This window comes from Paenibacillus hamazuiensis (assembly GCF_023276405.1).
Lineage (GTDB): Bacteria > Bacillota > Bacilli > Paenibacillales > NBRC-103111 > Paenibacillus_AF > Paenibacillus_AF hamazuiensis.
Genome location: NZ_JALRMO010000001.1, coordinates 8,570,933 through 8,628,603, shown reverse-complemented (window position 1 = coordinate 8,628,603; position 57,671 = coordinate 8,570,933). Strand labels below are relative to the sequence as shown.

The window sequence follows — 57,671 nt, the reverse complement described above, 5'->3', positions numbered from 1 at the left end:
TATCCACGGTTTCTTTAATCATTTGCCGCACTTGAAAATCATCGGATACAGCAGCTTTGACCAGCAGACATTTAACTCCCAAAGCTTCAATTTCTTCCTGCGTTTCCAATGCTTCATTTTCCGATTTGGAGTAATTAATGGTAATATGAACTCCTTCTCTGGCTAAACGAAGGGCGATGGCTTTTCCGATGCCGGTAGCGGAACCCGTAATAACGGCAGCGTTCCCTTTCATAAATCGTCCTCCCCGTTGGTGTTGGGCCTGACCTCTCCGGTTCCTGTTAAGGCAACGCCCGTTTCCTGCGCTGCCTTGGCGACAGCGGCGGCCACCTCGGGAGCGACACGTGCGTCAAACGGCTGCGGAATGACATAATTTTCGTTCAATTCTTCATCGCTAATTAATTCGGCTATGACCCTGGCTGCTGCAATTTTCATTGCATCGTTTATTTCGGAGGCCCTTATATCAAGAGCTCCTCGAAAAATTCCGGGAAAAGCAAGCACATTGTTAATTTGATTCGGATAATCCGAGCGACCGGTGCCAACCACTTTGGCCCCCGCTTCGAGCGCGATCGCCGGCATAATTTCAGGATCGGGATTAGCCATGGCAAAAATGATAGGGTCTTTCGCCATGGACCGTATCATATCCGCCGTCAGTGCCCCAGCTGCCGATACACCCAGAAAGACGTCCGCTCCGGCAATAACTTGTTCCAATAATCCAGTCTTTTTGTGCAGATTCGTCGATTGAGCGATCTCGCATTTTATGCCGTTCATGCCTTCCGTACGTCCTTCGTAGATAGCCCCCTTTGTATCGCAAACAATAATATTTGTCATTCCTATTTGAAGCAGCAGCTTAGCGATCGCGATGCCGGCAGCTCCCGAACCGTTGATGACGACATGCAAATCCTCCAGTCTCTTATTTACCACTTTCGCGGCATTGATTAACCCGGCTAAAGTAACTATAGCCGTACCATGCTGGTCATCATGAAAGACAGGGATATCGAGTTCCTTTTTCAGGCGTTCTTCAATCTCAAAACAAGCCGGTGCCGCTATATCCTCCAAATTAATGCCACCGAAAACGGGTTCAAGCAATTTGACTGTCTCCACCAGCTTATCGATATCGGAAGTATTGATACAAATCGGAAATGCGTCGACGCCGGCAAACTGTTTAAATAAAACCGCCTTTCCTTCCATCACCGGCAATGCCGCATGAGGTCCTATAGCGCCTAGTCCCAACACGGCTGTACCGTCGGTGACCACCGCGACCATGTTTCCTTTGCCGGTATAATCATACACGCACTCTTTCTGCTTATGGATCTCTCGGCAAGGCTCGGCTACCCCCGGAGAGTAGGCCAAGCTCAAATCTCTCGAATTTAATACCGGAACTTTCGAAACGATACCCAGCTTGCCTTTGAAATGCCGATGCAATTCGAGTGCATCCTCGCGTAACTCCATATCAATCGCCACCCTTTTCAATTTCGAATCCGTATCTCGCTTCCTCTCATAAAGGATAAAGCACGTTGCTCCGACAACATGCCTTATCCATCATCCCTATTACGGTTATATCTTCACAGTTGTAATTGTTCATTATATGGAACGATGTTCATAATATGGCTCAAGAAGATTTTCTCATAGGTTCTCTCTCGTGTCAATATCAACAAAACTACATCAACAAGTCCAAATAGTATAAGTTGGCCGAGGTGCGGTACTAAAGACAAAAAATATAGGCCCATTGCTGGGCCATTAAATTCAAATATACTGTCAAATCTAACCGTTCGTTATAGGCGATTAGGAGGAAAACGATAAAATTTTACTTTGTCTCCGGCCGTTGTTCGTCATGAAAACTGCCCTTCCTATCCAACCGGTAGTACGCTCCACACCATGCACTTCCTTTATTAAACGTCTTCTCTAACCTATTGTACATGCCATGAAGTATCGACGCTACCGAAGAGTGTTGGTATGGTGCCGTAAAACACATAATCTTCTTTCGTTCGAAAATAACCCGATCCGGAGTGCATGTGGTTTTGAAGCTTTATCAATTGATCGGCAGAAACGGGCTGACCTCCAAGGGAGTACAGGATCTCACCTTGTTGATTGGAGATGATGACCGTTTGTTCGCTCCCCGGAGTCATCAAATTCAGCGTATTGTCCAGATTGGACCAATTGATTTCAAGCGCAATGCCGCCAAGTTGTTTCCGGTACCGGATCCCCATAACTTTGAGGAACCCGGTCTAAGGACGTCATAATGAAACGTTATAGCTGTCTGCCAAACAGATTTCCCCCTTACCACCAGCATCTGTACTGCTATTATAATATGGAAACAGATCCGATAGATTAGAAGGAATTACCCAAATTTATTGTATTTTTTTACCCTCAAGCAAAAAGAGGGGTTGCCCCCTCCATTGAATCACCTCATCCCAGTTCATTCCGTTGAAGGCGAGAAAACGCCCGCTTTTGAAAAATAAGCTTTAGACGCTTATCCCCCCCTGCAAGGTTCAAGTGAACCTTCACGCCAAGAGAAGATTTCGTAGTCCGAACGACGGTTATCCGCAAAATTGAGTTTTTCACATTCCCTTTTCATGTTTAAAGTACTCACTTACGGGTTCAAGTTCATTATTGTGTTAGTTTTTTTCCATATACCACTTAATGGCATTTGAATATAGAACTTTCTTTGTACCTGTTTCTCCAAGTGTTTCAGCTATAAGATCTATGTCTTCTACTACAAATGGGCGTTTTGCTCTTGTAGAAGGAAGGTCAGTGCCAAACATAAGCGCTTCTGGGTTTTCGGAATAAATCCTTTGCAGGACTTTCTTGACATCAAAATCGACTCTTCCAAATCCTGAAGCTTTGACTTTTACACCCTGGCTAACAAGTCTAAGCAAACTGGGAAACCCTTCCTCTAGCAAACCTAAGTGATCTATTGATACGGCAGGAAGACATTCAATGATTGGTGACAATTCTTCCAGGTCAGACGAGGCAACGTGTAGTTCTACATGCCATCTAGCCAATTCATAAACCCGTTTTGCCATGGATGCCAACCGATCAAGGGAAAGTGAGAGTCCATTATAGATGTTGAACCTTACCGCTCTAACTCCTACTTCTGATAACTCAATTATTTCTTCATCTGTTGTTTCGTAGGGTAGTTGCACCACCCCAACGAAACCCGGCCCAAGTCGTTTGAGAGCTTCCTTTAGATACGATTTGTCGTATCCTTGATAAGAGGCTGAAACAACCGCTCCACCTGTAATATTAAGCTTCATTGCTCGTTTTACATATTCATCAAAAGGGAAATATTCTGGTAGAAATCCTTGGTTTCCTGTCAATGGAAACTTTGGATCAATAATATGAAAATGAGAGTCAAATATTTTTTGCACAACTGCCTCCTAAAATATAAACATTAAAATCAAAGTTGCAACAATAGCAAATCCTAACCCTAAAAACGTTGCTTTATAAAGTAAATCATTATAAAATTTCTTAGATTCTTCTTCGCCTAAACCACTGTTACCAAGTATCAAACTACCACCTGTAGAGAATGGCGCTAAAGCTGTTGATTGGGCTCCGATGATAATAGCAACCGCAATTAACGAAGCACTGTAGCCTGTAGGACCTACTATACCAGCAATCATTGGGAACATAAGCGGTGCAACAACACCCAAAGTACTACTAAAGATTGACATAATACCAGCAATAATTGTCACGGCAATTGGAACAATAAAGGACGGCATGTTATTTATCAAAGAAGCTAATAAATCGATTGTTCCTGCTTCAACGGCAACATCAATTAACATTCCTACCCCTGATACAAGCCATAATGTACTCCAAGGTACTCTTGCCAGTACTTCTTTGGGTTTGTCCTCAGCTAATTTTAATAAGTAAGCTGCGATTGCGAATACAACTGCGAGTAAAGTAATGTCGGTACGTGAGTTAATAAACTTAATAGTTTCATTCCCTGGCATAAAATTAGCGAGCATCGGCACTCCTAGTACAATAACCATAAGAAGAGTAATTAAAGAAATATTTATTTTTTGTTTTTTTGAAAAAACCTCTGGTTTTTTAATATTCAATTCAGCGATTTGACTATTTTTTCTATCAAGAAGCATCAAAATCAACATGACAAATATTGGATAGATCAATGAAACAACAAAGATATCCCTTGTTAGAACATTCGCCTGATCAGCAACAGCTGTTTTACTTAACAAGGAGTTAAAGAGTACCCCGTGCGCACTATACATGAAATTTGCACCGGAAAGCGAACCTAATGAAACTGCAAATGAAGCTTGCAATTTATTCATTCCTGATGATTTACATAACGTAATTGCAATCGCTCCCATGATTGCCACAGAGGTAAAGAAACCGGCACCCATTCCTGAAACCAACGCTGTAATAAAATACAAAATTAAAGGCAGCCATTTTGTGTGTTTTTGAAATCTATAAAGCAATAAATGAGCAATTTTTTCTAAAGTACCATTCACCACTGCAAAATTAAAGAAGAGCGTTAAGGTGAAAATAACTAAGAATAACTTTGTTGGGAATGTTGCCAATAATTCTTTAACGGACATCCCCAAAACAAAACAACCAATTAAATAAGCGAATGCTAAAGCAACTAATCCAGTATTAATATCAAACTTTTCACCCAGATAAATTGCAATAATAATAGCCAGTATTATTAAAATAGTATAAAACATAATTCCTCCTCAAATATCTACATTTGTATATAAATAACTTTTTTACTGAGAGTAACTGTATTTCAAGAACTCCCATCATGATACCCGAGATTATTGTTCATAAAACACAAATGGGCGCACTAACAACTAGTCATTTTTCATAAAATCACCCCATCTAGATGTCTAGATGACTTCTCGCAAAAAAAAGTAAACGCTTTCATATAGTTCGTCTAGATGAATTCAATGTTTTAAAGCTTTGTTCAAACACAAATGGGAGCATTCACAAAATGATGAGGAACCATAAATCTAGTTCAGAGATGACCACCACCTTTTATCTATTTATTTTTCTTATTCCAAACTTAATATTGATTTGTATTTGTACATATCTCCACGATAGGAAGAAGCACCTGTTAAAACACAACATTTTTTTACTTTCAAGTCAACAGTCCTATATAAAACTGGAGAACCTATGGAAATATCAAGAATTTCTGAAACCTCTTGACCAGCAAGAACCGCTTCTATTTCAATTTCACCTTCGGTAAGGGACATATTAAATTTATTTAAAAATAAATGAGAGAAAGAATAATTGACATATTCTTCATCAGTAATTTGTTCACCATACTTCTTTAAAAGATAACGGTTATCAATAACAACTGGGATACCCTCTGAAAGACGTAAACGTTTTACTTGATAAACTTCTTCGCCAAGTTTTACCCCCAATTTTACATCTATTCCTTCTGGACAAGGTACTGATCCCCTATATAACAACTTAACATTAAAGTTTTTTTCTAAGTACCACCCTTGAAAAAAAGTATCCAATTTAGCAATATCTGTTTTTAATTTGTCTTTTCGAACTATAAATGTGCCTTTTCCTTGGATGCGTTTTAAAAGACCTTCTTTTACAAGCAATTGAACCGCCTGACGAATAGTCATTCTAGAGACATCAAACATTTTTATTAGTTCATCATCGCTTAGGAATTTGTCTTTTCCCTCTTTGGTTAGTTCTTCTACTTTTATCTTTAAATGTTCTGCAATCTGAGCATACTTGGGAATAGGCAACTCGTCATTAATCATAAAATCCTCCCTTCTATATGGCTAGATGAACTCATTGCAAAAAAATAACCGCTTTCATCTAGTCATCTAGATGAATTTAATGTTATCTTACAGTTTTGTTCAATTCGTGTCAATGCGCAAATAACGACCACCCTTTTCATCCACTCACATTAAATAGAAATAGGCTTTCCGCCCTTCAAAATGAAAACCCGCAGTTATGGGTTAAAATCGGCACATATTCTTGACATTCGACAGATGCATAAATACATACCCCTATCCCCCGCTACGAATGACGTTGATTCCAAGAATTCATTTTTAAAGGGGGCAGCAGATTGATTGTACTGCAAACTCGACATGATGTATTATTCAGGCCTACTGCGCAGCCGCCGTTGTCTGAAGTGATCAACGGGCCTCGTCTGCGCACTGTGGTTCCCCGCATTACGTTTGCTGTCAACCAGGTCTTACGTCAAAAGAGATAGTTTGTCTGGATTTTATATTTAGGAACCGATGGCAAAGAAATGCTTCTAACATGGTACTGGCGGCAAAAAATGGTTCCAAAAAGTTCTGAGAAGAAAGTAAATTTCCATGAAACCAATAGGTTTGACGGCAAAATAATTGCGGATCATAGCAGTCATGGGATTTCTAGGTTTCGACATCTGTTGGGCATGGTCAGCCAGTAAAGAGAGCTTAGCGATAACCAACGCATGTCCTTCAGGCGGCATATGATATCTTCGAGATAAGTCTGGACCAACCTCCAAGGCAGCGCGATTTAGGGTGTCCAGGACTTTCTTATCCTGAATAAATTCAGCCTCGTGAATTTCATTAGATTCGTAAAAGGATGTCAATTCGTTTCGGCAACTCTGAATGAGATCCCCGAAATGGCTAAACCTAGCCGGCATTCCATCAATCGGCGAATTTTCATCGATTGGCGTGACTAAAATAATGATTTTTTCAGGATGTGTTTGGTTGATATATCCGATTAACCGCTTGTATTGTGGCATCCGTCTGGCATCGAAGATGTTCGAGAAATAAACGGAAAGGGGCAATTGAGCACGATTGAGCTCAGACATTTCCTGTTTGAAAATCCATGCCTTTGATCGATTGTCAATCTCAAAATCCATGGACGATGAATGGTAGACGGTATAATGATCCATTTTATCGCGAAAAACTATCAGTTGCGCAAATTCCTCATAATATGTCTCGGGGCTCAGCAGATGGATCATATATTCCAATAGACTAGATTTACCCGTGCCATTTTCCCCAACAATTGCGGTGACATTCGTTATTTTTGAAACGCGCGGCTCCATTTCTTCTCTTCTTGAAGGAAGAAAAAAGTCCTCTATATGAAATGGTGAGGATTGTACTACGAGTTTTCTCAAGTCTTTATCGTATTGAAACCTCAACGGCCCGCCAAAATTGAACCCTTGCTGGGTAAAATTTCGGTATTTCTCCATCCAGATGAACATGCATTGCACGATGCAAACCCCTAGCATTTATAAATTAGTTACACACCACTCATCTTTTGTAAATATTTATCGACTTCTCTTGTGAAGCTATCCCTTCCTTTGCACGTAAGAATGACAAAATGTTCAGGATTTTTACTCAGACGGATGCATTTTTGTATGCGCTCTCAAATCTACAGTATATCACTTGTCAAAAAAATGCTAACAAGGGCAGATTTAAGTTTTTACCTGGCCATATTCAAAAATTTACGATTTGTTGGGGTCCCCGCAAAGTATTCGGAATAAGCATCAAAGATTAGCTTCACTTTGTGGGGAAGGGGAGCGACCGGGAGATTCCCCCTGCTCCGAAGCGACGTACCTTTTTGAACTCGCCCTTAAAAATGACCATGAAAAAAACTTAAAAATAACCTGTTGAGTTATTAATTTCCAAATACTATATTCGATTTTGCAAGCGCATACAAAACAGATGCGGGGGTGAGGCTCAATCTGAGGATGTAATAGGCTGACTGTGGCGCTTTTGGAAAACGTTTGCACATCCATGGATTCTACCGGCCAAATAATTCATTGCTTCAACCTAATTCGGGAGGCGATTTGATGAAAAAAAGATTAGTTTCGGTACTGGCTATGCTAAGTCTTTTATTGTCAATGGTAACACCGGCATTTGCTTCAAATGCATCTTCAGACTCCGTAAATGACGGCCTGGAATCCAAAAGCAACGGAATTGGAAGAGTAAACATAAGCACCATCCCATTGCCGCCTTATGTAAATAAACAACTGAAAGGTACCTACACTTACTCGGGGAAAGTGCTTGTTTCGTATAAAACAGAGAAAGATATCCATACTGCCGATTTTTATAACATTGCCGTTCTTAACGATGATGGAACCGATTTCAAAGTCATTTTCTCCGGTGTCATACCGACAAAACCTACGGCCAACGGCATCCGTTACAGGCCGTTTCAGGACAATAAACGAGTGCTGCTGGGCGATTATGTGCTCGAGTGCACACCTAATATTGACAAATGCAGCAGCACAAACCTGGTCCCTATTGTTTACCCTTCGATCATTATGGATGATCCGCAGACCTCCCATCATTGGTCGGAAATTATTATCGCACCCGACAACAAACATATGAGTTGGACGATACTCCGCTCGGGTTGGTCCGCTGCTGCACTTATCGGAGTCTTGGAACGTAAAAAAGATAACTGTGTTCTCGAGAAAGTGCAAATTATCAGTTCCGTACAGAGCTTTAAAAATGATCCGGATCGTCCGGGATATATGATTCCCCTTGCGACTCGGGGAGGAGAAGTTAAACAATTTGTCAAAGGAGGAAACGCAATATCTCTTATAGGGGGAAAGGATAACAGTACTCCCGATTCGGTTGTGCAAGATTTAAATACGGAGAATATAACGCAAATCACACGTACACCCGGATATGACGAAACAACTATATTTTCCCCGGATGAACGTTTGGGAATCGTCATGAGCACCAGGTTTTCAAAACATACAGACCCGGCCATATTCGGACTCATGCCGAGGCCGTACGGCATAACGACCTCTGCGGCTCCCACCGGGATTCTATATTTATATTCAGTGGACGGAGTACGCAAGTTCAGGAATGGTAACATCGGTCCGGTATTGATTGACATTAACCGTTCCATGCACCAACCGGGATATCAAGGAGTGCAGCTCACTACGGATGAAAATTGGGTATATTACTCGCCTATGTCCTGGCATCCGGACGGAAAACGCGCCATGTGGGCGGAGGGTCTCAGAGGCAGCAACGGGTTACAAATGAGGCTTCAGAAAGTGAACCTGCCGGATTACAAACCGGGGAAACCCGTACCGATTAAAAAAACGACGGATAATATCCCATACGGCATAAAAGACCTGACTGTTTTAAATTCCATGGATCCGAATGTAGAAGGAAAAATCGCCGGGAAACATTCCGGATACATTTCTATTACAAAGCAAATTTCCCCGAATTTCAAAGGATATTCCGAAACGCAGTATGTAAACTTCAGTGATGACGGCGTGAATTTCTATAACGGATATGAGAAGGCGAATTATAATTATTTAGGTGAAAGCCGCTACGAAGCGAACATTCAATTGACCGGTAAAAAGCAAGGAGAAATGAATTTCAGGGCTACATTCGGGGCAGCTTTCGGTGCTGCACCCGCCAAACTGTTGTTTGATATGGATGCAGACGGTAAACCGAAAAGCTACGGATATGCCACGTATAACGGTGTTACGCTAAATATCGAAGATCTTTCGGAATAGTGGACAATCCTGCACATACTGCATTCAAAAGTACCCCGAAAAGAAATTCGGGGTACTTTTCCCTGCAGGCATCTGCATGGATCGGAATAATTTGGCGTTCCAGATCGAACTCGTTGAATCTTCGATAATTATCGGTTGCATTGATTCATAATTCGGCGGCGAACACCGTTACACCAAACTTTTGAGCCAGATAGAAGTGAATTCTGCGTCATCTAATGATCTTGCCGATCATATTTATTTAGCCTCCCTTACTTCATCTTCGGATATTTCCAATAAATCAACTCTTCGTCTTTGTGATCCATTTCGAATCCCAACTTAAGCAGCACATTCTTAGAGCCGATATTGCCGAGCTCGCATCTCGCCGTTATGAGTTGGACCTCATCGTGATCCAATGCCCATTCCATTAATTTTTGAGCGGCTTCAAAGCAATATCCTTTGCGGCGATGGCTTTCGTTTGTTGCAAAACCGATTTCAATCATGCCGTCCTGATCGGGATCTCCTACAAAACCTATCCCGCCTACAATTTCTTTCGTTTCTCTTTCCACAATGATCCATGAGTCAAATCCTCTGGTACCGTTATTTTTGATCAGAATCTCGCGAAAGTAAGGTAACGCTTCAAAAAAATCCGGCCCCGGCCATTCACCATTGGTTTTGTAACCCAAAGCCTCTATAGCGGCTGTATCGCGTCTTGCCGCCGCCTCGATCAAATCCAGATCAAGCGTTGTTAATAGAAGCCGATTCGTTTGAAGTTTCATGGATAGTTCTCCTCCTGCAATTTAAAGTATTGTCCGCTCTTATTGACATAGAGAGCGGGTCTTTCATTCCGAAAATCCGGTTGCTACTGCGATTAAAATGGTTTCGCTCCCCTCCTCCTTTGCCGAAAATATGAAAAGGGGAGGAATGAACATACGTCATCCCTCCCCTTGTAGCACCCGCTATTTTGAGCCAAAAAAATCCGTGCCGAACCGGCACGGATCAGCCTGTTGAAAAACCCAACAGGCTACTTTTTCGTTCAATATCTTTAACAAATTACCGCGTTAATATGTTATAATTTAAATATACTCTTAAGGCGGTGGATCTTATGCTTCGTTCTAATCCGAATGTCCAAAATGAATATGAATTGGTGTGTATCGAGGAACTGGTTCATCCGGATCATCCTCTTCGTAAAGTACATAAGCATATCGACTTTTCCTTTATTCTCGACTTAGTCCGTCCTTATTACTGCGAGGATAATGGACGTCCCTCGGCAGATCCCATCATGCTTTTCAAGATGCTATTGATCGGGTATCTTGACGGCATTCGCTCCGAACGGCGGTTGGAAAGAGAGGTTTTCTCTAATAATGCTTATCGATGGTTTCTGGGGCTTGGGCTCAAGGATCGCGTGCCGGATCATAGCACCCTCAGCTACTTTCGTGAACGTCTTCAAGAAGGCGATGTACTTCAACAAATCTTCGACCGGGTCGTTCTGCTTGCTATTCAACATCGTCTCGTTGCCGGTCGGGTACTCATCACCGACTCAACTCATCTCAAGGCCAATGCGAATAAACGAAAGTTTGTTCAAGAGGAAGTAACCAAGAGTACGAGGGCCTACATGGAAGAACTGGACGAAGCAATTCGTGCCGATCGCGAGGCTCATGGAAAAAAGCTTTAAAGCCACGAGAGGAGGTGGAAGAAACCAAACTAACGAAGGTAAGCACAACCGATCCGGAGAGCGGTTATATGGTACGGGACGGTAAGCCGGAAGGCTTTTTCTATCTCGATCATCGGACCGTCGACCACAAATACAACATCATCATGGATGTCCACGTCACTGCCGGCAACGTTCACGATTCTGTCCCTTACATAGAGCGTTTGGAACATATCATCAAGAAGTTCAAATTCGAAAAAACACTAGAAGCCGTCGCACTGGATGCAGGTTACTTCACGTCGCACATTTGCAAAAAGCTTCAAGACAAGAAAATATACGCGGTCATCGGAGGTAGAGCCTTTACCCCAGTTAAAGGATTAATGGCTAAGTGGCGATTTAAGTATGATGCGGAGAACAATGTGTATATATGTCCACAAAAACACGAATTGAAATATACGACAACGGATCGCGAAGGCTACAGACAGTATAAGTCGGATCCGAATCATTGTGCGAACTGCCCCATGCTCAAAGAATGTACCCGGTCCCGGAATCACCAAAAAGTCATCACCAGGCATGTGTGGCAGGATAGTAAAGAGTGGGTAAAACAAAACGGTAGAAGCAAGTCCGGCAAATATCTCTACCGCTTACGATACCAGACGATTGAGCGAAGCTTCGCGGATGCCAAAGAGCTCCATGGGCTTCGCTACTGCCGATTCCGCGGCCGAAACAAAGTGCAGCAGCAAGCATTACTGACTGCACTATGTCAAAACATTAAAAAGATCGCCAATATCCTGGCTAAGAGGGCCGGATAAGAGGCGATCTTCTATTTTTAGGGCTAAATTCAAAAAATGATCCTACAAAAGCCCCGAAAAACCGGGGCTTTGTCAACAATCTGATCCGTGCCGAACCGGCACGGATGTGAACTCATTATAACAGGTATCCCTAAGGATCTGGTTATATCCGTCGTTCTTAACTAATTCCGAAGCTTTCAAACCCTACCCGCATCATCCGAAATGGACAGACGGGTGGCGTATGTTTGAAAACCTCTTTTATGGAATTGGCTTAGTTAAGAACGGCCCCAGACAAAAAAATCGCTCCTTAGTGAATTACTCTATATTATATCCGAGATTAGCTTATTATGCCAACCATCCGCCTTGTACTCTTATCGGCGAAGCATCATCTACGTTGATTTGCGATTTTGCGAATGCACGAACGCGGAAATATCCTCATAGACTGAATGGCCGTCGTCGAACAGATCGGTCATGGCGTAAAATCCGTGAATCATCCCCGGGTACCGTCTGAACGTAATTTTAACACCGGCTTCCAAGGGATAGCTGCCACCATTTCATTTTTGCTTCGGAACCGTTTGCTTCGGCCATCTTCCCCACTCCATCTGCTCCAGCATTCAATCGCTATGTTATTTTGACAATCAGTGTGGAATCCACTTCTTTCATCGATTTGCGCCCGGAAATGGCCAGGGTCAGTTCGGTTTCCGCGATGATATTTTGAATGACTGCCATCACTCCTTGCCGGCCGGCCACAGCTAAAGCATAAATATACGGCCGTCCGATCAGCACGGCGGTAGCCCCCAAAGCGACAGCCTTCATGACGTCTGCTCCTCTGCGAATTCCGCTGTCAAGCAAAATCGGAACCTCGCCCCGGACCACATCCACAATGCCCGGCAAAGCTTCCAACGTACCGATCGCGCCATCGATTTGCCGTCCCCCATGATTGGAAACGATAATACCGTCAGCCCCATGTTTTATAGCAAATCTCGCGTCTTCCGGATGAGTAATACCTTTTAAAAGCAAAGGTAGGTCAGTCATTTTTCGAATTTCTTCAAAAGAATTCCATGTAAATTGCGTATTATTTCCTTCCTTTAACGCTTTTTTTACGGCAGCAATTTTGTCTTCCTCCGGGGACTTATCAAGTTTTTGCAAAAAGACGGGATCGGTAAAGTAATTTCCCATACCATGGCCTTCCAGGAAAGGTAAATACGCATTACGCAGGTCCGTTTCACGCCAGCCGAGCATCGTGGAGTCGACGGTGACGACAATAGCGGAGTAACCCGCTTTCTTGGCTCGGTCCAGGAAACTTCGGGATAAGTGAGGATCAATGGGCGGGTATAATTGAAACCAGCGAACGGCCTCGCCCATGACTTCCGCTACCTTTTCCATAGGCTGCGACGATACGTTGCTTAAAATATACGGAATGCCGGTCTCCGCACAAGCTTTGGCAACGGCAAGTTCTCCTTCGCGATGAAAAATCGAGTTAACCCCTATGGGGGCAAGCAGAATAGGTGACGGCAGTTGGCGACCCAATAAGGTAATCGACAAATCCCTTTCTGAAATATCGCTGCAGATCCGCGGCAATAACCGGTACTTATCAAATATGCTGCGGTTGGCCAGCATGGTATCGCCCTTTCCCGCGCCTCCATGGACGTAACCGAACGGTCCGGCCGCCAGTCTTTGTCTGGCTTTTTCCTCCCATTCGTGAAACGCAATCGGAAAGTGGCGAATAGCCAAATCCGACTCTTCATAATAGTTCATTTGGATCTTTTCGCAATCCAGCTTCATATAAAACTCCCCTGCGTGAAGTCAATTTGATTTGCGATATTCCCTTCGTTGGACTTTCTTAAAGTATCTTAAGTAAGGAAACATTATTCGTTCCATAAGAACATAGGGGAGTGGCGCATTTAGAACATTGGGATGAAAAAAGGCACCTCGCGTAAGGTGCCCAGCCGTGGATTCGACGGTCGCATGACCGTTCTACCGGCTCACGTAATCTTCAGGATCCAACCTCTCTTCGCCGATGATATCGACGTAGGGCTTAACTCCTTCGGGTACGCTTAAACTGCTTTCCTCTAAAGCCGTTTCATTAAGTTCGGAATCTTTACGGTTTTCCTTTTCCATGGCTTATCCTCCTCCATGAAGTTATGTCAACGATAGAGCTTCGTTTCCGGTAAGCGGCTATTTGGCATTGTCATCTTGTATATTTGCAAAGACCTTCGTATTATTGCTTTAACCAGGTTTTTTTATGCAAGTTGAGCGCGTTACTTCGAGTTGTCCGGTTGGCTTGCGGCCAATGCCATTCGACCAAATCTTCGCTCCACGCGATTCCGATGCAGGCGTGGGTATCGAAGATAACGTCCTCACCCTGCGGGCCGGTTCCGTGAAAAAACAACAGATACTTACCGATCCCTTCGACATCCAGGCAATCGAGCAGGAAGCCGGCCGTGATTCTGCCCCGGGCCCATTCCCAATCCTGCTGCCCCAAGGTCAGAAGCGTATTTTCGGGGGTCCAACTCTTGAGATCCGCCGAAGTCATGATGCCGATCCCGTTCTCCGGCGAGTGGAGCATCACATAGCGATTGCCGACAGGTACGACGCATACATTCTCGCCGGCGTTGGCATGGCCGTAATAAGTCCATTGCTTCAAATCATAGGAAAACGACATGCTGACTCCGTTCTGCTTGTAAAAGCACCACCACTTCCCGGGCTCTTCCCGGCTCTCGATCAAATAAGGATCGATCATCCTGCCCATTTGCTCGGGCGCAACCTCATTCCCTTTCAGCAAAAGCAGCTCCGGCTCCGACCAGTGGATAAGGTCGGCACTCTCCATTGTATAAATGCGGGCCGTTTCGTTGGCGTATTTTTCACCGTTCGGGCGAGGATACGTTTGAAGGCACATGATCCATCGATCACGAAAGCGGACGATATTTCCCGGGCTGGAGTAATTCAAATTGGCATCCTTCGGCGTCAAACGACGAGGTGCGCTCCAATGGATCAGATCCCGGCTTTCGCTTGTCGCCGTATAGAGGTATACCCGGCCGTCGGGCTCCGTTGCAACCAATGTATAATAAAGCCGGAATATGCCGTCGTGATATAATACAGCCGGGTCGCGATACGCGATCCGACGGTTGCCCTGCAGCACGATGGGCGACGGGATATCGTTTAGTTTGAATCCGGGCACGTTCATTCCTCCTGTATATGCCGGCTTGCCGCAATAACCGCGGCGTCCCGCAGCAAGTATCCGGCCGCTTCGGTCAAAATATGCTTGCCGGTTTGTGCTTTGACCTCATTTATAAAATCTCGCAGCTCCTCCTTCCGATTATACATGCGAATTGCTGCGAAGCTGCTGATCCCGATATTCCCCCGGCGACTTACCCGTTTCGGCTTTGAACGCTTTCGTAAACGATTGAACGTTCGAGTAACCTACCTGACTCGCGATATCCTGAATTTTTTGGCGGGGATCGCCAAGCAGCTCCTTGGCTTTGGCAATCCGTTTTTGACTGAGCCGATCCCGAATCGTCATGCCCGTCTCTTCTTTATAAATTTTGCGCAAATGTGAAACGCTGATGGCGAAAATGTCGCTAATTTGCTCTATCGAAAGGTCCTCGCCGAAATGCTTGTCAATATAGGCGTTCACGCTGCCCGCCAGCTCCTTGTTCTTCAAACTGCGCTTTTGCTCGAGCTGGTCGAGCACCTGTTCGTAAAGGTTTTGCATATAGGAGGTCATTTGCTGCATCGTTTCCAACCCGAGCAGATCGGTATGCAGGATTTGCCGAATCACCGGCTTGAAGCCGAAATTCGCGTCCATTTCATAAATGCACCGCAGCGAGGACGAGAAAAATTGTAAAAAATAATGACGGACCTGCTCCATTTGGCCGGAATGGTGTTCCAGTAAATAGGACTCGAATTCGCGGAGACCGTGCAGAACGCCTTCCCGGTTTCCCGTTTTGAGCTGAGTCAGCACATTCCTTTCGATGGCAAGCGGGTAAAGAGCCATCCCCCGATCCGTCCGAACGGATTCGTAGAAAATGACGTTGTTAAAGCCGTAAACGAGCTTCTGCCGTACGGCGGATTCCGCTTCGAAGTAACATTCGCCGAGTTCGTTCAAACGTTCCCGTACCGAGCTCACGCCGAGCGTGAAAGAAAGATTCGTATCCGACTGCAGCAGGCCATGCAAATATCGGAACCACGAATGGAGCTCGCTGCTCCACAGCTCCTCGCCGGGTTCCATCGTACCCCGATAAAGAACAATCACCATCTCGCTCGATTCCGTTTCGATCAAATACCCTTGCAGCGACCGGTTGACGAAAGCTTCCACCCGAATGCGTTCGGACAAGGTCAGCAAAAGAGCGTTGCGTTCGGATTCGTGCGTCTCTTGACTGAATTTGGCGAAGTCGTCCATGGACACGATAGCCACGACATATCGGCCGGTTTCCCCGAGACTCACACCATAGTAGGTCAGCCGCTCCATCGTTTGGGCGGTGACTTGTTCGACGCCGCAGGCAAGCCGCAGCAAAAATTTGTTCCGGCTTTGGATTTCATAATCTTTGAGCAGCATGGTCAAGTCCCGGTTGCGGTCGATAAGACGGCCTACGTTCCGTTCAATCTGCGCGATTTCCTTGCCGTCCTCGGGCATCGAACCGGCGGAGCTTGGGCTCGCCCCCTTGAGTAAGGACAACAGCCGCCCTAGAGGATGAAATACCCGCCGCGAAAGCACAACCGAGCCCGCCAGGCTGAGCAGGGCTGCCAGTGCGCAGATGGCGATGGCGGCTTTGCTCCAAAGCTGGAGACTTTGCGTAACGACGGCTTTCGGAACGGTGTAAATGTACAGCCAGCCGCTGGGCTCGGACGACACGTAACAGACAAGCGATTCCACCCCTCCTATTTTGGTGAAAAGGCTGCCCGACGAACCGTTCAACGGAGAAATATCGAATCTTCCCGGCATGTCGCTTAACGAAAACGCGTCTTCCGAGGCTTTTTGCGAAAGAATATTCCCCTGCGGATCCGTAATGAACAAGCGGGCGTTTTTGTTCGTATTGAGCGAGTTCATGATCTTGACCAGATAATCGCCTTTAATGTTGACGATCACATAGGCGGCAGGCGTACCCGAATGGATGATCGGCATCGTTTTGACCATCGTGATGACCGTTTCGTCCTCGGCGGACGATATCCCCGGAAGATGGCGCGTGCGTACGATCGACTTCGCGACCGTTTCGCCCGAAAGCGATTCGACGAACTCCCGATCCTTCAGGCTGCTTAACGGAACGGATCCCTCGATGGACGATAGCACGTACCGGGGCCCCGTATAATAAATGTAAACCGAATGAATATAATCGCTTGAAAGCACGACACGATCCAGGCGCTGCTGGAATTGAAGCTTCGTGTACACGCTGGATTGATTGGAAACGTCCGTATAGTTGAGGAAGGAGGAGTCCAGCAATACGTTTTCCATGGCTTTGTTGACTTCGGCTAATACGATTTCCTGACCGTTCTTGAGCAGCTGCAGCGTATTGCTGCTGTTTTGCACGGCTTCCTTCCAAAGCAGCGAAGACGACGAATAATAGAGCGCCCCGCCCGCCGAAAAAGCTACAAACAAAGAAAGGGCCAAAAAATAGTAAAAGTATTCGTACAACGTGCTTTGCAGGAATCGCCATGTTTTTTTCCGTATCACAAGCTCCCCCCCAGAAAAATTAGATGCCGGAAGTCACATTGCCCGACTTCAGTTCGTTATATTTTTTCACCTTCGCGTCCAGCACCGGTTTCCCGCCTTTTTTCTTCCACGTTTCCACATATTCGTCCCATTTGGAGAGCGAAGCCTCGCCGGTGATAAACTTGATGAACATCTCCTCTTCATACTTTGCGATATCGGGTCCGTAGGTTTGCTGTTCGTCCGTCAGAGGAATACCATAAAAAGCATCCCGGTACAAGGTGTATTGTGCGGCTGCATCGATAAACCGGTTATTCTCGATTTGTACCGGGTCCTTGGTCGCAGCCGCCGCCTTGTTCGTCAAATCCCCGCGGGAAACGAGCTGGCTAAGCGGATCCAGCCACTTCTCGTCGAAAGCCTTCTGACCTTCCGGCGTTCTCGGTTCGGTAACCGACGTATAATGTGCGCCTTTTATTCCGTAATGACTTAACTCCCAGCCTTCGTCCGTCGCCAAATAATCAAGGAATCGGATGGCCGCCACCGGATTTTTGGCTTTTGCGGAAATCGCAACGGTGGCCCCGATGTTTCCGAAGGAGAGCATGCCGCTCTTTCCGTTCGGACCGGTCAAGCCGGGGTAGATCGGGTCCCATTTCGCATTCGGGACGATTTCTTTCATCTTCAGCTGCTGCGTTAACTGCTGCGGCGCAATCGACCACCATGCCGTAAAATAGCCGATTTTGCCTTGAGCCGCTTTTTGCTGAGCTTGGTCGGCTTTGATCGTAAACAGCTCGGGGTCGATCACTTTGTCGTCCCACAGCTTTTTGATATATTCGACCGCTGCTTTATACTCGGGAGAAACGGCGATCGGGTACATCTTGTTGTCTTTCAGGTAGCTGTTCATCGGGTTGCTCCCGCCGAAGAGCCCGGGCGCAATGCCGAAAGCGCCGAAGATCGGCATGAACGTTTCGCTGTAAGTATTCGTCACGCCAAGACCGAACGTATCGTTTTTGCCGTTTTTATCCGGATCGTCAAATGTGAACGCTTTTAACATCGCTTCGAATTCGTCCAGATTGGCCGGCATCTTCAGATTCAGCGCATCGAGCCAATCCCTTCGGACGACTGGGACCTCTTTGCCGGCTGCGTTCTCGTACGGAATCACGAATTGCTTCCCCTTGTACTTCGTCAGATCCCACAGCTCCGGCTTCAGCGCTTTCTTCAGGTTCGGCCCATACTCGTCCAGATACTTGGTCAAGTCGAGAAACAGCCCTTGATCGACATATTTCTGATAGTCGAACGCGCCGAGCCGGCTGATGTCCTGGAGGTCGCCGGAGGCAGCCAGCACGTTGTATTTGTTGTTGAAATCGTTGTTCGGGAACATCGTGACTTTCAATTTGACGTTCGTCCGTTTCTCCAGCTCCTTCGTAACCGGGTTATCTTCCTTCCATACCCGCCCGAGATCCGGCTGGATGAGCGAAATCGCCGTCGGGGCGCCGTTTGTTTGCGGCGATCCTTCGGGCCCCTTCGCATTATCCGCGGAAGAGCTTTGCGGCCGGCCGTCGGTGCAGGCGGTTGCGAGCGCGGCCGTCATGCATACGGCGCACAGCGAAGCGGTGATGCGGACTTTCTTTTTGTTCTGCATACTTGCGATCTCCCTTTCTTCTCTAATCATTATTATAAGCCTTAATGGCCCATAACTCATAGGACTATCCTTGGACTACCCTTTGACGGAGCCGACCATGAGGCCCTGCACGAAATATTTCTGCAGGAACGGATAGACCGCCACGATCGGCAGCGTAGACATCATAACGGTGGCGGCCCGGATCGTTTCGACAGGCGGCGGCAGGCTGTCGCCGTCGAGTTGATCGATCGAGAAGGTGTACATTTTTCGCAATATGAGCTGCAGTGTGGAAAGCTTCGGATCGTTGATGTAGATGACGACGTTGATGTATTCGTTCCAGTGGCCCACGCCGTAAAACAAGGCCAGTGTCGCAACAATCGGAAGCGACAGCGGCAGGATGATCCGAACGAGAATGCCGAGCTCCGAACAGCCGTCGATTCTTGCGGATTCCCGCAGGCCGGCGGGTATGCCCTGAAAAAAGTTGCGCATCAGAATCAGAAGCCACGAATTGATGGCGAACGGAACGATGAGCGCCCAGACGGTATCGACGAGATGCAGAGAACGGATGACCAAATACGTGGGGATCAGCCCGCCGCTAAAAAGCATGGAGACAAGCACGATCATCATCAGCGCATTTCGCCCCGGCAGCTCGCGGTTTGAAAGTACGTAGGCGCCAAGCGAAGTCATGATCAGGTTGACGAGCGTCCCGACTACGGTGATAAAGATTGTGACGCGATAAGCATCAAGCAGGCCGGAAAACCGGAGAACGTACTTGTAGCTGTCCAGATGTATCGATTTGGGAAACAACAGCGTCCCGCCTTGTTCCACGACATCCTTCATATTGGCAAAGGAGACAAGCAATACGTTCAAGAACGGGTAAAGCGTTGTCAGACTGAGCAGCAGCAAGATCAACCAAATGACGACGTCGGTAAATCCCGGCTTCGCGATGTTTCCGGATGTGCGGGTCACCATATGCCGCCCTCCTCGTCGATTTTTTTCGCCAAACTATTGGCGATGAGCACAAGCATAAGCGCTATAACCGACCGGAATAAGCCTACCGCCGTCGCGTAGCTGTAGTTGTTCGTATTCAGCAAGCCGACGCGGTAAATATAATAGTCGATGACCTCCGCGACCGAAGCGACCTGCGGGTTGATCATCACGAGGATTTGTTCGAAGCTGACGCTCAGGATCCCGCCGAGGCTCAGAATGAACATGATGCTGATCACGCTGCGAATGCCGGGCAATGTAATATGCCACATTCGCTGCAGGCGGCCGGCTCCATCCATGGAGGCCGCCTCATACAAGTCCGGATCGACCCGGGTCAGCGCGGCGAGAAAAATAATTGCATTCCAGCCCATTTCCTTCCAAATGGCGCTGCCAACGAACATCGTCCGAAAATAATCCGCCGAAGACAAGAACGGCAAGGTGTAACCCCACCAGGCTTTCAAATGAGCATTAATAAACCCCGTCTCGGAAAAGAAGTTGTACATCAGCGCGTAAACGACGACCCAGGATACGAAATGCGGCAAATAAGAGATCGTTTGAAACAGCCGGCGCCACCTGGCGAATCTCATCTCGTGAAGCAGCAGCGCAAACAGAATGGGGGCCGGAAAACCGAACGCAATCCGGTAGAAAGCCAGCACAAGCGTGTTGCGGAAGACGATCCAAAAATCGCCGTTTTGGATAAACCGCTTGAAATGGGCAAGTCCAACCCAAGAGCTTCCGAATATCCCGTCGAGAAAAGTATATTTCTTGAAAGCAATGATCACGCCGACCATCGGAGCATAGTGAAAGATCGCATAATACACCAGCACGGGAACGAAAAGGGCATAAACCGGCAGGTATCGTTTCAGCTTGCTCCACTTGTTTTTTTTCGCGAACACTGCAGGCTCTCTATGATGCGTTTTCATCAAAGAGCCTTGCACAGGGGTTTCCATATTGTCCTCCCACTCCTTTTGTATGAATTTCAGGCCGGAACGAAATGTGAAGCGCTTTCGTAATCCGCCGCGGAACAGTACTTGTATTCTCACACCGGAGCAGGCATACAAACAAGATGAAATATCGCTTATTTTTGTCTTAATTGATCAAAAAGGCGAATGTGATAAGAAAAGTCGGTCGTCGTACCCGCAAAAAAAATCGCCTTGGCCAACTATCAGCCAAGGCGATTTTGCATACATGCGAATCGGAGCCGATTCGCGATCAACGACAGACATTGTCCCCGCCGTTTTGCTTGCGCAGGAGTCGAACATAGGCTCCCGCTTGCCGCTTTGCCGCTCATTGAGCTGCTTTCTCGTACAAATTCGCAGGCAATGCCTGCACGAACGGCGACCAATCGCCCGTCGTGTAAAGCTGAAGCCGGTGCATGGCGCGTGTACACGCCGTATAAAGAAGCTTGCGTTCGTTATCCCGGCCGTAAGCTTCTGGCGAAGCATCGTAGATCAGGACTGCATCGAACTCGACACCTTTGGCGAGGTAGACGGGAATGACCATCACCCCTTTTTCAAAGCCTGACGTCTCCTTCGTAATGAGCTGCAGTGCTTCGCCTCCATGAATCCGTAACGATTCATAGGCCTTCCGGCTTTCGGCGGCGGTCTTCGTAATGACGGCGATGGAATCGAAGCCTTCGTTCTTAAGCGCCGCGATATCCGCTGCAATTTGCGCATCACGCTTCTCTCCGCCGTCCAGTCTCGTCAGAAGGGGCTTTGGGCCTCTCCTTTCGAACGGTACGATTTCTTCGCCGCCTGGGAGCATCGATTTCGTAAATTCGACTATCTCCTTCGTTGAGCGATAGCTGCGTACAAGACGGACAAGGCTTGTTTCGGCTTCGCCAAATAGACGGACCAGCGGCGAATCGGGTGCGTCCAAACTTGTAGCCTGCGTGAAGATCGCCTGCCCGAAATCGCCGAGCACCGTCATCCGGGCGCGGGGGAACAGCTTTTTTAAATATTCATATTGAAACGGCGAATAATCCTGGCCCTCATCAACGAAAACATACCGGATTTCCGTGTTCGTCCTGACGCCTTCGATCAGTTCTTTTACATACAAATAAGGGGTTGCATCCTCGTAGAACAACTCGTTCCGACCAAGCTTCTCCTTGGTCTGCCTGCATATTTCAGGCCACAGCGGGGGGATGACGGCCCCATTCGTTTTCTCCCGGTAAGCGGCTTCGTCGTCAAACAATTGGCCATATATGCCTTTGACATTTACAAACGAAAATTTTTTCACACTTTTCCTTAGTGGTTTAAAGATTTCCTTCACGATCCTTCGGCGGAGCAGATCCTCCTCCCGTTCGGCGAAGTCAAAGTCGCCTTCATCTTCCCGGCGTTTGTTGTTCAGTTTCTCGCGAACTGCGGCAAATTGTTCCGCAAGGTCGAATACTTCCTTCTCTTTATGCAGCATTCCGAACACTTCCGCATACTGTTCGGTGTCGAGATAATTCAACTCTTCCTGCACCCAAGGCGCGTCCCGTTCCATCCGTTCCAGCGATGCCAGTTCATTCAACAGCCATTCCTGCAGGAGAACGACGCGGTTGTAGAGCGGCAGGGAACGGTCATAACCGTAAAATTTCGCACTCATTTGCTCCGCTGTAATCAAATCGCGATCCCGAAACCGAATACCGTTAAACCGCATGCCTTCTTGTCCCAACCACATTCCATAGTTATGCAGGGCTTGCAGGAAAGCCTCGGAAGCTTTATATTCGATCCCCTGAAGACGAGCCTCATACCCCGGCGTTTCTTGTGCGGTCAGTACATATTCGATCTGATCAAAGGGATCCTCCGGCCGTAACGAGGAACCGAGCCAATAGTCGAGATATTCTTGAAAAGTCGTCTGCTGCATGTTCTCTTCGCCGAGCTCCGGAAGGACGGTGGAGATATAACCGGCAAACATCGGATTCGGCGAGAAAAGAACGATCTGATCGGCCTTGATCGTCTGGCGGTGTTTGTACAGCAAATACGCCACCCGCTGCAATGCCGCGGAAGTTTTGCCACTGCCGGCGGCTCCTTGTACAATAAGCATTCGGCTATTGTCGTCGCGGATGATGGCGTTTTGTTCCTTTTGGATAGTTGCCACGATGCTCTTCATCTGCGAGTCCGCACCTTTGCCGAGCACTTGCTGCAGCAATTCGTCTCCGATCGTTTCGCTCGCGTCAAACATGCCCCGGATTTGCCCGTTTTGAATCTGAAACTGACGTTTGAGCTCCATCGTCCCTTCGATTCGTCCGGCCGGCGTGACATAAGACGCCGGGCCGGGGGAGCAGTCGTAGTACATGCTCGCGATTGGCGAACGCCAGTCATAAATTAAAAAGCTGAGTCCATCTTCGTCGACGAAGGAAGATACGCCGATATAAATCTGTTCGCTGAGATCCAGGCCATCCTCCTTGAAGTCGATGCGTCCGAAATAAGGAGACGGGAGCAGACGATTCATGCTTTTCCATTGCTGCACGAGCAGCTTGTGGCCTCGCTCCCGTTCGGCCAATACCGCGGACTGCTGGTTAATCGTATAGAAGCTTTCTTCGAAATCTTCGTACGTGCTTGTGTTGATCGTAACTTCTTCCCAAAACCGCTTGCGGATGTCCGCAGCCTGACCGCGCAGTCCGGCAACCTCCGGCTCAAGCATAGCGATTCTCGTCTGCAGCTTGTTTCTGATCCGCTCCAGCCGCTCCTGTTCCTGCCGCCAATCCTTTGCTTCCATCTCTGCATGAACACTCCTTTTTCCGTTTTTTTGGGATAAAAAAGAGCATTGACAAATCAAAGTTCCAGATGTAAAATTAAGATAGGGATAAAAATGCATATACGGTTTTTTTTGAATTTGTCAATGACGCTATAGATTATATCATAGCGTTTATTTGCATTCAATTTATTTTTTTCTACCCTCCGCTGCCGGAAGATGACCCTTGAATTCATCAGGGGTCATCTTTTTATTTTCAACGCTTCCCATTTACAGCGGTAAACTTAAACTCTCTTTAAAGTTGAAAAAGCCCTTGAAGATCAAGGACTTTGAGGAATAATCGATGGTTTTTTCAGAACGGATCAACCGGCACGGCGGGAGCGGGCCAGAGTTAGCCCGGCGAGGACCAAGCCGGCCAGCCCGAGCACCATGGCCACGATGGCCCCGGCCCGCCCGTTGCCGGTGCCGAACCCGCCGGTGGAGCCCGCCAAATGCAGCACGGCGAGGGCAATGCCGATCAGCCCCAGCACCATGGCCACGATGGCTCCGGCTCGCCCGCTGCCGGTGCCGAAACGACCGGCGGAACGGGCCATAGACAGCCCGCCGATGACCACGCTGATCAGCCCCACCACCGCAGCCACGATGGCCCTGAGTCGTCCGGGTGTCAACCCGTACCCGACATTACCGCTCGGCACATCAGCGAAGGCAATCGTTGGAACAAGCAGACATGCACAAAGTATGACGAATGAAATCAGCTTCATTTTCATCTGTATATTACTCCTCTTTGCTTTTTTGCGATCATGTTCTTTCCGTCATTTGCCTGGAGGCTCAAAAAGTTCGATAGGATTACCTGATGGGTCATCCACCAAGATCTGCCTACCGCCAAAACCTGTGATAATATCATTGCGGAAGCGCAAGCCTGCTTGACGCAGGGTCTCGACAAGGCCGCCCAGATCATCGACCTCGATTTGAATCCGATTCCAGCCGCCGGGTTCCGGTTTTCGCCCATCCGGCATGGCTTGAGCGGCTCCGCCCGGATCATTTTTTGCATTCACAAGAAGATTCAAGTCACCTCGCTGCAAAACGGCAAAACCGGGCGCAGGATGCGTTTTGACAATGAAGTCAAGATGCTGTGTGTAGAAGGCGATTGTCGCTTCCACATCGTCGACAATGTAACGTACTCTGATAGGGGCCATTTTTTTCTCCTCCTGGGTTCTCTTTTCCGGCGCAGACGCATGCGCTGCCACCCGCGCTCAAACCCAGCTTATCAGGCCCATGTTAAGGAGTTGTGGAGAACATATCCTTTTTTCTTGGCGATTATTTTTTTGCTTAAAAATTAAGCTATAATACGAGTAAAAACAGTGGAAAGAAGCGGGATTTAGATGGAAACAACTTTACTTCTGGTGGACGATGAAGTGAAAATGCTTGAGGCGATGGCTGCCTATTTGCAAAATGAAGGATTTCGGATTGTGACCGCCACCACGGGCAAGGATGCGCTGACCGCAGCCAAAACGGAGCGTCCGGCTTTGGTTGTTTTGGATTGGATGCTTCCGGGGATGAGCGGAATTGAAGTTTGCCGCGAACTTCGGAACATGGGCTCTTGTGGCATCATTATGCTGACGGCAAAAACGGAGGAAACGGATAAAATTATCGGTTTGGAAATCGGAGCCGACGATTTCATGACCAAGCCTTACAGCTTGAGAGAGCTCGCGGCGAGAATACGCTCCGTGTTGCGCCGCATTCAGGGCAAACCCGAAGAACTTCAGACGATGCTGAGGGGTGACTTGACGATTATCGAATCGAAATGCCAAGTGATGAAGGATGGCGCGGAAATCGTTCTTACTCCTACCGAATTTAAATTGCTGATTACTTTGGCCGCCAAGCCCGGTATTGTATTCAGTCGGCTTCAACTGATGAAAAAGATCATGGAAGACGATTTCATCAACTACGAGCGCACGATCGACTCCCACATCAGCAACTTGCGGAAAAAGATCGAGAACGACCCGGCGAGCCCGAAGTATATCCAAACCGTGTTCGGATTCGGTTATCGATTCGGTGACAAGTTATGAACGTACGGTGGTGCATCGGGGATAAATTGTATGGCGCGATGGCGGTTTTGGTGCTTTTTGTCACGCTCGGTTACTACGGGGCGACCCAAGGATATTTAAAGAACCGTTTTGATGATTATTTCAAGGCAAAAACGACGAAGTTGTTTGAAAGCTACTACAAGGAACATAACAATTCGTGGGCAGGCATAGAGGAATTGAAAATTTCAAACGAATGGGAGCAGCGAAATCCGGATCAACGCGAGATCGCTTTATTGTCTCCTGAAGGCAGCATCCTGTTTTATAAAGGGTCAGGCGATCCCGGGTCGTTGGTACGGAAGGGGAACCTGAATACAGTCGCGGTAAACGGAACGACGGTCGGCATGATCTATGCCGATAGGTGGGAATCGCCCGAAGATGATGTATTAAAAAAGTATATTCTGGACTCGATGCGTACCTCGAGCTTCAGAGTACCGATCGTAACCGGGATCGTCGCACTGCTTCTTGGCGTGTGGTTAACGAGGAAATTAACGAAACCCCTGAACCGTCTTATACCGGCCATACAAAAAATAGCAGCCGGAGAGCTTCACATTCGCATTCCCGTGACAACACGCGACGAATTCGGGAAAGTCACCGAAGCGCTCAATCATATGTCTCAGCAGTTATTACGCGCAGAAGAAGTAAGGAAAAATTTGACAGCCGATGTGGCTCATGAGTTAAGGACGCCGCTTTCCATTATTCAATGTAATATGGAAGTCATACAAGAGGGAGGACGGGACATTCCTCCGGAAACGTTATTGCCCATACAGGATGAAGTTATCCGTTTGTCCAAGCTCGTCGACGATCTCCACCAGTTGACACTGGCCGAAGCAGGCAAACTGCGGCTGGATCGGTCCAAAACCAATCTTGTCCCCCTTTTGGATCGGATCATCGACAGGTTAAAGCCGGAGGCGGAAGAACGGCATATCGCCATTGTTCGTACGTATCCGGCACAAAAATTGGATGTGTTCGTCGATTCCAACAGGATTACGCAAGTATTCTATAATTTGTTGATCAATGCCATGAGGTACACCTCGTCCGGTGGAAGGATTTCGCTCCGAATTACGGAAAGCTTCCATGATGGAGCGCGGCTTGCCTCCGTCTCGATTGCGGACACCGGAGTCGGTATCCCGGCAGACCAACTCCCCTACCTGTTCGACCGTTTTTATCGCGTTGAAGAATCGCGCTCCCGCCATACGGGCGGCATGGGTCTGGGGCTTGCCATTGCAAAAGAATTTGTCGAGGCGCATCGGGGCTTCATTTCGGTACAAAGCGAGGTCGGCCGCGGGACCGAGTTTACGGTGCATCTGCCTTGTGCATAGCGAATCATGATCCAATTCGCCAAGGCGATTCATCGGGTAATGGATTTGCGTAAGTGTGAGAACCCAAAGGACCGCCGTAATAAATCGGCGGTCCTCTTTGCAGACACTGGCAAAGCCGGTTGTCGGTGACTCCGGATATATTTCCTCGACGGTTCGGTATTCGACGTTTATGGAGAATTGGTACAGCTCGTCTAACCCAGTTGATTCATCCACCTGCAGCTATTCCGCGACCGTAACCTTGGCGAAAAACTCTCTGTTATTCCCAACAACCGTCCGATTCCCAATGATTTCAAAGGTATCTTCCAATTGGACATCTTTTGAGGATGAACCGATCATGAGAGACATTATCCCCGGCTCAACGATCCATTCCATCTTGCGATCCAAGAAAGATAGCTGGCTTATTGATATTTGGAACTTGACACGTTTCTCTTCTCCGGGCTGAAGATGTATTCGCCGAAATCCGACCAGATCTTTGACAGGTCGTGCGACAGACGCAAGTAAATCAGCCACATACAGCTGGACCACTTCATCCCCGGCTCTGGAGCCGGAATTTGCAACCTTACACGAAACCGTCAAAACCTGTTCCGGACTTACCTTTGTACTCGACAATTCCAACTCCGAGTAGGAAAATTGCGTATAAGACAGTCCATGACCGAAAGGATAAAGCGGGTCCAAAGATTCGTTGACATATCCTTCCTTGGTGACAAACATATCCACTCCCCGCCCTTCGTAACCGCTCCCGTTGCGGTGAGCATAGTAGACCGGTACTTGTCCCGCGCTTCTGGCGACGGTGACTGAATAAACTAAAAAGTCGCTTGCAAAAAAAGAAAAATCCAAGATTTCCTTGGATTTCGTTTTATAAAAGGTTCCGGGAAATTGCGATAGCCAATCCATATACGGCGGCGGCTGCTCCAAATAATATCAAGTCGGAATGAGTGGAATAAAGCATCGCCCCTACAATCGGTCCAACAGCCACTCCTGCATTCCGGCACAAGTTATACAGCGAGACCGCAACGGCCCGTTCCTCGTCAAACAACTCCGTCAGCATCGTAAGCGGCGGCGGAAAAGATATGCCGTATGTAGCGCCAAACCAACAAAAGAGCACAATAGCCAGCGGCATGGAAATCCAAATAAAAAGACCGAAGAATACAAGCGACATTGCGTTCAGCCAGCATCCCAGAATAAAGCTTCTCTCTGTGCCCCATGCAAGCTGAAGCCTCTCGCCGACTTTCAGGCTGAGAATAAAACATAACGACATGAATAAAAATGAAGCCCCGGTTATTTCGGGAGAAGCATTAAAATAATGCTGGAGAATGTTAGGTATAAACACTAGCACAATGGTCGATGCAAATGCCTGAACAAATCCGATCAGCATGATTGCCCGACTTTTACGATGGACCCAAAATATTGTGAATGAGCGGATCGAAAATTTTGCCGTGGCTGACTCCAGGGGTGGTTTACTCTCCCCTAACCAAAGTGCGTTCGCCATCAAAATAATAATGCCTGCTATAGCAAGAAATAGAAAAACTCCAAAAACACCGAACTTCCCGCCAACGATTCCGCCAATCAAGGGACCTATCGCAGGGGTTAAGGCCATAATAACCTGATAAGTTCCCATGGCCTTAGTCCGTTCTTGACCTTCAAATAAATCCCCGATGACGGCTGCCGCAACTACCGGAACCGCTGCGGCTCCCATCCCCTGCACCACCCTGGCTATCAACAAGACAAGGATGGATTTCGCAAAAGCAGCCCCGAAAGAGCCAAGGACAAACAGGAATACACCTATAAGCAGTGCCCGCCTCCTGCCTTTGCGATCGGCCATGGAACCGAACACGACCTGCATAATCGCCATCGAAACGGTAAACATAGTTACCGTAAAATTAACCCAGTATAAGGTTGTTTTGAACTCAGCCTGAACCAAAGGCAGTATGGGATTATAGAAAAATTGGGCGAAGCCGTTTACTAACGAGGTAATTCCGAGCAAAAATAAAATAAACCTCTTATTCGTTTTTGTATCGACGGACTTCAAGCCGGATGTCCCCACATTGATCATCTTGGTCCCCTCTCATGCAAAAGCAAAAGCGAGCAACGTCGTCAGGCTCGTCGTATTGGAGCAGGTTTTGCCTCCGCAGGGAGCAAGGAGACATAAACCTCCCCTTCCAACTGTTGTTTATGTTCTGCCTTGGCCTTTTCGATCAACTCCGGATTTTGCATCATTTCTATGGCGGAAGCGGCCATAACCTTACCGGCCAGCAGCAAACCTTTATGGGCGACACTGGATTTCCCTTGCGCGACCATTTGCCAGCTGTGCACGGGAGTTCCATACGCACATGTGGTCACATAAATTTGGCCGGTAGGAACCATCCAACTCACATCCCCGACATCTGTAGAAGCATGGAGAAAATCCGGTTCGACCGAATAAGGGTTGATCTTGTCTGACAGTACTTTCCCATTGCCCGCGTGTACCCTTTTCATTTCCTCACTCGAGTATGTCGCCTGAATCGCTCTGGCGAAATCCAATTCTTCCGGGGTATAGGTTTCGGCACCTACTTTAGTAAATTGCTCATGCATTAATGAGCTCAAGGTAATATTGGGAATGAGGTCGGCGGAGGCCGAATCAAATTGCATTTCCATTTGCGTTCCGCTCATTAATGCCGCTCCGCGGGCAATATCGCACACCCTGTCAAGAATGTCGCGAACCTGCTGCACCTTGGGAGCGCGGATTTTGTAAAGCACTTCCGCCTCCGCTTGAACCACATTCGGAGAGAAACCTCCGGCATTGGTAATCGCGTAATGAAGCCTGGCATCCGGAATGATATGCTCTCGAAGATAATTCGCTCCGACATTCATTAATTCCACTGCATCTAAAGCGCTTCGGCCTAAATGTGGACTGAAAGAAGCATGAGTACTCGTACCCTTAAACTTGAAATAAACTTGGCACGTAGCCAGCATCCTGGCATGATAGGCCAGGTTTTCATCCCATGGATGCCAGGTTAAAGCAGCATCCACATCATCGAACAGACCGGCTTTGACCATATGCGCTTTTCCGCTGCCGCCTTCTTCAGCCGGGCAGCCATAAAAGCGGATAGTGCCGCTCAAATGATTTTGTTCCATGTAGTGACGAATCGCTATTGCTGCGGCAAGAGATCCGGTTCCAAGGACATTATGGCCGCAGCCATGCCCATTACCGCCCTCAACGAGCGCTTCTTTCGCACTCACTCCCGCTTTCTGGCTTAGTCCCGATAAGGCATCAAATTCTCCCAATATGCCAATAATGGGCTTTCCGCTGCCGTAGCTTCCTACAAAGGCCGTTGCGATGCCTCCGGCACATTTTGCAACTTGAAATCCCTCTTCCTCAAGTGCAGCGGCAAGCAGGGCGGAAGACTGATACTCCTCATACCGGGTTTCGCAGTATCCCCAAATTTTATCGTTAATGTCAATGAGACGGTTCTTTCTTTGTTCGATGATGTCAGATAAACTTTGCAGAGAAATCACGTCGTTCCCCCCTTGCAGCGGTTAATCGTTCAAGAGCTTCGTTAAGTTGCGGTAACTCATTGCGATGCTGTCGAGCTCATTTCTGCTCGAATGGTCCTGTTCTACGATGATGTATTTGGCGGCCCCGATATTTGTGGCTTCTTTAATAATGGCCGGGATGTCGATCGTCCCTTCTCCCACTTCCGTAAAATATTCCACCTTGGAAAACTCACGGAATTTGTCGACGTTGATTTCACAGTGATGACCGATGGTCTCGAATATATTGGCGGGATTCGCCGCTGCGGTTAAATCCTTCTGATGGATGAGATCGCATCGATCGCCCAGTTTGCGAAGGTATGCGACCGGGTCCACCCCGCCCCTAATCGTCCAATACGTATCCAGCTCGATTTTCACGAAATCTTTGTCCGTATGTTCCAGAATGAGATCCATCACGGTTTGTCCGTCGAATTCCTGAAATTCCATAAAATGATTGTGATAATAAAAGTCCATCCCCCGCTTGCGGCATTTTTCGCCGATCACATTCAGGTTCTTGCTGAAGGCCAAAACGTCATCTTTGTTTTTCCAAAAACCGATACCGCACACTAGAGAGTTGTTGCCGATGGCCTGATGGTAATCGATCGTACCATCGATAATGTCCAGGCTTATCGGATGAATATGAGCGGATATCGCTTTCAGCCCCAGCCGGTCCAACCCTTGCCTCAGCGTATCGGCATCGATATGAAAACCTACGCCATAATCCGTGCCGGCCGTATGGTTCGCAAACTCAATATGTTTATACCCGATTTCGGCCACTTTCTCGAGCGTTCCCCAGAAATCTTTGGCCAATTCCTTTCGAATCGAAAACACTTGCAGTCCGATAGATAAGCTCATTTTGATTTCTCCCTTAGATTGTATACCCGTTCGCCATTCCGTTTTTGAGCAAATTCATGTTCAAAGGCGCCGGTTTCGAGCAGGTGCTCTTTATCTCGTAATGCTTTCCTTCGTTTGCGGCGAAATGGAAACCATGCATGATTTCCAGTACATGATAGGCCAGCTCTCCATTTGCACGATGCCCGCCCCCATGAAGAATTGCGTTTGCCATGTCCATAACGCCGAGGCCCCGGCTGTTCGTCGTAAAGCCGTGGGTTAACGGCACCTCGATGAATTCGGTATAATCCTGTCTCTTGATATAGATCGGACCGCCAAAGTGGTTCGGATCAGGGACAATAAGCGATCCCGTCGTACCATGAATTTCAATGTGCGGAACGCGCGTCCCCCAAACATCGAAGCTGGTGACGATCGTCCCTACGGCTCCATTTTCAAATTCCAATATACCGGCGATATGAGTCGGGGTTTCCACCGGAAACCTCCTGCCGTAATTCGTTTCATTGCGCACCATACGTTCTTTAAACGTCGTTCGGGCTGCGCCGGTAACGCGGCATACAGGTCCAATCAGGTTGATTAAAGCGGTAAGATAATAAGGGCCCATGTCAAACATCGGACCGGCTCCTTTTTGATACAGAAAATCCGGATTCGGATGAAATTTCTCCGGGCCGTGGTACATCATAAACGCGGTTGCCGCGATGGGCTCACCAATCCAGCCGTCATCGATCAGTTTGCGGCAGGTTTGGATGCCGCCGCCCAAGAACGTATCGGGAGCGGCGCCGACGAGCAGATTTTTTTCCTTCGCTAGCGAGAGGATGCGGCGTCCGTCTTCGAGCTCGACGGCCAGCGGTTTTTCCCCATAGGTATGTTTTCCCGCCTCCAGAGCACGCAAATGAATGTCGGCATGCGAAGCCGGAATCGTCAAGTTAATAATGAGCTGAATGTCCGGATCGGCCAGAAGCTGTTCCACCGTACAGGCTTTTGGAATTTGAAACTGCTCCGCGCACGCCTGTGCCCTCTCCAGATTCAAGTCGGCACAAGCGGCGATTTCGAAATTGGCAAAGGTTTGCCCGGCTTGAAAATAAATCGAGCTAATATTTCCGCAGCCGATAACGCCTACTTTCACTTTACTCATAACTCCACCGCTTTCCCGGTCTCGGCCGATAAATAAACGGCCTCCAAGATTTGGGTGACCACATAGGCCTGTTCTGCAGTGACGAGCGGCTCCGTATCCTGGAGAATGGATTCCAGCCATTGCTTCGCCTCCAATACTCCGGGATTGTCATCCGCGCCGCTGAAATAAGCGACACTCGAGAGCGAATTCGGCTTCATCTCCATCAATTTGCCGTACTTGGCCGTATTGAAGACGAGCTCCGTTTTCCGGTCCGGTCCCAACTTCATTTCGGCCCCGCCTGTGACGCCGAACAATGAAGTTTTGGCTTCTTTCGCATCCGTCGTGTTCAGAGCCCAGGAGCATTCCAGGAAAATGGTGGCACCGTCCTCCATTTTGATAAAGGCGAACGCGGAATCCTCGACATCGAAGGTTGCCGGGTCCCAAGGCCCGAATAAATTGCCTTCCATGTTGTCTTTCAGCTTATAATAGACGGAACCTGTGACCGATTTCGGCTTATAATTGTCCATACACCAAAGCGTCAAATCCAAAGCATGGGTGCCGATATCGATGAGTGCTCCGCCGCCCTGCAGCTTTTTATCCGTAAAAACGCCCCAGGTGGGCACTGCCTTTCTGCGAACGGCATGGGCTTTGGCCATATAGATTTCACCCATATCGCCGGAGATGCAGGCACGCTTCAGCACCTGCGACTCTTCCTTAAACCGGTTTTGATAACCGATCGTCAGTCTTTTGCCGCTCTTCTTCGCTGCATCCAGCATTCTTTTCGCTTCCATCGAGTTAATCGCCATCGGCTTTTCGCACATGACATGCTTGCCTGCTTCCAATGCATCTACTGTAATTTGGGAATGATACAGATTGGGGGTCAGAACATGAACCACATCGATAGAGCCGTCCTTCAAGAGCTCCTTATAATCCTCGAAGACCTTGGCATCCGCATCGCCGAAATCAGCTGCCGCTTTGCTTGCTCTTTCCGCCACCACATCGCAAAAAGCGACCATCCTGCCCAAATGACCCAGCTTCGCGAGCGAAGGCATATGTTTTTGATTGGCAATGGCTCCGCAGCCGATAATTCCGATATTCAGCTTTTTGTTCATGTAGATCAACTTCCTTCTTAGTGTATTTGGATCAGCCTTTGACAGCGCCGATGGTCATGCCTTTGATGAAGTATTTCTGAAAGAACGGATACGTGATCAGGATCGGGACAACCGCTATGACCGCGATCGCCATGCGGAACGTCTCGCTCGGAAGCTGAGCGATCGCCGTACCCGCTTGCGCGCTTGCTTCGCTGTTGCTGGCTAAAAATTGGATATCGCTCATAATCCGATTGAGCACGTTCTGCAGACTGAACAATTTGGGGTCGGTGACATAAATTAAACCGTTGTTCCAATCGTTCCAGTACGCAAGCCCTTGAAACAAACCGACAGTGGCCAAAATCGGAAGCGACAGCGGCATGACAATTTTGTAATACATCTTAAACTCGCTCGCGCCGTCCATACTTGCCGCTTCAAGTACCGGAACGGGGACGGTGGTCATGAAGAAGGTACGCATAAGGAGCACGTTAAATCCGTTCATTAACAGTCCCGGAACGATCAGCGCCCAAATCGTATTTTTGATATGGAACACCTGGGTGTAAATCAAGTAAGTCGGAACGAGTCCGCCATTAAACAACAAGGTGAAAAACAGCAGGAAGGCGAAGAACATACCGCCTGGCAAGTCGCGTCGCGATAACGGATACGCCAGCATCGACGTGATCAGGAGGCTTGCCGTCGTTCCCACTAACGTAACGAGAACCGTAATCCCGTAAGCGTTGAAAATAAGCGACGATTGCTGCCACAAATATTCGTAAGCGGCAAAGCTGAACTGCTTCGGAAAGAAGGAATACCCATTTTGGAAGATGGTCTTTTCTTCGGTGATCGAAGACATCGCCAAAAGGATAAACGGAAGCAAGCAGGTAACAGAAAACAACCCCATAACGATATGCGCAGCCCACTGCCAAACCTGATTTTCCTTATTCATGATGTTCACCCCTAGAACAACGCGTTTTCTTTATTGACTTTTCGGATCACATAGTTGGACACGATAACAAGCACGAAGCCCACGAGCGATTGATAGAAGCCTGCCGCGGATGACATTCCGATATCGCCTAGCTGCAAAAGTCCGCGGAACACATACGTATCGACGACGTTCGTGGTGCTGAAGAGAGCACCCGCGTTCATCGGAACTTGGTAGAAAAGGCCGAAGTCGGAGTAGAAGATTCGTCCGATCGCCAAAAGTGTCAATATGATAATGACTGGGGTGATCAAAGGTATCGTGATCATGCGAATTTGCTGCCATTTGGAAGCTCCGTCCAGCGTCGCCGCCTCATAATACTCCGGATCGATGCCGACGATGGCCGCCAAGTAAACGATACATGCGTACCCGGCTCCCTTCCAGGTATGGACTACCGTAAGAATGAACGGCCAATATTTCGGCTCGTTGTACCAAGAGATGGGCTCGATGCCCAAGGCAGGCAAAATCGTTTTGTTCAAAAATCCGCTCTCGATGCTAAGCAGGGAATACACAAGATAGCTGACCAATACCATGGAAATCAAAAAAGGCAATATGATGATGCTTTGATACAGACGGGAGGCTAATCTGCTCTTAATTTCGTTAAGAAGAATCGCAAAACTTATTGCAACGACGAGACCGATCACGATGAAAGCCGCGTTGTACAGAAGCGTATTGCGGGTAATGACATAAGCTTCCGTCGATTGGAACAAAAACTTGAAGTTTTGAAGACCGACCCAATCGCTCGCCCAAATCCCTTTGACGAAATTAATGTCCTTAAAGGCGATGAACAAACCGAACATAGGCAAATAATTATTAATGATCATGTAGACAATTCCCGGGAGCATCATCAGATAGAGCGGACTGTACTTCCAAATTCTCTTCCTGATTAAACTGAGTGCGTGTCCTGGCATTCCGTACGTTCCCCTTCCCTTAAGGATGAATGTTTTCTTGCTGTAAACTCATCATAGTTTAAAACCCGCCACACTCACTACCGTTCCGACGACTTCCGGTTAGCACTTTGCCGACTATCCTTTCGCACCGGTCTACAAATAAAAATGCCCCGATCCTAGATAAATGGACCGGGGCAAAAGAACCTGCATCGAAACGTTTATTTTTTGTTTTTGGCCCATTCGTCGAGCTGTTTTTGTTTCTCCGCGATGACTTTATCGACTCCGGCGGATTTCAGTTTGGAAATAAATTGCGGTAGAATCGTATCCGGATCGACACTGCCGGTTTCAAGCGGCAGCTTGTACTCCGCGACGACGTTGCTCACCGCGGCAAACTCCGATTTCACCCGCTCGGCATCGAACTGAAAGCCGAGCGCTTTGGATTTCAGCGCAGACTTGTTGAATTGTTCCGTTTTCTCCCAAATTTTCGGGTCATCACCCTTAAATACATAGGAAAGAAATTGATTTCCAAACATGAATCCCTGATTCACGTTATAGCCTGATGATTGAGCGTCAACACCTTGAGGGTAGTCAATGACATTATCCGATTTGACGTAGTGTTTTCCTTCGATACCCCAATCGATCAGGTTGACGATATCTTTGTCGGAATACATCAGGTTCAGGAATTCCATCGCTTTTTCCGGTGTCTTGGAGTTGGCCGGAATCCCCCACATTTGGCTCGTGACGTTTTTGGTTGCCGTTGTCGGCTGAATAAAGGTGGCGGAAACCATCTCCATACCGCTGCCCCTCGTTTCCTGCTGCTCAAATCCGGGTTTCAACTGGGCAAAGTAGGCAAAGCCGCGATTCGACTTGATCAAATCGTACTGGGATGTTTTGTTCGTGGCCGCATCTTTCAGAATCAGGCCTGAAGTATACCAGCCTCTTAATTTTTTTAGAAGCTCCTTATATTCCTGCGTCTCGTATAAATCCACTACCTTCAAATTATTATCGAAGTTCGGCAGCACGCCGATCGTATCGCCCAGCTGATCATACGTGCGATAGAAATCGAGAAATGACGAGCCTACAGTCGAAGGCACCAGCGGCGCCATATTCGGCTCTTTATCCTTGATCGTTTTGAGCACCGGTTCCAAATCGTCCAATGTACGTATTTTATTGACATCGATCTGGTACTTATCGACGAGATCTTTCCGCATCACAATTCCATAACTGCCGGCAAAGTCGCGTATCGTCGGGACCGCATAGATGGATCCTCCAATTTTGGAAGCATCCAGATATGCCGGGTCCATCGCTTTTTTAATCCCTTGACCCTGCTGCTCGATCAGTTTGTCGAGCGCAACGATTTGCCCTTTCGCTACATATCCGCTGTATCTGCTACCGTATACGAGCATTAAATCCAATTTTTCATTGCTGCTCAGCATCAAGTTAACCTGTTGATGCCAGTTCCCGAAGCTGATCGGCGTCAATTTCACGGTCGCATTGATTTTCTGCTGCGCGATTTTATTAATGGCCTCCTGTACCAAGGGCAAATCTTTAGGTACCGGGCCGAAAATCGGATAAGCTACGGTCAGCTCCGTCGGTTTTTCGGCCGGTTTTGCAGAAGTTTTATCCCCCGCCGCCGGTGCCCCGCTCCCGTTACTGCCGCCGCAAGCGGATAACAACAGCATGGATCCGATAACAAGCGCGCTTGCCGACGTGAATCTCTTTTTCATGGCAATCCCCCACTTCATTTTGGTGGCCCCCGCATGAAACCGCATTCTACTCAACGGGAATCATCGGCGGAACTACATTCAGTTTACTTACACTGCGGTATAACCACTGCTCCGCTCACGACTTTTCAATATGCATTTGCCGACTACCTTTCACTTGCGATCTTGCTGATGCAGTTGGCGGTATTCATTGGGATTCAAATCGGTATGCTTCTTGAACATCCGGGAAAAATGCGAGAAATTGGCGTACCCGATATGCGAAGCGACGGCGCCGATCGGCATATCGGTCTTCGCGAGCAGCTCCTGCGCAAGCTTGAGACGCTCTTGAAACAGATAGTCCGAGACGGCCATCCCGGTTTCCTTCTTGAATATGCGGGTCAAATAGTCCGGATTCAAAAATACATGATTGGCAATGTCTTCCCGGGTCAAATCTTCCGCTATATGTTTTTTCATGTAGCTGATAGCCCTTTCGACAACACTACCGGACTGTTCAACCGTTCTTATATACTCCATCGCTTTGTTTACCGCGTGTTTCATCCAGGCGATCAGATCGGTGACGGAACGGATCGCGTTTGCGGCATAACCCAGCGAGACGTTATCGCTAAACAATTGATGTGCTCGTATTCCTTTCATCTGAAGAACATAATAAATCATTTGCTGATAATCCTGATAAAATTGGCGCAGCAGCCTCGCATCCAATATATTGAGCTGCATCAGCCGCTCCAAATAACCGGACGATTCCTCCAAAACTTTGTTGTCCCTTCCCTCCTGAAGCATGACAGCCCATAATCCCATGTCGGGAAGCTGTTCCGTGGAAGGTTGTAATGGAAAATCCGAAATCTGGAAAACCTTATTATTGTAAGCCACATTATTTCTCTCCGACTCATGCAGACGGGTTACCACCGCAAACATTTCGTGTCCATGTACGTTTTCTCCGATATAACAGGATAGGTCGCAATAAAAATATTGTCTGCACGCGTCAATATAACGTTCGCACGTTTGCTTTAGCGACGATTCAAAGTTGGCTAAGCTGTTGGAAGGTATGATGGCAAGCAATCTGCCGTTGTCCAGCGTGATCACTTGACCGTTTCGGCTGTTCCCCAGCAAAATTTCCTCAGCGGAATTTTTCAGCGCGAATTCCAATGTCCTCTCATCTTGCAAAGTCACAGGTTTATGCCATCTTTGAATACTGATAAGCACCGGCACAAATGTCATTTGTTCGGCAAAAGGGATGTTGCGGTCGGCAGCGGCACGACGAACCTCCTCCGCTCTGGGAGGTATCGCTTGTTGGATGATATCCAGCCAAAACCGCTCGATCAGCACCGGTTGATGCTGAAACCAAAAGCGGCCGTATTGGCTGTATTGAGCCAGTTCCGTATCCTTGTTGATTTTTTCGATTGCTTTAAGAATCACTTTCTCCAGCTCGCCGAACGGGATCGGCTTCAGAATGTAATCCAGGCTTCCGAGCTGCAGCGCTTGCTTGGCAAATTTGAAATCGGCATGACACGTCAAAAAAATCGTTTCCGTCTGCGGATACCGCTCCCTTACCCATTCCGCCAGCTCCAGCCCTGTAGCCTGCGGCATTTCGATATCGCACAGCATGATATCGACTCGCTGATGTTCAAATATCGCTTTCGCCTGATTGACTGTAATAGCCGTGCATACAGAGGTGATACCCAGCTTCTGCCAATCGATTCCCGATCGGATTCCTTCAACGGCATGAATTTCGTCATCCACAATCAATATTTGAAGCATCGGTATCCTTCCCCTCTCCTACCTATCGCTCCGGTTGATACGGAAGCTTGATTTCGACAACTGCGCCGCGTGGGTAACCGTTATAGCAGGAAATAGCCGCTTTCCCGTCATAAAGGAGCTGCAACCTCCGGCGAACATTCCAGATTCCGATATGCTCATCTTGCTGATCAATCACGCGATTCCCGGATTGGATCTCCGTCAATACTTCCTCGGAAAAGCCTTTGCCCGTATCGCGGATCACGATTTCGATGCATGGCTCAAGGCCCTTTTCGTTCAAATCGATATCAACGGAAATGCGTACAGGCTCCTCCAGCGTAACAGCGTGCTTGATCGAATTTTCCAGGAACGTTTGGATCAGCAGCGGCGGTATCGGGACATTTTCCAGGAAGTCCGGTGCGTCGATGTTACAGGTCAAGCTGCCCGGGAACCGGAGCTCCTGAATTCGGACATAGTTGCGAACATGCTGCAGCTCATCATGCAAAGAGACGAACGTCAAATTGCTGCGAAACATGAAACGAAAATATCGGACCAGACACAAGGTCATCTCTTGAATCAATTCATAGTTTTTCACTTGCGCCAAATTAAACAAGATATTCAAAGAATTCATAAAGAAATGAGGATTGATCTGCAGCTGCAAATGCTGAAGCTCCGCCTTTTGCTTGCTCAGCTGCTCTTCGTAAACGTTGATCTTGAGCTGTTCGATTTGCGCCATCATTTTATTAAAGGTTTGATTGACCAATTGAAATTCATCGGAGGCCGGGTAAGATTCGATCCGGACATTGACATTCCCGTCATTGATTCTTCTCATGACAGCAATCAAACGTTGAAGCGGAACGAGCACAATTTTATGAAGAAATAAAAAACTGATAGGCAGCAGTCCGATAGAAGCGAACGATATCGTCTCAATGACCCGGGATATCATCGGCAGGTTTTGCAAAATTTGCCGGTCCGGAATGACGGCGGCCAGACTGAAATTACCTTCCTGAGAAGGTTCCCCGACAATGAGCAAATTATTCTTGCTTCCTGACATGTAATATTGCCCGAATCCCTTCGTGAAATCGACCGTTTCATCCGGCAGCGGCTTGGTGCTGACCATAGGTATTCCCTGATCGGTTACGAACAGCGAGCTCCCCTCACTGCCGAGATCGATCAAGTTGAGCGGTACGAGCAGCGTCTTCGCGTTTACCCACGCCCCGACATATAAAGTCCCTGATTTGACGATGCGCAGCATGTAGTAGTCTTGTCCAATTGACTGCACAAACCAGCTGTTATTGCCTGCATCCGCATGATCGGGATTTCCGCTTAAATAACGCTGTATATACTGCTCCACTTGATCGCGTTCCGCAAATGTGACGGCGGATTTGAAAACGTCCAATAAATCCCGCCTGGACTCAGAGTATACAAAAAAAGCATCGACTGATTTATAAAGAACAATATCTCTCCCTAACGTATTCGAAACGCGATGTTTGGCGAGCACATACTCGTCATCCGATTTAGGGTTGTCCATGGAGGCGATATCGAAATTGGAATTGACCAAACTGAGCAAATTACGGTCCGCATCCTGAAGCTGGGTATCGATCTGCCCCATGTACAAAGACACCATATTTTTGCTGGACAGCGCCACTTGGTTGTGAACGACGCCTATGCTGTAATAATTGCTGTAAATCAGCAGCGTGATTAACGGAACGGTAACGGCCAATAAACCGACCACCAGCTTGAAACGGATGGAATTCCATGAAATTCGCGGGATTGTTCCCCCCATCGTCTGTCCCCCTTGGATAAAAGAAAAGAACTGCCGTGAGCGTACTTGGGCAGTCCCTATTATTCTTAACATGATGATAACATAAACCACATCAAATTTTGTAGTATGTTATCATTGTTTACACGTCATTTGATTGTGCATTTTACGACTTTCGTTTGTGCGTTTTACGACTTTTTATTGAAACGATGCGTTGTAACGAGTAGTTTTACTGGCGAGCACGATGCTTACATCCGACTCAACCGTAATGGAGCTGCAGGTTAACATTATTGTCTATTTTTCAAAAATTCAGAAAAGCTTTCGGAAGCACACATCCCGTTCGTTGCGGGGTTTAAGGAATTGCACTTCCATACAAAAACCAGCCAAACAAATATATGCTTGACTGGTTTTGGCTTATTTCACGATATAAATGATTACATTGAGTTTGCTCCCGACTCCAATTGCTGCACCTGGATCAAGTATGCCGTGACCTTTCTGTCATCATCGAGCGGATACTCGAAATTCAATAGTTCCGCAACCTCTTTCGCCGTGCTGCGAAATAAATCCATTGCGACAAACAAGGCATTCCACACACCTTCATATGTCCCCTCCGGATAGGTCGACAGCAATGCCAGCCAGGTTTGCTTTGGCAGGTGCTTTTCTAAATATTTTCCATTTTTCCCGGTGCTCAGCGAGAAATTAGTGTCAATGCCAACCTTCCACTCGAGCATTTTGATCAGCATCGGTCTTACAACCATATTCAAGTGGTCCATCGCGTAAGTAATTTCTTGTCTCCACAAGCCTTTGGCCACATAGGTTGAAACCCACCAAAACTCGTTGCAGCAATCCGCAAAAAAAGCGGATGACGGACGTTTCACCCAATAATCTTGATCGGTTGGCGCCGGGAGATTCGGCAGAATTTGATCTTTATCCATCAGCACAATAGAAAGTTTGTCGCCGCCATTCCAGTTCTCTTTTTTCGCGATCGGACAAAGGGTAAGATCTATACGGTTGCCATCGGAAAACAACATCAGATAAGAGAATCTGCCATCCGACTCGGGCGGGAACAAATCCATGTCTTCCGGCGTTTGCATGATGATCCGGCTTCCGAAGCAGTCCACCCAATTTTTGTCCGCGATAAAAGAATTCATATCCGTGACGATAAACACAATATCATAATCCTGAAACATATCTTTCGGAACGTTCGGATTCGTTCGGGATCCGTTCATTCCAACTGCCCGGACCCGCTCGTCATTTCTTGCATAGTCCAAGATCAAATCCATCATTTCTTGTTCGCTTCTCATCTTGGTTCCAACCTCCAATATTTTTATTTCCTGATACTAATAAAGGAAGGTGGTCCGCGATTTCGAATACAACAAAACTCTCTTCTGAATAATCGTTATAATTTATCCAACAAGGTCTTCATCAATTGTTAACCTCCTTCCCTCTAACTAATATGTTGTATTTTACCATAATAAAGCTAATGATTCAGCCTTCAGACGACCAAGTTGTTATAAGCCATATGTTACCCCCCTTTTGTCTTGAAAGGCCGTGTGGTAGTTGATCCAGGTTTGCGAGGTTTGCGGTTGACCATAATAATACTAACCACGATAAAAAATAACCCCAGCAGTAAATAGAAAGTAAACGATTCATTCAAAAACAAAATGCCGGTCAAAACGGAGACAAGCGGCACAAGGAATGTATAAGACGTCACGACGCTGGCTTCTCCGGAATTCACAAGCGTAAAATACAGAAACCATGAACCGGATACCCCCAGAACACTGCTGAACAACATCCCCTCCAGATAGGCTGCATTCCAGTCAATAGCGCTCCATTGCTCCCATAAGGAGCCTGCGGCGGTTAAAACGGTCCCGCCAATCATGCACTGCAATGCGGCAAGCCACATGAAATTAACATGAGAGCTGACTTTTTTGGCGAACACGGTTCCGAGCGCCCAACTGACGGACGTACATAACCCAATGACAATTCCAATACCGGAAACCGGACCGGACGCCCCTTTCACGCTAACAACGGCTACGCCGAAAAATCCGAAGAGGAGGCCGATCACTTTATACGATGACATGCGTTCGCCAAGCCAAATCCAAGCGAATAGGGAGATAAGAACAGGCTGCAAATAGACGAGCACGGAAAATAACCCTGAGGGCATAAATTTCAACCCCAAGGTCTGCAGCCCGAAAAATAATACCACGTTAAGCAGCGCGGAAATCGTATAGATTTTCCAGTTCCGTTTCCATTGCAGTTGCTGCCGTTTCCCCAGCATGAATAATACGAGCAGAAGACCGCCCGCCAATGTACGCATCCCTGCAAACAGCATTGGCGGAGTATGGCTCAAGGTCATTTTATTAATTGGAAATGATAAACCCCACAATAAAACGAGCGCGATAACGAGCATCGTTTTTTGGAAGGTTGAAAGCTTCACCATGTAAGTATCTCCTCTTGGTTGTAACAACCGCTGGAAATCCGGTACCGGATTTCTACGTTCGCCGGATAGGGGCCGGCATCGCTTCCGGAGGAATCATGGACTGATACGCTTCCCCGCCTAGCCGTTCCTTATGTTCCGCTTTCGCTTGCTCTATGATCGAAGGATTCAACATGGCCTCTATCGCCGAGGACGCCAAAACTTTACCGGCAAGCAGCATCCCTTTGTGGGCAATGGACGATTTCCCCTGCGTAACCATTTGCCAGCTATGCGGAGGGGTGCCGTAAGCGCAAGTCGTCACATAAACCTGTCCTGTCGGAACGATCCAACTTACATCGCCGACATCCGTCGATCCGGCAAGGAAGCCCGGCTCCGGAGAGTACGGATTTACCTGCTCGGACAGTACTTTTCCGTTACTTTTATGAACGGCTTTCATTTCCGCTTCCGAGAAGCTGGCCTGAATCTCTTTGGCAAAGTTTAATTCCTCTTCCGTGTAAGATTCGCCGCCGATTTGCACAAACTGCTTGTGCATCATCGCCCCTAACGTAATATTCGGAATCAAGTCCGCCGAAGCCGCATCGAATTGCGTCTCCAGTTTTGTCCCTGTCATCAAGGCGGCTCCTCGGGCAACATCGTAGACTCTATCCAAAATCTCCCGCACCTGATCCATCCTGGGAGCGCGAATCTTATACAATACTTCCGCCTCCGCCTGAACGACGTTCGGTGCGAATCCGCCCGCATTCGTAATGGCATAATGGAGTCTTGCATCCTGAATGATATGCTCCCGCAAGAAGTTGGCCCCCACGTTCATCAGCTCTACGGCGTCCAGCGCGCTGCGGCCCAATTCGGGACTTGCCGCGGCATGAGCACTGATCCCGATAAATTTGAAATAAACCTGGCAAGTGGCCAGCATTCTCGCGTTGTAGGCCAGATTCTCATCCCAAGGATGCCATGTGAACGCAACGTCAACATCGTCGAATAGACCGGCCCGGGCCATGTATGCCTTCCCGCCGCCGCCTTCTTCCGCCGGACAACCGTAATAGCGCACCGTTCCTTCAAGCCCATGATGCTCCATATAATGGCGAATCGCAATCGCCGCGGCAAGCGCCCCCGTCCCCAGCAGATTATGGCCGCATCCGTGTCCGTTGCCTCCTTCCAGAATGGGCTTTTTGAACGTTAGGTTGCTCTGCTGGCTCAAACCGGACAAGGCATCAAACTCTCCCAATATCGCAACGACCGGCTTTCCGCTCCCATAACTCCCTACAAGAGCCGTTTCAACCCCTCCGGCGCGACGATCGACACGAAATCCCTCTCCCTCAAGCGTCTTGGCGATAAGCTCGGCGGATTGAAATTCTTCGTAACGGGTTTCGCAAAATCCCCAGATGGTGTCGCTCACCTCAATCAGCTTCTGTCTCTTCCGTTCGATCATATCTGCAATGAATGTTTGATGATTCATAAGGTTCACTTCGCTTCCAATAAAGTTTTCCCCGCTATGCCGGGTTCGGTCATTTGGTAAGGATCCAGAATGAGTTCAAGCTCATCTTCGGTCAGCACATTATGCAGCAAGACGAGCTCGCGGACAGACTTCCCGGTCAATATGGCTTCGCGTGCGATTCGTGCCGACGCTTCATAACCAAGATGAGGATTTAAGGCTGTCATAATGCCTACGCTTTTATCTACATACTCCTTACATCGCTGCTCGTTGGCTTCAATGCCTTCCAAGCAATGCGTACGGAAAACGCGAAACACCTGATTCATCATACTTAACGATTGAAGAAGATTGAACATGAGCACCGGCTCCATTACATTCAGTTCCAACTGCCCCGCCTCCGAAGCCAGGCAAATCGTATGATCGTTGCCGATCACTTGAAATGCAACCTGATTGACGACTTCGCACATTACCGGGTTTACTTTGCCGGGCATAATGGAGGAACCGGGCTGGCGGGCCGGAAGGCTGATTTCGCCCAAGCCTGCCCGCGGCCCGGACGCCATCAACCGCAAATCGCCGGCCACCTTGGACATGTTGATCATGCAAACCTTAAGGGCGGCGGATACTTCCGTATAGACGTCCGTATTTTGCGTTGCGTCCGGAAGATGCCCGGCATTTTTAAGCGGAAAACCGCTTATGTCGGCCAAAACCTCGACAGCTCTTCGAATGTACCGGGGGTCCGCATTCAGCCCGGTGCCTACCGCCGTAGCTCCCAAATTGACCTCATGCAAATGCTCCCGGGTGCGCTGAATTCGAACGATGTCTCTCTCCAGCACCCGGCTGTAAGCTTCGAATTCCTGGCCAAGCCGGATCGGAACGGCATCCTGCAGGTGGGTTCGGCCCATTTTGATTACGTGATCAAATTGCTTGGCCTTTCGCCGGAAGGCTTCGTGCAACTCCTTCATCGTCGCGAGAAGCTTCTCGAGCAAGGACAAAACGGCAATATGGAGCGCCGTCGGGAAGGTATCGTTGGTCGATTGGGACATGTTCACATGCGTATTCGGACTAATCGCGCCATAATCTCCCTTCGTACCACCGATCAGCTCGATCGCGCGATTGGCGATAACCTCGTTCGCATTCATATTAATGGAAGTGCCGGCGCCGCCCTGAATGGGATCTACAATAAATTGATCGTGCCATTTGCCGGATATAATTTCTTCGGCCGCCTGCACAACGGCTTGGCCAATCCGCGGAGTCAGCTGCTTAATCTCCATATTGGCCGTGGCGGCCGCTTTTTTGACCATAGCCATTGCAATGATCAATTCTTTATGAATCGTATACCCTGTAATCGGGAAATTTTCCACAGCCCTTACCGTCTGTATCCCATAGTAAGCATCCGCAGGCACCTCCTTCTCACCAAGAAAATCCTTCTCCAGCCTCATCGATTCGCGCAGCATACCCGCACTCTCCTCTACGTTCGCAGCCCTTGGTTAGTCGGCTATTGCCGGGCTATCCGGGCCCATCTCATTGGCGCTTTTCTTCGTGTTAATCGTCAGACCTGCAATCAGCATCACAATGCAGGAAAAGACCAGGAACATGAAAGCTGCATTGTAGTTGTTGCCCGATGAGCTGATCAAATAACCCATGACGGTCGGTGACAAAATAGAGCCCACTTGCGCCCCGGCATTAATAATGCCTGTTGCCGTGCCTACCGATTCCTTCGCCATATGCTTGAGCGGCATAATAAATACGGTAATGCTGATCGGATTCAAAAATACATTCGATAAAGTCAAATACGTAAACGCCAAGGGTATCGAGGTCGCATTAAACATGAGGTAGATAAATATCGCGGATAAAAACGCACCGCCGATAATAATATATTTCTCTTTGCCCAGCATATATTTATCCAATACCCAGCCGCTTACAAGGAACGAAATAAAACCCAGAATAGCCGGAATGGATGAATAAGCGCCCATCGAGACCATGCTCATGCCCTTAACCTTCACCCAATAAGATGGCAGCCAGCTTTGCAGCCCCCAGAAAACGAAATTGGCGAAAAAATACACAACGAGCAATTTCCACACCAGGGGTGTTTTGAGCAGCATGTTGACCGGGACTTTGTTTGCCCTCCGTTCGTTCTCGCCCTCCTGCTTTTGATCGGACGCCCCGAGCACGAACCAGACCAAAATCGCAAGGAGAACACCCAGCACCGCTAGCGAATAAAACATGATCCTCCAGCCAAAAGACGCCGTTAGCGAAGCGATGACGATCGAGCCGATGGCAATCCCCACGGAGCTTCCCGATTGCACGACCGACTTGGCCCGGGCCCGCTGTTCCTTAGGAAACGTATTGGCAATGGTTACGGAGCTCGCCGTCGGAAAAGAGCCTTCTCCGGCACCCACCATAAACCGGGAAGCGATCATACCGAAAAACGAGTTCGCCCACCCGGTTATTCCGGTAAAAATCGACCATGTAAAAATGGCGCCCGTCAATACTTTTTTGGACCCGAATTTATCGGCCAAATACCCTCCCACCAGCTGCATAACGGCGTAGCTGAGGAAAAAGCTGCTTAAGATGAGACCCGCTTTGTCCGGCGTCAAATTAAGCTCCTTCGTTATCGGAATGATGGCAACGTTTATCGAAACTTTGTCAAAATAACCTACGATCCAAGCCAGAAATAAAACCAAAAGAACTGCATAATTTCTTTTGCTTGCCAGGGCTCGCTTCATATTCATCACTCCGCCGCAATTTTTTTAGAGTCTTCAAAAGTCCATTGAAAAAAACGCCCGCTTCATTGTGCTTTCGCTTCCGCAATGATCTTTTTTTTTCAGCCAAACAACCCTTCTTTAACCCCACTCCTTCTCTTTGTTAAATAACATGACATAACGCTGCAAAATCGTCTCCAAAAATTTTTAATGTGCAACGCTTACAAAATAGTTTATACTTTTTTCTAGCAAAAGCTATGTAGTTCATTAACATAATTTCATTGTTATATTGTAGTTTTTTACACAACAAGAGGTGAGTATACGTTGTTAAACCTTACATCACTGCAGACATATATTTCAAAAAAACTTGGCTGTTTCTCCTTTCGCATATGGTTCGGCCAGCACAACGCATTGGAGCCCGTTTTAACCGTAGGGAACGAGGAAAGTCTTCCGCTTTTGCCGTCACTTTCAGATCCCGCTTCGCATTATTCTTTTTTTTGCCGAAACGGCAACTCTTATATGAACATTACCTTGGAAAACCAGTTTCAATTAGTCATTTGCCTTGGAGATGCGGCCGCTGCCTTCACGGAATACGAGCTGGACTATGTATATCTTCTATGTTCCGATCTTTGCCATCAGGAATTGAATAAATCCAGGGACATGGAATTGGAAAAAATGATCGAAGGCATCCGTATGCTGACCTCCACGCTTGATTTGAATGAATTGCTTCAAACCATTATCCGAAGCGCAATAACGGTCATTTCGGCTGGAGACGCCGGGATTTTCCGCTTGTTCGACCGTCAGTCCTCGCTGCTCGTTCCACTTGCTCTGATTGGCTTTGACGATTCTTTTGCCCGATATAAAACAAAAAAAGGAGAAGCTATTTCGGGCAAAGTGTTTGCCGACGGCATTCCGAGAATCTATCAATCCAAGCAAGAGATGCTGCGCGATTACACGAACATCTCGGAAGAAAACATCGATTATGTGAAAAATGAAAAGAAAGCCAACGCGTTGATGAGCGTTCCTGTCTCATTAGGCGAAACCCGGATCGGAACGCTGACCATCCTTCAATTTTCCAAGAAGAGAAATTTCACCAACCGGGATTTGCAGCTGCTGCAGGGCTTCGCTTCGCAAGTCGCCATCGCCATTCATAATGCGAAGCTTTATGAGGAAACGAGCTTGAGGCTGAAACAGGTTACCGAGCTAAGCACGAAACTGGAAGAAAACAACCGGCTTTTGCAAAAAAGGATTCATGTTCATGATACGTTAACCCAGCTTTCCTTGAAAAACAAGGGCATTAAAAACTTGGTCAATGAAATTAACCGTATTCTCGGAATGCCTGTCTCATATGTGGATTGTCTCGATAACGAAATTTATACAGGTCCGCAAAGCAAAAATAAGATCAGCTTTGCCGCGATTTCCGAAATGTTCGAAAATCGGCAGAAAGCGCCAATGTCCGTTTCATGGTTTAACCAGGACTACTTCGTCTATCCCATTACGATCGGAACCGTATTGCTCGGCTGCATTATTGTAACGGCGTCTCACCCGCTGACGCCGATGGACACCATCACCGTAGAGCAAAGCGGTTCGGTGCTTACGCTTGAAATTATTAAAAAGTTCTCGATCACCGAACTGTATTATAAAAAGACAAAAGAGTACTTTCAACAAATACTGGACATGCAGGATCGGGAGCAGATCATCTCGAAAGGACGGCAATTTCATTTCACGTTCTATTCATATACTTTCGTTGTTTTATGTGAAATTCCCGGATTGTTCGAGCCGTACGAAGTGGAAGCAAAGATACAGCGCCTCATAGCCAAGTTCGATAAAGAGCTTGCGAACATCAGCAAGTTGGTTTTTGGAGATCATAACAAAGTGACATTGCTCATTTCGGTAAATGATATCGCGGAAATTGAAAAAGCGATTCACCAAATGAAGGCGGTCATCAAAGAATGGGAGAGCGGCGATAACCATTTATTGCGTGGAGGAATCGGTACGGCCTATAAAGAGCCGGAGGACATTATAAAAAGCAATAGCGAAGCGAACAAAACCGTCGCTTTTGCCACAAACCGAAATAAATTCGGGCTGATGCGATACGAGGAAATCAGCCTCAACCGCTTCTTCCTGAATCAGCCGATTCAGGAAATAGAGAAATATATCGAGGAGATACTGGCACCGCTGCGTTCGGACAAAATTCAAAATAAAGATTTGGAAAAAACGTTGATGGTGTATATTTCTTCTAATAAATCTGCTGTGGAATCGGCCAAGAAGCTTCATATTCATATCAATTCTTTGTATCAGCGATTGAAAAAAATCGAGGAGCTGCTCAATCTGCGGTTTGACGATCCTGAAGATATGCTCAAGATCCAGCTTGCTTGCCATCTGAAAAATACGTTCATATGAATGGGCAGGCTGCCGGGAGATAAACCGCATAGCGCAGGCTATCTCCCAGCTTTTCAGTTATTGGTACGTGATACCAGGGTTTTGGTCAATATAAAATCAATTTGTTCTTCATCGCCCATGTAGAAAGAGTGAGCTCCCGTTTGAACAAAACCCATTTTTTTATAAAAGTCAATTGCGTTCTCGTTCTTTTCCCAAACTCCCAGCCAGATCATCTTTTTATTTTGACTTTTGGCTATTTCCATCGCTTTGTTAATTAGATATTTTCCAAGCCCTTTTCTTTGAAAATGGGATCTGATATAAATTCTCTCAATTTCGAGCGACTCGTCGCCCATTTTTTCGGATTGGGCATCATTCATATTTACCTTTAAATATCCGGCAAGTTCTTCGTTGAAGAGGATGAAAAAGAATTCCGAAGAGCCATTGGCTAATTCCTTTTCCAACTGTTCACTGTTGAATGCTCTCTCCAAATAGGCTTTCATATTTTCAGGTGAATTCTGGTCTTTAAATGTATCGTTGAATGTTTCAATACTTAGTTCCTGGAGTATTTGTAAATCTTCCAGGCTGCACTTTGTTATTTTTATAGTCATTTTAAAGCTCCTTTATATCAAATCAGTAATTTCTCTTGTTGCCCTTTTTTACAAATTCCCAGTCAACTTCTATATTTTTTCTAACTCTTTGCAAAAGTTGAAAAATGGTTTCTGCTTCTTCTTCGGAAAATCCCGCCAATGCGACTTTATTCGAATGATCATTTTCTCTTTTTATGAAAGGAAATACCTGTTTCCCTTTTTCTGTTGGAAAGAGCTTATTTATTTTTTTGTTATGTTCGTCATCTTTCTTTTCAATAAAGCCGTTCATTTCAAGTTTTTTTATTGCGCGGGCTGCGGTTGTTCGGTCTACTTTAATCATTTCAGCTAACTTCTCCTGAATGATTCCCGGGTTTTCACATATTCGGACAAGGTACAAATACTGACCTTTGGTAAGGTCATATTCTTTAAATTCTATATTGCTTATAGAATCCAAGGCCCGGGCAATCATTCCAATTTCGCGCAGGATTTCTTTCATCTATGCACCTTCATTTCTTTCATTTTCTGATCACTCCTCATCATACATATTATAATAATTATGTTGCATTTGCAACAAAATGAGCATCTTAAATGTAAAATGACCTCCATCCACCAATGAAATGGGGATGGAGGTCCGGTTTACGCTAAATTTATTTTAACAGTTCACTAATCTCATGCAGATTTTCCGCAAAACCGACAAACACCTTGTCGCCGATGACAATTGTCGGAACAATCTGCTTTCCCGTCAAATTCCATACTTCCTCTGCATACTTGACGTCATCTTCGCAGTTATAATCCGTATAGGGTATCTCGCGTTCTTTGAAGTACCGTTTTGCATAATTACAATCGCTGCAAGTCGGTATCGTATATATTTTTACGGATTCATTCATTTTCAAATCACACTCCCCTTGCTCACCGTCGAATGTAATTTATGCTACAACGTCATATCCTTTGTTTCGGATGGCTGCTTTGATATCGGCTAATTGTAAGTTTGCTTCGTCAAATTGGACATGTACGGTGCCCTGTTCAAAGTTAACGCGGCCGGCAGCGCCGATCGAATCAAGGGCTCCTTCAATTTTTCGTATGCAGGAACGGCAAGACATACCTTGTACTTTAACCGTAGCTTCTTGCATGATAGGTTCACCTCCTCTTATTCGACTTAGCATTAACCGGCGATTTGCTGCAGCTGTTCAAGCGTTACTCGATCCACGAATTTGCTGAATTTTTCTTTGCCTTTAGCTTGGGCCTTATAGTAATCGACGATGGCGGTAATGGCGGGAACGAGCCGGTCTTCCGTTAATCCGGACACGAGCAGCTTGGCAAAGGACGTTTTAAGCCCCTTCGGTTCACCGCCAACGTAGATATCAAACGTATCGCGCATTTTCACAACCCCTATATCCTTTAGTAGCGGTTCGCTCGTTCCAAGCGCACATCCCGCATATCCGATCTTAAGCGGCGTTGGCGTTTCAATGCCGGCAATCGCTTGATTTAAGGTTCGTGCCGTTTCCAAACCGGCCTCTTCGGCCCCTTTACAGAAATTGCAGGCGATAAGACTTTTCGTCGCGGCCCCCGCCGGATATACTTCAAGTCCATAACGCTCAAGCGCTTCCTTGACAGCATCGCGCCGTTCGAGCGGCACTTCAACATAAAGCTGTTTGAACGGCGTCATTTCAATTCGGGCATCCTTTCCTGCAGCGGCACCGATTTGTGCTAGCTGCTCCGGCGTAAACAAGCTGCCTCCGACTTGAATCGCCGGGCTTATCGCGATTTTTGTTTTTTCTCCCATGACCCATCCACCCCATCTTCGATCTTGCCGAATTATTTAATTTCGACTACGTAAGGTACGGTAAGCACTTTTCCTTGATGCTGAAATTGTCCCCATATTTTATAGGTGCCGCTCTTCGGAAAAGAAGTGGCGAACTGCGCTTTCGGGCCGGTTGCTTTTTCATCGAGCGGGTGGACATGAATGTACTGCTCCGCATCGGCCGATAAAATAACGACGTGTCCGACAGCGCCCAAATACGGTTCCAGGTTGCTGATCCCTTTTTTGGTTTGCGCGTCATTGATGTTAAATGTAAGGGTAACGTCCTCTTTTGACTTCATGCTGCTTAAAGTGAGCTCGACTTCTTTGCCGTCGACCGTTTTCACCAGCTTGGTGTCCGCTTTGACCGCGGCAGGTTCGGCCGCCTTGCCCTCCACCTTCTTCCATTCGCTCAGCGTCGTGGCGGCTCCGCCTTTCGGAACGAAATCGGCAAACACTTTATACTCCCCGCCGGCCGGAAAGGAGGTATTGATCGTAAACGTTCCGTTTCCTTTGAAATCGGGATGAATATGGTTAAAGAAGGAAAGGTCTTTATTGACGATAATGAGATGCAGCAGCTTCTCATGGTTGACCTCAAAATCGCCCACCGCCTTGCCGTCTTTATCGGTGATTTGAATGCTCAGCTCCGTATTTTCGCCCGCTTTGGCTCCTCCCGATGCAAACGAAAACGACGCTTTGAAGTTAGCCGGCGCAGATTGCGCTTCCGCACCATGGCCGCTATGGCCGCCGGCCTCCGCACCGGTGCTGCTTTGATGCTGGCCGGTCTCGTGACCGGCCGGATGCTCGCTTTTATTCGCGTTGCCGCATGCAGACAGCAAACCGAGGGCAAGAATGCTTGAAATCACGATCATTTTCTTGTTCATATGGTATACTCTCCATTCCTATTTTCATGAGTAAAAAATTAGTGACGCACTTTGACACGCTGCAGGCGAAGCGCATTGAGAACAACGGAAACGGAGCTGAGCGCCATGGCCGCGCCCGCTACCCACGGTGCGAGCAAACCAATCGCTGCAATCGGAATGCCAAGGGTGTTATAACCGAGCGCCCAGAACAGGTTTTGCTTGATGTTGCTCATCGTCTTGCGGCTCATATAAATCGCATCCGGGATGCTCGCCAGGTCGCCGCGCATGAGGGTGACATCCGCCGCTTCCATCGCCACATCGGTTCCGGTGCCGATGGCCATACCGATGTCCGCCGTCGCCAGTGCCGGCGCATCGTTGATGCCGTCCCCGACCATGGCTACTTTTTTGCCTTGCGCCTGCAGTTTCTTCACTTCCTCTGCCTTTCCTTCCGGAAGAACTTCCGCGCGTACATGATCGATCCCGACTTGGGCTGCGATCGCCTTGGCTGTTCTTTCGTTATCGCCGGTGATCATGATCACCTGGATGCCCATCTCTTTCAGCCGGCTAACTGCGGCCTGCGAGGTTTCCTTGATCGTATCCGCCACAGCGACCATTCCTGCATAGCGGCCATCGATCGCGACAAGCATCGCCGTCTTGCCGGCTTCTTCCAAACGGGCCATCGTCTCGTAAGCATGCTTTGCATCCACTTCGTATTTCTCCATCAGTCTGCGTGTGCCGACGAGCAGCTGCTTGCCTTCCACCGCCGCTTTGATTCCGAATCCCGGAATCGCTTCGAAGGATTCCGTTCCCGGCAGCTCGATATTCCGTTCGCGGATGCCGGCAACGATCGCTTCCGCCAGCGGATGCTCGGAATTTTTTTCCGCCGCGCCGACGAGTTTAAGAAATTCCGTTTCGTTCCCTTCGGTTAACACATCGGTCAGTTCCGGTTTACCTTTCGTGACGGTACCGGTTTTATCCAAAATGATCGCGTCGATCTTATGCGTTTGCTCCAGATGCTCGCCGCCTTTGAACAAAATGCCGAGCTCCGCGGCGCGTCCGGATCCCGCCATGATCGATGTCGGAGTGGCCAGACCGAGTGCGCAAGGGCAAGCGATGACAAGGATGGCGATCGCTTTTTCCAAAGCCTCTGAAAAATTACCCGGCGTCACGAAGAAATACCATACCAGGAAAGCGACGACTGCGATTCCGACAACAATCGGAACAAAAATGCCGGAGATGATGTCCGCTACCCGCTGAATCGGCGCTTTAGAGCCCTGCGCTTCTTCCACGACTTTAATGATTTGCGCCAGCGCCGTTTCTTTGCCGACTTTCGTTGCTTGAATCCGCAGCATGCCGTTTTTGTTGAACGTCGCTCCGATCACCGCATCGCCGGCTTTTTTCTCTACCGGAAGACTTTCGCCTGTCAGCATCGATTCGTCGACCGACGATACGCCTTCGAGCACTACGCCGTCCACCGGTACTTTGTCTCCGGGACGGACAAGCACGATATCTCCCACGATGACTTCATCTACCGGAACGGTCAGCTCCCGGCCGTCGCGTACAACCAAAGCCGTTTTCGCCTGCAGTCCCATGAGCGATTTGATCGCTTCCGATGTGCGGCCTTTGGCCAGCGATTCGAACAGTTTTCCCAGGATCACCAGCGTAATCAGGATTGCACTCGTTTCATAGTACAAAGAAGGTCCGTGATGTACGCTGCCTCCGCGAGCGGCCCAATCGACGGTCAGGTACAAACTGTAGAAGTAAGCGGCCGAGGTGCCCAGAGAGACCAGAACGTCCATATTCGCACTGCCATTGCGCAGCGCCTTATAAGCACCCACATAAAACTGCCTTCCGACATAAAATTGCACCGGTGTGGCCAAAATAAGCTGGAACCATGGATTCATCAGCATTTCCGGCATGTAGATCCATGAGGTAAACGAGAAGTGGGCAACCATGCTCCAGAGCAGAGGGAAGGAAAGAATGGCCGAAATGAGCAGTTTCCGTTTCTGATTCTTGACCTCATGGCCGCGGTGATCTTCTGCGGTCGCATTTTCTTCTTTTGAAATCGCTTTGTAGCCAAGCTGTTTAACCTTGTTTTGCATATCTTCGATCGAGACTTCACCGGGCGAATATTCGACGCGGGCGGTTTCCATCGCAAAGTTGACGGAAGCGCTCGTCACGCCCGGCAGCTTGCTGAGCCCTTTTTCGATCCGGTTTGCGCACGCGGCGCAAGTCATCCCTTCCAGCTTAAACTGGGCAACCTCTTTCGCCGTATCGTAGCCAAGCTTTTTAATCGTCGCTTCCAAATTTTCTACGCCAATTTTCGCCGGATCGTAAGTGACGCTTGCTTTTTCCAGGGCAAAGTTGACATTCGCAGAAGAGACTCCATCCAATTTATTTAAGCCTTTCTCGATCCGGTTCGCGCATGCGGCGCAAGTCATCCCCGTGATTTGCAAAATCGTTTGCTTGGTTCCCTGCGTAGCGGTTGTTTCCACAATCGTTCACCTCGTATTTTTTGAATAAAATTACAAGACGTCGTAGCCTTGTTCTTCGATGGTTTCTTTGATGCGGTCGATAGTAAGCTGATTTTCGTCAAACGCTACATCCACCGAATTGTTCTTAAGATCGACCTTCCCGGTTGCACCGACTTCTTTGAGTGCTCCTTCGATGGAAATGACACAATGTTGGCAGCTCATACCTTCTACTTGCAATGTGATGTTTTTCATTTTTCATCATCCCTTCGATTAATTAAAATGTTAATTGTTTTTAGCATTTCCTTAGTCATGGATTCGTTACTCTTGGGGTCCGCGCTTGCGACGTATGAGACATATGATTTCAAGTGGTTCGCCAGAAGCAGAATGCCCACTGCATTTAAAGCGGAATGAATGGCCTCAATCTGATTCAAAATCTTGTCGCAATATTCATCCCGCTCGATTTGCCTTTGTACGCCGCGAACCTGCCCTTCAATCCGGTTCAATCTCTGTTCGACAGCGAGCTTTGCCTTTGGATTGAAGCTGCTTAATTCCGGATGTTCAGGAAATGACTTCGTCGATTCCTTAGCATTCATTTCCATCAATCTCCTTGTTTGTAGCATACCCCGCTACCCTATTATTAGTCAAGAACTTTTTACAATACCCGTGTACCCTATATTTTTGTTCAAAGAAAAAGCAGCAAACGCTGCTTGATGGATCTTGACATGTTACTTCATCAGTTTGTTCATGGTGATCATAAGTTCCGCCAAAACCTCAGTGTCCCCTTCTTGGATCCGCTCGATAACGCAGCTTTTGAGATGATGCTCCAGCAAAAGCTTTCCGACTCCGTTCAAAGCAGATTGGACCGAGGCGATTTGGTTCAACACATCATCACAATACGTGTCTTTCTCAATTAACCCTTTAATGCCGCGAACCTGTCCTTCGATCCGATTCAATCGGCTGATCAAACTGTTTTTTACTTTATCCGAATGATGGCTTTTACGTCCGGAGCCGTCGGAAGAACAGCAATTCGAATCATGTTCACTTATAGTTGAATCCACCATTTCCATGTCAACGCTCATATGACTCGCCTCCTTAATAAGAGTATTATACAATACTCCCACCCCCTATACAATGAGTTTAATGGAAATCTCCAACCAACACGCAGATTGGCTGGAGATATCATCTGACTATATAGCCACCGAACTGCTGGATTCTCCTTGTTTTGGCGAACGGATAAAGAGTATTGCTAAAATTGCACCCGCAAAAGCAACCATACTCGACCAGAAAAAGGCTTGATGAAATCCTGCATTCAAAGCGGTTAATGTATCGGTTCCGGCCTGGGATGCTGTCGTCCCTGCGGAAATCGCAACCATGATAGCGAGGCTGATGGCCGAGCCGATCTGATAGCTCGTATTGGCAAGGCCGGATGCCAACCCCGCCTCTTCCGGCTTGGCTCCCGACATGGACGCCATCGTTGCCGGTATATAGGCGAGCGACATTCCCAACGCTCCTAATAAGGATGCCGGAAGGACATTTGCAACGAAGGTACCGTCCACTGGCGTATTTCCGGAGAACAGCAACATCGACACCCCAAGAGCAATGAGTCCGATCACCAGATTGGCTTTCATACCGAACTTCCCGATCAATTTGCCGGTAATGAACATCATGAAAATCGCAATCAGAATCGTCATCGGAAGCAATGCAACCCCGCCGGCAAAAGCGGAAAATTTCAGAACCTGCTGCATGTAGAGGTTGAGGAAATACCAAAGCGGTATCCATCCCCCGGACAGCATGATAAGGGCGATATTGCCGGCAGCCAGGTTAGGTGCTTTAAATATTCGCAGCGGAACAAGCGGTTCTTTCTTCACTGCTTGAATGATGAGAAACAGAATGAAAAGAACTGCTCCCGAAATGATCGTCCATAAGGTGGACGGCGATCCCCATCCATTGTGTTCTGCGGTAACAATGCCGTATACAATCAATACCAATGCCGCCGTAACGAAGATGGCGCCTGCGACGTCAATGCTCCCTTTTCTCCGAATCCCTTTCGACAATAATCCCGGTGCTAGGAGCAAAGCAAGAATACCGACCGGGACGTTGATCAGAAATGTCCATTTCCAGCTCAGCCACTCGGTAAT

At 47.7% G+C, this 57,671-nt stretch carries 52 protein-coding genes (2 of these 52 running past the window's edge); 5 read left to right on the top strand and 47 right to left on the bottom strand.

The annotated features are described in order from the left end of the window. From MYS68_RS37740 to MYS68_RS37710, 7 genes are all read right to left on the bottom strand, one after another. Positions 1 to 232, bottom strand: the 5' portion of a protein-coding gene (locus tag MYS68_RS37740) for an SDR family NAD(P)-dependent oxidoreductase (RefSeq protein WP_248930659.1). 503 nt of this gene lie to the left of the window's left edge; only the first 232 of its 735 coding nucleotides appear in the window; its start codon is at positions 230 to 232; its stop codon lies off the left edge, out of view. Further along, positions 229 to 1,449 (bottom strand): NADP-dependent malic enzyme, encoded by a 1,221-nt coding sequence (gene ystJ / locus MYS68_RS37735; protein WP_248930658.1) that lies wholly within the window; start codon positions 1,447 to 1,449, stop codon positions 229 to 231. The genes MYS68_RS37740 and ystJ overlap by 4 nt, the downstream gene beginning before the upstream one ends. A 458-nt stretch (positions 1,450 to 1,907) precedes the next feature. Continuing rightward, on the bottom strand, positions 1,908 to 2,207 hold the full coding sequence (locus MYS68_RS37730; RefSeq protein ID WP_248930657.1) for a hypothetical protein: 300 nt from the start codon (positions 2,205 to 2,207) through the stop codon (positions 1,908 to 1,910). A gap of 408 nt (positions 2,208 to 2,615) precedes the next feature. Next, entirely contained in the window at positions 2,616 to 3,368 is a 753-nt protein-coding gene (locus tag MYS68_RS37725) for an amidohydrolase family protein (RefSeq protein WP_248930656.1), read from the bottom strand. A gap of 9 nt (positions 3,369 to 3,377) precedes the next feature. Beyond that, positions 3,378 to 4,679, bottom strand: a complete 1,302-nt coding sequence (locus tag MYS68_RS37720; RefSeq protein ID WP_248930655.1) for an SLC13 family permease — start codon at positions 4,677 to 4,679, stop codon at positions 3,378 to 3,380. 327 nt (positions 4,680 to 5,006) lie between these two features. Then, a complete protein-coding gene (locus MYS68_RS37715) occupies positions 5,007 to 5,732 on the bottom strand; it encodes a GntR family transcriptional regulator (protein WP_248930654.1) in 726 nt (241 codons plus the stop codon). 503 nt (positions 5,733 to 6,235) lie between these two features. After that, complete coding sequence (locus tag MYS68_RS37710) at positions 6,236 to 7,186, bottom strand: ATP-binding protein (RefSeq protein WP_248930653.1); 951 nt, start codon at positions 7,184 to 7,186, stop codon at positions 6,236 to 6,238. 582 nt (positions 7,187 to 7,768) lie between these two features. Between MYS68_RS37710 and MYS68_RS37705 the strand changes: the two genes are divergently transcribed. Beyond that, the gene (locus tag MYS68_RS37705) at positions 7,769 to 9,451 is read left to right on the top strand and encodes a TolB-like translocation protein (protein ID WP_248930652.1); all 1,683 of its coding nucleotides are present in this window, start codon (positions 7,769 to 7,771) and stop codon (positions 9,449 to 9,451) included. A 248-nt stretch (positions 9,452 to 9,699) separates the two neighbouring features. On the opposite strand, the gene MYS68_RS37700 is transcribed toward MYS68_RS37705, so the two are convergent. Beyond that, a complete protein-coding gene (locus MYS68_RS37700; RefSeq protein ID WP_248930651.1) occupies positions 9,700 to 10,206 on the bottom strand; it encodes a GNAT family N-acetyltransferase in 507 nt (168 codons plus the stop codon). Positions 10,207 to 10,532: 326 nt separating this feature from the next. Here MYS68_RS37700 and MYS68_RS37695 point away from each other — a divergent pair. Continuing rightward, a protein-coding gene (locus MYS68_RS37695) for an IS1182 family transposase (RefSeq protein WP_248930650.1) occupies positions 10,533 to 11,890 on the top strand; the annotation gives its coding sequence in 2 pieces (ribosomal slippage) (positions 10,533 to 11,097 and positions 11,097 to 11,890; 1,359 coding nt in all). 368 nt (positions 11,891 to 12,258) lie between these two features. Here MYS68_RS37695 and MYS68_RS37690 read toward each other — a convergent pair. From MYS68_RS37690 to MYS68_RS37635, 12 genes are all read right to left on the bottom strand, one after another. After that, positions 12,259 to 12,405 (bottom strand): hypothetical protein, encoded by a 147-nt coding sequence (locus MYS68_RS37690; protein ID WP_248930649.1) that lies wholly within the window; start codon positions 12,403 to 12,405, stop codon positions 12,259 to 12,261. Positions 12,406 to 12,490: 85 nt separating this feature from the next. After that, complete coding sequence (locus MYS68_RS37685; RefSeq protein WP_248931150.1) at positions 12,491 to 13,627, bottom strand: alpha-hydroxy-acid oxidizing protein; 1,137 nt, start codon at positions 13,625 to 13,627, stop codon at positions 12,491 to 12,493. 219 nt (positions 13,628 to 13,846) lie between these two features. Continuing rightward, positions 13,847 to 13,990, bottom strand: coding sequence for a hypothetical protein (locus MYS68_RS37680; protein WP_248930648.1), 144 nt, complete (start codon positions 13,988 to 13,990; stop codon positions 13,847 to 13,849). A 100-nt stretch (positions 13,991 to 14,090) separates the two neighbouring features. After that, the gene (locus MYS68_RS37675) at positions 14,091 to 15,050 is read right to left on the bottom strand and encodes a glycoside hydrolase family protein (RefSeq protein ID WP_248930647.1); all 960 of its coding nucleotides are present in this window, start codon (positions 15,048 to 15,050) and stop codon (positions 14,091 to 14,093) included. A 2-nt stretch (positions 15,051 to 15,052) separates the two neighbouring features. After that, a complete protein-coding gene (locus MYS68_RS37670) occupies positions 15,053 to 15,196 on the bottom strand; it encodes a hypothetical protein (protein ID WP_248930646.1) in 144 nt (47 codons plus the stop codon). After that, positions 15,189 to 17,540, bottom strand: a complete 2,352-nt coding sequence (locus MYS68_RS37665) for a helix-turn-helix domain-containing protein (RefSeq protein WP_248930645.1) — start codon at positions 17,538 to 17,540, stop codon at positions 15,189 to 15,191. Before MYS68_RS37665 ends, MYS68_RS37670 begins: the two co-directional genes overlap by 8 nt. 19 nt (positions 17,541 to 17,559) lie before the next feature. Further along, positions 17,560 to 19,155, bottom strand: a complete 1,596-nt coding sequence (locus MYS68_RS37660) for an extracellular solute-binding protein (protein ID WP_248930644.1) — start codon at positions 19,153 to 19,155, stop codon at positions 17,560 to 17,562. A gap of 75 nt (positions 19,156 to 19,230) precedes the next feature. Further along, complete coding sequence (locus tag MYS68_RS37655) at positions 19,231 to 20,106, bottom strand: carbohydrate ABC transporter permease (protein WP_248930643.1); 876 nt, start codon at positions 20,104 to 20,106, stop codon at positions 19,231 to 19,233. Further along, on the bottom strand, positions 20,100 to 21,071 hold the full coding sequence (locus MYS68_RS37650; RefSeq protein WP_248930642.1) for an ABC transporter permease: 972 nt from the start codon (positions 21,069 to 21,071) through the stop codon (positions 20,100 to 20,102). The genes MYS68_RS37655 and MYS68_RS37650 overlap by 7 nt, the downstream gene beginning before the upstream one ends. A 337-nt stretch (positions 21,072 to 21,408) precedes the next feature. Continuing rightward, on the bottom strand, positions 21,409 to 23,826 hold the full coding sequence (helD, locus tag MYS68_RS37645) for an RNA polymerase recycling motor HelD (protein ID WP_248930641.1): 2,418 nt from the start codon (positions 23,824 to 23,826) through the stop codon (positions 21,409 to 21,411). Between the two features lie 338 nt (positions 23,827 to 24,164). Further along, positions 24,165 to 24,569 (bottom strand): DUF6223 family protein, encoded by a 405-nt coding sequence (locus tag MYS68_RS37640; RefSeq protein WP_248930640.1) that lies wholly within the window; start codon positions 24,567 to 24,569, stop codon positions 24,165 to 24,167. A gap of 45 nt (positions 24,570 to 24,614) precedes the next feature. Beyond that, the gene (locus tag MYS68_RS37635) at positions 24,615 to 24,998 is read right to left on the bottom strand and encodes a VOC family protein (protein WP_248930639.1); all 384 of its coding nucleotides are present in this window, start codon (positions 24,996 to 24,998) and stop codon (positions 24,615 to 24,617) included. A 186-nt stretch (positions 24,999 to 25,184) separates the two neighbouring features. On the opposite strand from MYS68_RS37635, the gene MYS68_RS37630 reads away from it, so the two are divergent. Beyond that, positions 25,185 to 25,871: a response regulator transcription factor gene (locus MYS68_RS37630; RefSeq protein WP_248930638.1), complete on the top strand. Its 687-nt coding sequence runs from the start codon at positions 25,185 to 25,187 to the stop codon at positions 25,869 to 25,871. After that, complete coding sequence (locus MYS68_RS37625; protein WP_248930637.1) at positions 25,868 to 27,208, top strand: sensor histidine kinase; 1,341 nt, start codon at positions 25,868 to 25,870, stop codon at positions 27,206 to 27,208. Before MYS68_RS37630 ends, MYS68_RS37625 begins: the two co-directional genes overlap by 4 nt. 219 nt (positions 27,209 to 27,427) lie before the next feature. Here the strand turns inward: MYS68_RS37625 and MYS68_RS37620 are convergent, their stop codons facing one another. From MYS68_RS37620 to MYS68_RS37545, 16 genes are all read right to left on the bottom strand, one after another. Further along, entirely contained in the window at positions 27,428 to 28,102 is a 675-nt protein-coding gene (locus MYS68_RS37620) for a fibronectin type III-like domain-contianing protein (protein ID WP_248930636.1), read from the bottom strand. Continuing rightward, on the bottom strand, positions 28,065 to 29,261 hold the full coding sequence (locus MYS68_RS37615) for an MFS transporter (RefSeq protein WP_248930635.1): 1,197 nt from the start codon (positions 29,259 to 29,261) through the stop codon (positions 28,065 to 28,067). The genes MYS68_RS37620 and MYS68_RS37615 overlap by 38 nt, the downstream gene beginning before the upstream one ends. A gap of 41 nt (positions 29,262 to 29,302) precedes the next feature. After that, complete coding sequence (locus MYS68_RS37610) at positions 29,303 to 30,703, bottom strand: M20 family metallopeptidase (RefSeq protein WP_248930634.1); 1,401 nt, start codon at positions 30,701 to 30,703, stop codon at positions 29,303 to 29,305. Positions 30,704 to 30,724: 21 nt separating this feature from the next. Further along, a complete protein-coding gene (locus MYS68_RS37605; RefSeq protein WP_248930633.1) occupies positions 30,725 to 31,573 on the bottom strand; it encodes a sugar phosphate isomerase/epimerase family protein in 849 nt (282 codons plus the stop codon). A gap of 13 nt (positions 31,574 to 31,586) precedes the next feature. Continuing rightward, positions 31,587 to 32,702 (bottom strand): Gfo/Idh/MocA family protein, encoded by a 1,116-nt coding sequence (locus tag MYS68_RS37600; RefSeq protein ID WP_248930632.1) that lies wholly within the window; start codon positions 32,700 to 32,702, stop codon positions 31,587 to 31,589. Next, entirely contained in the window at positions 32,699 to 33,793 is a 1,095-nt protein-coding gene (locus MYS68_RS37595) for a Gfo/Idh/MocA family protein (protein WP_248930631.1), read from the bottom strand. The genes MYS68_RS37600 and MYS68_RS37595 overlap by 4 nt, the downstream gene beginning before the upstream one ends. A 31-nt stretch (positions 33,794 to 33,824) precedes the next feature. Further along, positions 33,825 to 34,715 carry a carbohydrate ABC transporter permease gene (locus MYS68_RS37590; RefSeq protein ID WP_248930630.1) on the bottom strand — a complete coding sequence of 297 codons (891 nt, stop codon included), beginning with the start codon at positions 34,713 to 34,715 and terminating at the stop codon, positions 33,825 to 33,827. Between the two features lie 11 nt (positions 34,716 to 34,726). After that, positions 34,727 to 35,659, bottom strand: a complete 933-nt coding sequence (locus tag MYS68_RS37585) for an ABC transporter permease (protein ID WP_420852193.1) — start codon at positions 35,657 to 35,659, stop codon at positions 34,727 to 34,729. A gap of 197 nt (positions 35,660 to 35,856) precedes the next feature. Continuing rightward, positions 35,857 to 37,365 carry an ABC transporter substrate-binding protein gene (locus tag MYS68_RS37580; protein WP_248930628.1) on the bottom strand — a complete coding sequence of 503 codons (1,509 nt, stop codon included), beginning with the start codon at positions 37,363 to 37,365 and terminating at the stop codon, positions 35,857 to 35,859. 150 nt (positions 37,366 to 37,515) lie between these two features. Next, entirely contained in the window at positions 37,516 to 39,117 is a 1,602-nt protein-coding gene (locus tag MYS68_RS37575; RefSeq protein WP_248930627.1) for a response regulator, read from the bottom strand. A gap of 22 nt (positions 39,118 to 39,139) precedes the next feature. After that, entirely contained in the window at positions 39,140 to 40,879 is a 1,740-nt protein-coding gene (locus tag MYS68_RS37570) for a sensor histidine kinase (protein WP_248930626.1), read from the bottom strand. Positions 40,880 to 41,289: 410 nt separating this feature from the next. Next, entirely contained in the window at positions 41,290 to 42,159 is an 870-nt protein-coding gene (locus MYS68_RS37565) for an aminoglycoside 6-adenylyltransferase (RefSeq protein WP_248930625.1), read from the bottom strand. 221 nt (positions 42,160 to 42,380) lie between these two features. After that, positions 42,381 to 43,298, bottom strand: a complete 918-nt coding sequence (locus tag MYS68_RS37560) for a DMT family transporter (RefSeq protein ID WP_248930624.1) — start codon at positions 43,296 to 43,298, stop codon at positions 42,381 to 42,383. A gap of 52 nt (positions 43,299 to 43,350) precedes the next feature. Beyond that, positions 43,351 to 44,751 carry a M20 family metallopeptidase gene (locus MYS68_RS37555; protein ID WP_248930623.1) on the bottom strand — a complete coding sequence of 467 codons (1,401 nt, stop codon included), beginning with the start codon at positions 44,749 to 44,751 and terminating at the stop codon, positions 43,351 to 43,353. Positions 44,752 to 44,756: 5 nt separating this feature from the next. Next, positions 44,757 to 46,181: an aspartate ammonia-lyase gene (aspA, locus tag MYS68_RS37550; RefSeq protein WP_248930622.1), complete on the bottom strand. Its 1,425-nt coding sequence runs from the start codon at positions 46,179 to 46,181 to the stop codon at positions 44,757 to 44,759. Positions 46,182 to 46,214: 33 nt separating this feature from the next. Continuing rightward, positions 46,215 to 47,453 (bottom strand): MFS transporter, encoded by a 1,239-nt coding sequence (locus tag MYS68_RS37545; protein WP_248930621.1) that lies wholly within the window; start codon positions 47,451 to 47,453, stop codon positions 46,215 to 46,217. 495 nt (positions 47,454 to 47,948) lie between these two features. Between MYS68_RS37545 and MYS68_RS37540 the strand changes: the two genes are divergently transcribed. Beyond that, positions 47,949 to 49,832 carry a helix-turn-helix domain-containing protein gene (locus MYS68_RS37540; RefSeq protein WP_248930620.1) on the top strand — a complete coding sequence of 628 codons (1,884 nt, stop codon included), beginning with the start codon at positions 47,949 to 47,951 and terminating at the stop codon, positions 49,830 to 49,832. 53 nt (positions 49,833 to 49,885) lie between these two features. Here the strand turns inward: MYS68_RS37540 and paiA are convergent, their stop codons facing one another. The 11 genes from paiA to MYS68_RS37485 form a co-directional block, all read right to left on the bottom strand. Then, positions 49,886 to 50,419, bottom strand: a complete 534-nt coding sequence (gene paiA / locus MYS68_RS37535; protein WP_248930619.1) for a spermidine/spermine N(1)-acetyltransferase — start codon at positions 50,417 to 50,419, stop codon at positions 49,886 to 49,888. Positions 50,420 to 50,441: 22 nt separating this feature from the next. Further along, positions 50,442 to 50,894: a MarR family winged helix-turn-helix transcriptional regulator gene (locus MYS68_RS37530; protein WP_248930618.1), complete on the bottom strand. Its 453-nt coding sequence runs from the start codon at positions 50,892 to 50,894 to the stop codon at positions 50,442 to 50,444. A gap of 151 nt (positions 50,895 to 51,045) precedes the next feature. After that, positions 51,046 to 51,285 (bottom strand): glutaredoxin family protein, encoded by a 240-nt coding sequence (locus tag MYS68_RS37525; RefSeq protein WP_248930617.1) that lies wholly within the window; start codon positions 51,283 to 51,285, stop codon positions 51,046 to 51,048. 39 nt (positions 51,286 to 51,324) lie between these two features. After that, positions 51,325 to 51,528, bottom strand: coding sequence for a heavy-metal-associated domain-containing protein (locus MYS68_RS37520; RefSeq protein ID WP_248930616.1), 204 nt, complete (start codon positions 51,526 to 51,528; stop codon positions 51,325 to 51,327). A gap of 32 nt (positions 51,529 to 51,560) precedes the next feature. Continuing rightward, on the bottom strand, positions 51,561 to 52,181 hold the full coding sequence (locus MYS68_RS37515) for an NAD(P)/FAD-dependent oxidoreductase (RefSeq protein ID WP_248930615.1): 621 nt from the start codon (positions 52,179 to 52,181) through the stop codon (positions 51,561 to 51,563). 32 nt (positions 52,182 to 52,213) lie between these two features. Beyond that, positions 52,214 to 53,080: a hypothetical protein gene (locus tag MYS68_RS37510; protein ID WP_248930614.1), complete on the bottom strand. Its 867-nt coding sequence runs from the start codon at positions 53,078 to 53,080 to the stop codon at positions 52,214 to 52,216. A 38-nt stretch (positions 53,081 to 53,118) separates the two neighbouring features. Continuing rightward, positions 53,119 to 55,554 carry a heavy metal translocating P-type ATPase gene (locus tag MYS68_RS37505; protein WP_338043660.1) on the bottom strand — a complete coding sequence of 812 codons (2,436 nt, stop codon included), beginning with the start codon at positions 55,552 to 55,554 and terminating at the stop codon, positions 53,119 to 53,121. A 30-nt stretch (positions 55,555 to 55,584) separates the two neighbouring features. After that, complete coding sequence (locus tag MYS68_RS37500; RefSeq protein WP_248930613.1) at positions 55,585 to 55,785, bottom strand: copper ion binding protein; 201 nt, start codon at positions 55,783 to 55,785, stop codon at positions 55,585 to 55,587. Next, positions 55,782 to 56,126, bottom strand: coding sequence for a metal-sensitive transcriptional regulator (locus MYS68_RS37495; protein WP_248930612.1), 345 nt, complete (start codon positions 56,124 to 56,126; stop codon positions 55,782 to 55,784). The genes MYS68_RS37500 and MYS68_RS37495 overlap by 4 nt, the downstream gene beginning before the upstream one ends. A gap of 132 nt (positions 56,127 to 56,258) precedes the next feature. After that, entirely contained in the window at positions 56,259 to 56,594 is a 336-nt protein-coding gene (locus MYS68_RS37490) for a metal-sensitive transcriptional regulator (RefSeq protein WP_248931148.1), read from the bottom strand. Between the two features lie 126 nt (positions 56,595 to 56,720). After that, positions 56,721 to 57,671: the 3' portion of an MFS transporter gene (locus MYS68_RS37485; RefSeq protein WP_248930611.1), read on the bottom strand. Its footprint extends 495 nt past the window's final position; only the last 951 of its 1,446 coding nucleotides appear in the window; its start codon lies beyond the right edge, outside the window — the gene reads right to left on this strand; its stop codon occupies positions 56,721 to 56,723.

Excerpts from the sequence above, each read along its gene's own strand:
- MYS68_RS37515 (WP_248930615.1), bottom strand. The coding sequence starts at position 52,181 with ATGGGAGAAAAAACAAAAATCGCGATAAGCCCGGCGATTCAAGTCGGA.
- MYS68_RS37490 (WP_248931148.1), bottom strand. The coding sequence starts at position 56,594 with ATGGTGGATTCAACTATAAGTGAACATGATTCGAATTGCTGTTCTTCC.
- MYS68_RS37525 (WP_248930617.1), bottom strand. The coding sequence starts at position 51,285 with ATGAATGAATCCGTAAAAATATATACGATACCGACTTGCAGCGATTGT.
- MYS68_RS37580 (WP_248930628.1), bottom strand. The coding sequence starts at position 37,365 with ATGAAAAAGAGATTCACGTCGGCAAGCGCGCTTGTTATCGGATCCATG.
- MYS68_RS37680 (WP_248930648.1), bottom strand. The coding sequence starts at position 13,990 with ATGGAAAAGGAAAACCGTAAAGATTCCGAACTTAATGAAACGGCTTTA.
- ystJ (WP_248930658.1), bottom strand. The coding sequence starts at position 1,449 with ATGGAGTTACGCGAGGATGCACTCGAATTGCATCGGCATTTCAAAGGC.
- MYS68_RS37590 (WP_248930630.1), bottom strand. The coding sequence starts at position 34,715 with ATGAATAAGGAAAATCAGGTTTGGCAGTGGGCTGCGCATATCGTTATG.
- MYS68_RS37630 (WP_248930638.1), top strand. The coding sequence starts at position 25,185 with ATGGAAACAACTTTACTTCTGGTGGACGATGAAGTGAAAATGCTTGAG.
- MYS68_RS37700 (WP_248930651.1), bottom strand. The coding sequence starts at position 10,206 with ATGAAACTTCAAACGAATCGGCTTCTATTAACAACGCTTGATCTGGAT.
- MYS68_RS37545 (WP_248930621.1), bottom strand. The coding sequence starts at position 47,453 with ATGAAGCGAGCCCTGGCAAGCAAAAGAAATTATGCAGTTCTTTTGGTT.
- MYS68_RS37565 (WP_248930625.1), bottom strand. The coding sequence starts at position 42,159 with ATGAGAAGCGAACAAGAAATGATGGATTTGATCTTGGACTATGCAAGA.
- MYS68_RS37615 (WP_248930635.1), bottom strand. The coding sequence starts at position 29,261 with ATGATCAATGTGGGGACATCCGGCTTGAAGTCCGTCGATACAAAAACG.
- MYS68_RS37620 (WP_248930636.1), bottom strand. The coding sequence starts at position 28,102 with ATGGATTGGCTATCGCAATTTCCCGGAACCTTTTATAAAACGAAATCC.
- MYS68_RS37730 (WP_248930657.1), bottom strand. The coding sequence starts at position 2,207 with ATGGGGATCCGGTACCGGAAACAACTTGGCGGCATTGCGCTTGAAATC.
- MYS68_RS37715 (WP_248930654.1), bottom strand. The coding sequence starts at position 5,732 with ATGATTAATGACGAGTTGCCTATTCCCAAGTATGCTCAGATTGCAGAA.
- MYS68_RS37495 (WP_248930612.1), bottom strand. The coding sequence starts at position 56,126 with ATGAATGCTAAGGAATCGACGAAGTCATTTCCTGAACATCCGGAATTA.
- MYS68_RS37670 (WP_248930646.1), bottom strand. The coding sequence starts at position 15,196 with ATGTATAATCGGAAGGAGGAGCTGCGAGATTTTATAAATGAGGTCAAA.
- MYS68_RS37660 (WP_248930644.1), bottom strand. The coding sequence starts at position 19,155 with ATGCAGAACAAAAAGAAAGTCCGCATCACCGCTTCGCTGTGCGCCGTA.
- MYS68_RS37650 (WP_248930642.1), bottom strand. The coding sequence starts at position 21,071 with ATGGAAACCCCTGTGCAAGGCTCTTTGATGAAAACGCATCATAGAGAG.
- MYS68_RS37720 (WP_248930655.1), bottom strand. The coding sequence starts at position 4,679 with ATGTTTTATACTATTTTAATAATACTGGCTATTATTATTGCAATTTAT.
- MYS68_RS37575 (WP_248930627.1), bottom strand. The coding sequence starts at position 39,117 with ATGCTTCAAATATTGATTGTGGATGACGAAATTCATGCCGTTGAAGGA.
- MYS68_RS37625 (WP_248930637.1), top strand. The coding sequence starts at position 25,868 with ATGAACGTACGGTGGTGCATCGGGGATAAATTGTATGGCGCGATGGCG.
- MYS68_RS37555 (WP_248930623.1), bottom strand. The coding sequence starts at position 44,751 with ATGAATCATCAAACATTCATTGCAGATATGATCGAACGGAAGAGACAG.
- MYS68_RS37635 (WP_248930639.1), bottom strand. The coding sequence starts at position 24,998 with ATGGCCCCTATCAGAGTACGTTACATTGTCGACGATGTGGAAGCGACA.
- MYS68_RS37685 (WP_248931150.1), bottom strand. The coding sequence starts at position 13,627 with ATGAACTATTATGAAGAGTCGGATTTGGCTATTCGCCACTTTCCGATT.
- paiA (WP_248930619.1), bottom strand. The coding sequence starts at position 50,419 with ATGACTATAAAAATAACAAAGTGCAGCCTGGAAGATTTACAAATACTC.
- MYS68_RS37500 (WP_248930613.1), bottom strand. The coding sequence starts at position 55,785 with ATGAAAAACATCACATTGCAAGTAGAAGGTATGAGCTGCCAACATTGT.
- MYS68_RS37520 (WP_248930616.1), bottom strand. The coding sequence starts at position 51,528 with ATGCAAGAAGCTACGGTTAAAGTACAAGGTATGTCTTGCCGTTCCTGC.
- MYS68_RS37600 (WP_248930632.1), bottom strand. The coding sequence starts at position 32,702 with ATGAGTAAAGTGAAAGTAGGCGTTATCGGCTGCGGAAATATTAGCTCG.
- MYS68_RS37595 (WP_248930631.1), bottom strand. The coding sequence starts at position 33,793 with ATGAACAAAAAGCTGAATATCGGAATTATCGGCTGCGGAGCCATTGCC.
- MYS68_RS37540 (WP_248930620.1), top strand. The coding sequence starts at position 47,949 with ATGAACATTACCTTGGAAAACCAGTTTCAATTAGTCATTTGCCTTGGA.
- MYS68_RS37655 (WP_248930643.1), bottom strand. The coding sequence starts at position 20,106 with ATGGTGACCCGCACATCCGGAAACATCGCGAAGCCGGGATTTACCGAC.
- MYS68_RS37605 (WP_248930633.1), bottom strand. The coding sequence starts at position 31,573 with ATGAGCTTATCTATCGGACTGCAAGTGTTTTCGATTCGAAAGGAATTG.
- MYS68_RS37705 (WP_248930652.1), top strand. The coding sequence starts at position 7,769 with ATGAAAAAAAGATTAGTTTCGGTACTGGCTATGCTAAGTCTTTTATTG.
- MYS68_RS37560 (WP_248930624.1), bottom strand. The coding sequence starts at position 43,298 with ATGGTGAAGCTTTCAACCTTCCAAAAAACGATGCTCGTTATCGCGCTC.
- helD (WP_248930641.1), bottom strand. The coding sequence starts at position 23,826 with ATGGAAGCAAAGGATTGGCGGCAGGAACAGGAGCGGCTGGAGCGGATC.
- MYS68_RS37510 (WP_248930614.1), bottom strand. The coding sequence starts at position 53,080 with ATGAACAAGAAAATGATCGTGATTTCAAGCATTCTTGCCCTCGGTTTG.
- MYS68_RS37585 (WP_420852193.1), bottom strand. The coding sequence starts at position 35,659 with ATGCCAGGACACGCACTCAGTTTAATCAGGAAGAGAATTTGGAAGTAC.
- aspA (WP_248930622.1), bottom strand. The coding sequence starts at position 46,181 with ATGCTGCGCGAATCGATGAGGCTGGAGAAGGATTTTCTTGGTGAGAAG.
- MYS68_RS37530 (WP_248930618.1), bottom strand. The coding sequence starts at position 50,894 with ATGAAAGAAATCCTGCGCGAAATTGGAATGATTGCCCGGGCCTTGGAT.
- MYS68_RS37640 (WP_248930640.1), bottom strand. The coding sequence starts at position 24,569 with ATGAAAATGAAGCTGATTTCATTCGTCATACTTTGTGCATGTCTGCTT.
- MYS68_RS37570 (WP_248930626.1), bottom strand. The coding sequence starts at position 40,879 with ATGGGGGGAACAATCCCGCGAATTTCATGGAATTCCATCCGTTTCAAG.